Below are 57,671 nucleotides of genomic sequence, written 5' to 3'. Positions count from 1 at the left end.
ATAGCTCTCATTGCCGTGGCCGCTATTCTTGACTGCCTCTTCATGCGGCGGGGGTGGGGAAGAGTCGAAGGCAAACATATCAGGCTCCTCCATATTGACGGACCCGAGGATCGAGCATGACAAGCAGCATATCGGCGATAATGTTGCCGACGATCAGCGTTGCCGACAGCACCAGCATGAAGGTGGCGGTGACATAGACATCACCGATCGCCATGGAGCCGACGATGGCCGGACCAACGGTCGGCAGGGCAAAGATGATCGCGGTTTCGATCTCGCCGGTCAGCATGTAGGGAAGCACGACGCCCTGATACATGACGAGCGGATGCAGCGCGTTCGGAACGGCATGGCGCATGACGACCGCGCCACCCGAGAGCCCCTTGGCACGTGCCGTCTCAACATATTGGGCATTCAGCGTATCGAGCAGGTTGCCGCGCATGACGCGCATATTGTAGGCGAGCCCGCCGAAGGTAGCGATTGCAACGACCGGCCAGACGTGGCTGACGAGATCCATGAATTTCGCCCAGGACCACGGCGCCCCGCCATATTGCGGCGAGAAGAAGCTGCCGATTTCCGTGACGTTGAACTGGAAGACCAGCAGGTAGACGATGATCAGCGCCATCAGAAAGCGCGGTACCGTCATGCCGAGGAAGGCGACACCCGAGAGCAGGTTGTCGATCCAGCTATATTGGCGAGTCGCCGCCCATATGCCGAAGCTGATACCGAGGATCGATGCGAAGATGTGGCAGACCAGCGCCAGGGCCAGTGTGCGCGGCAGGCGCTCGCCGACCACATCGGCAACCGGCTTGTTGTAGAACATGCTGTAGCCAAAATCGCCTTCGGTCACGATGCCCTTGATCCAGTTCACGTACTGGATGACCAGCGGCTTATTAAGTCCATGTTCGACGCGGTAGGCCTCGGCCTGCGCATCAGCCTGAGCGAAGGAGGCTCCGCCCTGATTGATCAGCTGCGAGCGGATATAGTCGGCATAGTCGCCGGGCGGCGCCTGGATGATGGCAAAGGTCACCACGCTCAGGATGAAGAGGACGGGGATCGCCGAAGCGATGCGCATGAGCAGGAATCGTAACATCGAACGGTTCGCTTCTCCTTGCCGCCAGTCGCTCGTCTCCAGCGCGGCCGGCTCGTTGATTCTGACCGGCCGCGCGCTGCACGCGCGGCCGGAAGTTTCGTCTTTCGGGAGGGAGCTCTTAGTTTACGGGACCCTTGTCTCCGGGCTTGCCGGGAAGCTGACCAGGGAAGAGTTCGTACTTGCCCTGCTTGTCAGCAGCCACCCAGAGGCGTTCGCGGATGACGGAGTCTTCAGCCCAGTTGAACATCATGATCGGCGTGCCCTCAGGGATGTTCGAAAAGCGCTTGTTGATAATCAGCGCGCCCGGATATTCCGTGAGGCCGACCGTATCGACATGTTCGGTCGCGGTCTTCTGGTACTGCTTCATGAGCGCGACACGTTCGTCATTGTCCTGGCTCGCACGGAACTTGTTCACAATGTCGGCAAGGTCCTTCTCGTAAGGCAGGAGATCGAGCTGGTCACCCTTGCCGGCGCGATGGTGCCAGCTGGTGCGTGGGCCGACAGCGGCAAGCTGTTCGGTATTCTGCACCACGGAGGCGAGCTCCGACGTATTACGCTGGATCAGCCAGTCGAACTGGCCGGCATAATGCGCATTGTCGCGCTTCGGACCATCAAGAGCATTGATGATGACCTTGATGCCGAGCTTCTCCATCTGGCCGACGACACCTTCGGCAAGGCTCTTGTCGGTGGCATAGCCGTTATTGACGAGAAGCACGATTTCGACGTCCTTGCCGTCTCCGGTTCCGGCCGGGAAGTTCACGAAGCCGTCGCCATCCGTATCCTTCAGGCCGACCTTAGCAAGCAGTGCCTTGGCCCCGGCAAGATCGAAAGGATAGTAAACCGTCGAATTGCGGTCATAGAAGCTGGTGCCCGAAGACAGACCGCCTGCATAGATCGCCGTGAACGGTCCCTTGACGAGAGAGTCGCCGATCGCCTTGCGGTCGAACGCCATAGTTACGGCCTTACGGAAGTCTTCATTGCGATTGAGCTCGCGGATCGCCTGGCTGCGGGCATCCGGATCACCCCAGCCATTGGCAGAGAGGTTCATGCGCAGGTTATAGCCGATGAGGCGCGGACCGAAGGCGAGACGCGCCGGAGCGGTCTTTTCGGCGGCGCGCTTCAGCGACGCCACGAAGTTTTCCGGCTGCTCGAGGTTCGAGAAGTCGGCGGAGCCGGCAACGGCCTGCACGTCACGGTCAGCCCAGGTCGAGAGCTTGTAGTGCAACTCGTTGAGATAAGGCAGCTGATTGCCCTTCTCATCGACCTTCCAGTAATAGGGGTTGCGGCGCATGACGATGATATCATCAGGCCGGTATTCGACCGGCACCCAGGCGCCCATGACCGGCATATTCATGAATTCCGGCGGGAAGGCATTCTTGAACTGGTCGTAGGTGTTCTTCGAATATTTCGGATGCTGCGGCTTGAGGATATGCGACGGCCCCGGGCAGAAGTTCGGATAGGCCATCGTATAGAGATACTGCTTCGGGAAGGCTTCCTTGAAGGTCCATTCGACCGTGTAGTCGTCGATCTTCGTGAGCGTGGTTCCCTCGCCGAAAGCCTCCGGCGACGCACCGCCGCCGAGCGGCGAGACGTTCGGATCGATGACTTCGTCTTCCCAATAGAACATGATGTCATCGGCATTGAATGGCGCCCCGTCTGACCACTTGGCGCCTTCCACCAGATGCATGGTCAGCTTGTGGCCGTCCTGCGACCATTCCCAGCCCTTGGCAAGGTTCGGCAGCGGCTCGGTATCCTTGGCCTCGACCTGGAAGAGCGGCGCGGTGCGCGTCAGGCATTCGGAGAGGCCGATATCGATGCCACCCCAGCCCTGTGTCTGGCCGGCACCGTAATTCCAGCCTTCCGGCCGGCCGCCGATCACATGGCGCATCGTATCGCCGTAGACGCCGGTGCCATCAGGCATATTTTCGGTCTTGAAGACCATTGGTTCCTTTGGAAGGCGATCCTTGACTGCCGGAAGCTTGCCGGTGGCGACGAAGTTTTTCGTCAGCCAGTCCGGCTCGTGATATTCCGGCAGCGCCTTGAACTCCAGAATGGAGTCGCGGGACACATATTTGATCTTGCCTTCCGCCGGGAACGCGGGCGGAGCCGGAGGTACTGTCGGCTCGGATGCGTAGGCATTGATGGCGGCGACTGAAACGCCAAGCGCCAGTCCTGCCAGGATGCCGATCTTACGGAAATTCGTCATCGTCTCTCCCTCTTGTTCGGAGCGCTTGCAGCGTCTCCGCTTCTCCTCAAACGGCGATGGAAAAAGCCTCGGTGCGGCGGATCTTCCTCCCGAAGACCCTGCCGCAGCTTCCTCCATCCACGACTTAAACGGCCTGCTTCAGCGCCGCCTTTTCGACGCGAAGTTCTTCAATGGAGCGAACATTGCGGCGTGCAGCCCCTTCCCACTCCCTCGTCTTGACCTTTGAATTCGCCAGCCGCTCCTTGGCAGCCGGCACGGCATCGGCATATTGCGGCAGCCAGCGGGCCTGGGCGACGACCATTTCGTCGACCATCTGCCAGACCTCCTCCGGCGTCGAGACGGCGCCGACCAGCGGATCGTGCAACACCGCGAGCTTCAGGAGATCGATATCGCCTGATATTGCCGCATGCACCGACATGCGCTGGACATTGATCGACGAGATACAGGTCGCCGCACAGGCTTCCGGAATGGTGATGCCGGAGACCATGTTAATGCCGAAACGATCGACGAAGCCCGGCGACTCGATGATGGCATCGGATGGCAGGTTGGTAATGACGCCGGTATTCTTGACGTTGAAATGGCCGCGATAGACCCGGCCGGTCTCCAGCGCCTCGAGGATGTGGCTCGCGTGTTCGTTGGAGCGCTTGGCCGGATCGATCGGCTTTTCGGCCGAAGCGAGGAATTGCGGGAATTCCGTCTCGAACCAGTTGCGGGTCTCGGTCGAGTGGCGCAGATAGCCGCCGGTTTCGCCGTGGATCCAGTCGGACATGTCGATCCAGCGGGTAATTTCGTCCGGCCGCTTGCGGTACCAGGGCAGGTATTCGGAGAGATGGCCGTTGCTCTCGGTCGAATAGACGCCGAAGCGCTTCAGCACGTCGATGCGCAGCTTCTCCTGCTGCGAATAGACCGGGTGCGCCTCGAAGGCAGCAATCAGCTCGTCCTTGCCGATCTTGCGGCCGTTGAGGCGCAGATCGACGAACCAGGTCTGGTGATTGATACCCGAGCAGATGTAGTCAAGCTCGCCTTGCGACTTGGCGCCGAGCACTTCGGCAATCTGCTCCGCACCATGCTGAACGCCGTGGCAGAGGCCGACCGTGTCGACCTTGCCATATTCGATGGCCGCCCAGGTATTCATCGCCATCGGGTTCGCGTAGTTCAGGAACTTCGCACCCGGTGCTGCGACCTCCCGGATATCCTTGCAGAAGTCGAGGATGACCGGAATGTTGCGCTGACCGTAAAGAATGCCGCCGGCGCAGATCGTATCGCCGACACACTGGTCGATGCCGTATTTCAGGGGAATTCTGATATCGTCGGCATAGGCTTCCAGCCCGCCGACGCGCACGCAACTGATGATATAACGTGCGCCTTCAAGCGCCTTGCGGCGATCCGTCGTCGCTGTCACCTTGGTCGGCAACTTGTTTGCCTCGACGATCTTGTCGAGAATTGCCTTGATCATCTGGAGGTTATGCTCGCTGAGGTCGGTCAGCGCGAATTCGATGTCCTTGAATTCCGGCACGCAGAGAATGTCCGTGAAGAGCTTCTTTGTGAAGCCGACGCTGCCTGCCCCGATAATAGCGATTTTGAAACTCATATCCTTCACCTCGATCCGATCAAATGCTAGGTAGAAAGGCGGTTAGGGAGGGCTGGTCGGCACGCCTTGCGTATGTCGTCCAAAATACAGAAAATGGTGCCTGTATTCCTCCCGGCCGTTCTTTCGACCGTGATCTCTTCCTCTTGTGAGACGGGATTATGCCCATATTCGGCAGGGCGGCCAGAGAAGGATTATGCTTTCGAGGGTAATTTTGTGCTGCAGGAATTGATCGCCAACGGACAGTCGATGAGGACGGTTTCGCTGCCACGCGGACGCCAGCGTCTGCACGCCATGCCGACGAGCGCCGGATATGAGGTGCGCGAGGCCGAAACCTATGACTGGGACGGCAGAAAGCGCGGCCAGACGCCGTTCACGGTGCTGCAGCATACGATCAGCGGCACCGGCCGTCTGCGCTACCAGAACCGCAACTACAAGCTCCAGAGCGGCGATACGATGATGGTGATGGTGCCCCACAATCACCGCTACTGGCTCGAAAAGGGCGAGCGCTGGGAATATTTCTGGATCTCGATGAACGGCGAGGAGACGCTGCGCATCCACAAGATGGTGCTGGCTTTAGCAGGGCCGGTGCTGAAACTGCAGCAATCGACCGTCGATCATCTGGCCGATTGCAGCCTGCGTCTCGTCAGGGGTGCAAACACGCCGGGCTCCGCCTCGGCGATCGCCTACGAAGCCGCCATGGCGTTGTACGACGACATCTTCGGAGCGCCGGCCTTCATGGCCGAACAGAGCGTCATGCAGCCCGTGATCGACCATATCAATATCAATCTGGAAAAAACGCTCCCGGTCAGCGAGCTTGCGGCGATCGTCGGTTTGAGCCGCGCGCATTTCTCCCGCAGCTTTGCGGAAAGCGAAGGTGTGCCGCCCGCCGAATATGTCCTGCAGCAACGGTTGCAGCGCGCCGCAAAGCTGTTGACCAAGGCGGACTTCCTTCCGGTCAAGGAAGTCTCGATCATGTGCGGCTTCGAGGATGCGAACTATTTCGCCAAGGTCTTCCGGCGCGTTTATGGCATCACGCCAACCGAATTCCGCACGACAGGCATGTATGCGAGCATCGGCCGCAGCCGGTAGGGGTTGGAAACCGATCGGATTATCCGGCAAACGCCCACGCGCTATCAAAGTTTAAGGGGGCGGCATTTTGTGGCGTCATGTCGAACCGCGACGTGCGGGTTGCCTAAACTAACCGGCATGTCGAACGCAATCTGCACGATCGTGTCGATGGGAATGTCAGTACTATCGCCGGCGCCGCACATGCTCGACCAGGGCACGCAGCTTCGGGGCGAGATTCCGCCGGTTGGGAAAGTAGAGGAAAAAGCCTGCGAACGACGGGCAATACTCTTGCAGAAGAGGCACCAGTTCGCCGGATGAGACATAAGGCCTGAAGGTCTCTTCCATGCCAAACGTGATGCCTCCCCCCGCCCGGGCCGTGCGGATCATCAACCACATGTCATTGGTGGTGATCTGAGGATTCACCGCCACATCGAACTCACGTCCATTCTCGCCAAACTCCCAACGATAAGGTGCGGTATGGGGTGCGGGACGCCAGCCGATACAGCGATGCTGGGCCAGTTCCGAGGGATGCGAGGGCTTCCCGAAACGCTCGAGATAGGAAGGCGCGGCAAACGCGCACTGACGTTGCTCGCCGGATGCCGGGACGGCGATCATATCTTGGTCGATCACTTCGCCCAGCCGCACCCCCGCGTCATATCCCTCCGCCACGATGTCGAATTCCTCGTCCGTGACGGTCACATCGATCTGAACGGCAGGATAGGCGTCAGCAAAGCCCGACAGCAGCGGTCCTGAGATGAACCGCTCCGCAATCGAGGACACTGCCAACCGCAAAAGGCCGTTCGGAGCGATGTCCTGATCGGCGGTGGCCTCAAGGGCTAGACCGACCTCGGAAATGGCCGGCGCCACGCGCTGATAAAGTTGCTCGCCAGCTTCCGTCAAGCTGACGCTCCGTGTCGTTCGCTGAACGAGTGCCACGCCGAGCCGATCTTCGAGGCGACGGATCGTCTGGCTCACCGCTGGCCGCGTAACACCCAGATGCTCGGCGGCCGCGCGGAAACTCTTCGCCTCTGCGACGGCCAGAAAAACAGAGATGCCATTCAGATCTACAGCCATTGGTTAGATGAAGTTACCAGAGTGGTTATGATTGGGCAAGTTGTCCGCTCTTTTGGGAGCCTGTACGTTTGGCTCGGTAAATTGGAGATGGCAGACAAGATGATGCTGGATAACTACAAGCTGCTGGGCCGTTCGGGCCTGCGCGTTTCGCCCATGAGCCTGGGCACCATGACCTTCGGATCGGAATGGGGTTGGGGTGCCGACAGTGCCGAAGCCCATCGTATCTTTGATCTGTATGTCGATCGGGGCGGCAACTTCATCGATACTTCGGTGAACTATACCAACGGCGGCGCCGAACGCCTCCTCGGAGAATTCGTCAGCGACAAGCGTGAGCGGCTCGTCATCGCGACAAAGTTCACGATGTCACGCGAGCCCGGCAACCCCAATGCGGGCGGAAACCATCGCCTCAACATAATACGGTCTGCCGAGCAGAGCCTCAGACAACTCGGCACGGATCGCATCGATCTCTTCTATCTGCATGGATGGGACATGACGACCCAGCCGGATGAGGTGATGCGCGCCCTCGACGATCTCGTTCGGTCGGGAAAGATCCTCTATCTCGGCATCTGCAATACGCCCGCATGGCGGGTCGCGCAAATGCAGACGCTCGCAGACATGCGCGGGTGGTCGCCCTTCGTCGCGCTCCAGATCGAGTACAGTCTTGTGGAACGCACCGTCGAGCACGAGCTCCTGCCGATGGCCGCAGCCTTGGGCCTCGGCGTCCTTCCGTGGTCCCCGCTAGGGGGCGGCGTGCTGACCGGCAAATACTCCCGAGCGGACGTTCAGGATTCACGAGAGGCAGCCGTGTCCCCCAGCCGCAAGGGCGTTATCGCTTCGTCCGGGCATCTGAACGAGCGCTCGATCGAGATTGCGCACGAGGTTCGCGCGGTTGCCGAGGAAGTGGGGTCGACACCGTCCCGGGTGGCCCTTGCATGGACACTGGCGAACCCCTCGGTTGTGTCCCCCATCATGGGCGCCCGCACCGTTGCCCAGGCAGAGGACAATCTCGGCGCTTTGGACGTGGTGCTGTCGCCAGACCACCTCGATCGTCTGAACCGGGTAAGCGACCCGGATCCGATATTCCCGGCCCGTTTCGTGGAACGCCCATTGGTCCAGCAACTCATCTTCGGCGAAGCTTCAGTGGCTCGCCGCATCTGAGCAGACAAAGAGGACCAACATGCATGAAGGCGTGCGGCCAAGGCGGTCTTTCTCGCTCTTCATCAACCCGAAGAAAGGAATGATACCATGACCTTTTCCTCACTGCCTAACCACCTTGACAGGGCGTGCCGCAAATTGCTGGTCGCTTCAGCATCCCTGGCCATCATCGGACCGGCGCATGCCGAAACCGCGCCAGGCGCCGGTGTGGAAATCCAGGACACCGCCGTGGAGACACAGAACAAGGCCATCGTTCGCACGGCATTCGAGAAATGGCGTGCAGGTGGCAACGTCTTTGCCGAGCTTCTCGCGCCCGACGTCGTCTGGACAATCCACGGCTCCGGCCCGGTGGCCGGCACCTACCGCAGTCTCGAGGACTTCGTCGAGCGAGGGTCAGGGCCTCTTACTAGCCGTCTGACAACCCCCGTGTTACCGCAGGTGCATAATATCTTTGCGGATGGAGACATGGTCATCATCCGCTTCAACGGGTCGGCCACGACAACCTCCGGCGCACCTTATCGGAACCAGTTCGTTTGGATATTCCGGATGAAGGACGGCTCTGTTGTCGAGGCCGAAGCCTTTCTGGACCTCGTCGCCTACCAGCAGGTTGTCGAAAACAACGAGCCGCGTGCGCGATAGCGGTCACAGTCCGGCTGTGGTTCGGCCTCTCGCATCGCCCGCCGGACCCTGCGCACACCGCAATTCACCATCGCAACCAGAATATCAACAGGCGTTGAGGAGCCCGACCATGAGGCATGCATTTGCAGTCCTGATGACGGCCACGCTCTTGAGTCAATCCGTACAATCTGAGGAAGCCAACTTGAAGACAAACCATCCCTATACCGGCATGTGGGTGACCGACGACGGTCATGTTCGCCACGAACTTCTGCCGACCGGGCGTTATGTCGAGGCACGCGGTAGGCGCGAACGCGCCTATGAAGGGCGTTACGAAGTAACCGGCGCACATATCGAATATTGGGACGACACCGGCTTCACGGCCGATGGCGACTTCGTCGACGCAAACACCCTGCACCACGGCGGCATGGTTTTGCGCCGCCTTACGGACCGTACAAAACGCTAGCTGCGCCGTAAAAATGACATCCGCCGTTTTGGCACCGAGTTCCTCGCCTTCGTTGTCGGGGACAATCGCAAGAGCCTTGGCATGACACAGGAAGAATTTGACAAGACGTTGGAGATCGTGCGCCGCATGTGTCCAAGGGCATGCAATGCCGGTGCATCTAAAGTTCGTACCATATGCGCGGGTCTTCACCTGACTGGATCATAAGCCAGCGAAGATCCGCATCCTTCCAGTTTCGGATCGCATTTGTCCGGTTGTCGAGCACCAGGTCGCCACGATCGGTCTTGACGACCAGAACCGCATGGCCCTTGCCGGTGGGCGTCTTGGTGACGGCGATACGCAGTGCCTTCGACGACCAGCCCATCGCGATCAGGTGGTCCCGCTTCGTCAGCGCAAAATCCTCGCAATCGCCGGACTTGACGTTCACCTGCCAGACATCCCCCTGATCGGATCGGTCGTCAACCGGGCGGATCGAGCGGTTGACCGAGGTGTTGACGGCCTGAAGCTGCTTGTCGGCAGACGGGGTGAAGGGGATTTCGGAAGCCTCGCCGCGAGCAGTACACTCATCTGGATATCGCGCGCAAAACATCACATGCGCAAAAGGGGCGGCAGTCCGGCGTTTTTCGAGAATATAGCTGAATACCGGCGCCGTCTTCAAGCCGCGAGCAGCGCCAGCAGGGCCGTCGGCTTCGGCAGTCTGAACAGCTAGCAGCGATGCAAGTGTCGCAACGATTGCCAGTTTGTGCCTAGACATTTGCTACCTCCGTGCACCAGTTCATCGACCGAGGCACAAGTCAATTGCCATCGGTGAAGGAACAGTCTCGTTCGATTGGCTGGAGCTATGTCCAGGATCGATGATTTCAGGCCCATGTCTCCAGAGATGATCGTCTTTCAAATACAACCATATGAATCTGCGATGGCAGATAACAATTTAAACTAGCGCACCGGATGGCCGTTTTCAATGGCGGCGGCAAGCTGCCGGTTTAAAAAGCCAAGTAAACCGAACTAGGGGGTCGTCACTCGATCAGGTTGTCGGCCATTGCACACTACCTCCGCGCCCGTCATGATGTTCTCACCCTCAGCGTAGACGGACAGACATGCGCATCTTCCTCGTTCGACACGGCGAATCTCTCGGCAACATCAGCGAGAGCGCCTACCGGCAGTTCGGCGATCACAATGTTCCGCTGACGGAATGGGGTTACCGGCAGGCGCTGGCGGCCGGGCGTGGCATCGCTTCGTATCTTGCAGCGCTGCGTGCCGCTGCGCCGAGGGCGACCATCTGGCATTCGCCATATCTGCGCACGCGCCAGACCAAGGACGCGATCGTCGAGGCCTTGCCAGCGGACACCATCAGCGATGTGCGTGAGGATTATCTGCTACGGGAGCAGGATTTCGGCCTGTTTACGGAGATCTACGACCGCGCGGAGCAGCGGCGCAAATTTCCGGAAGAATTCGAGAAATGGGCGCGGCTTCGCAACAACAGCGGCAAGTTCTATGCCCGGCCGCCTGATGGAGAGAGCCGGGCGGATGTCGCCCAGCGGGTACGGATGTTTTTGCTGACCGTCATGCATGATATCGGCAACGGCAACGACACCGCTGTTATCGTCGGCCACGGCGTCACCAACCGTGCCTTCGAGATGAATTTCCTGCATCATAGCGTCGAATGGTTCGAGCGCTCCGACAATCCGGGAAACGCCGATGTGACGCTGATCGAGGGCACGCATGCGGACGGCTATCGCTCGACACTTCTACACAAGGCCGACGACCGCGACCCGGCCGAAGCGACGGAGATGCGCGGCGCCCATGGTTCGGAGCTGACGATCGCACCGAAAACCAGCGTCTAATGCCGATCAATGCCGCTGGGCTTGGCACCCGGCGGCGGGTTGAACCTCTGAACTTCCTAGGGCAGCATCCCCTGTCGCCTAACCAGTGAAACGCGACAGTAGAGCAACAATCGATGCGGCCGCTTGATCATCAAGCTTGGCTCCGACATGGGCATCAATTGCCTTTGAATAGACGGCCCACATGCGTTCGCGAAGCAAGCGCCCTGCTTGCGTAATCACGACCCAACGGCCGCGCCCGTCGTCAGCAAAGGCTTCCCGGCTGACGAGGCCTTCGCGCTGCAACCGGTCGATCAGACGCGAGAGATTATACTGCGCAAGCAGGGTGCGTTCTTCGATCTCGAAGGGACGTAGTCTGCCCTCTTCGGCGCGCGCGAGTTCCCAGAGCACGTCGTACCAGCTGAGCGATGGCAGGCCGGCATTCTTGAAGTCTGTCTCTATCGCATTCAGCAGGCGTTGCTGGGCGCGCATGATGCTGATCCACGCCTGCGTCACAGGTTCCGATGGGCCGTTTCGATTCTTCATAGATGCAAGTACATCTATATTGACGGCAATCGCAAGGATAATTATATGCATATGCATCTACAATTGGAGACAGACACCATGCCAATGGAAACGTCCGTGCCTTACGCAACCGCCCTGCTGCGCATCAGCCTCGGCACGATGTACCTCGCGCACAGCATCATTCTGAAACTCATGACGTTCGGCCTGGCGGGAACTGCCGGCTACTTCGTATCCGTCGGTCTACCCGGCTGGCTGGCCTATGTAACCTTCGCCGCCGAGGCCATCGGCGGCGCCCTTCTGGTTCTCGGCATACAGACACGTGCCGTGGCACTGACGCTTATCCCCGCGCTCGCCGGCGCAATTATCTGGGTTCATGGGGCGAACGGCTGGGTCTTCACCGCACCGGGCGGCGGCTGGGAATATCCGCTCTACCTTATCGTTCTCTCGATCGCGCAAGTGATGCTTGGCAATGGAGCCTTGGCGCTACATCCATCGCGGTCGCTCGTCGCCGCCCAGACCCCTTGAGGATCGCTACCATGCGGAAATTCACGCTCATTTCCCACCATCTCTGCCCCTATGTGCAACGCGCCGCGATCGCGCTTGGCGAAAAAGGCGTTCCTTTCGATCGCGAGTTCATCGACCTCGATAACAAGCCCCATTGGTTTCTCGAGATTTCCCCCCTTGGCAAGGTTCCGCTTTTGCTGATCGAGGAGAGCGGACAGCAGACTGCGCTCTTCGAAAGTGCTGCGATCTGCGAATATATCGATGAGACGCAGGCCGGCGCGAAGCTGCACCCACACGATCCTTTGATACGTGCCCGCCATCGCGGGTGGATGGAATTCGGCTCGTCGGTTCTGGCCGATCTCTGGGTTTACGAAACGACCAGCGACCTCGAAGTTTTGAAAGCAAGGGGAAAGGCGATCGCTTCCAGATTCCGCACGATCGAGGCGGAACTGTCTGGGGGACCATTCTTCGCCGGTGAGGGTTTCAGTCTGGTGGACGCCGTCTTTGCGCCGATTTTCCGCTATTTCGACGTCTTTGATGCGATCGGTGAAAATCATATCTTTGACGGTTTGGACAGGGTGCAGAAATGGCGAAGCGCGCTTGCAAAACGGCCGAGCGTTCGGCAGGCGGCGGCTGATGACTATCACGCGCGTCTTGTGGCTTTCCTTGAAAAGCATCAATCCGTGCTGCTGCGCGCAAGCACCGCTTAAGATGCATGCAGCCATCATCACCGCGAGGCCTTACTGCTTCGCGGTGAATCGATCGCACAAGGAGAAGGGTCGACGCCGCGCCGATTGCTTCGAGCTACCTTCGAAGACAGATCGCGATCATCTGATACTCACTCTGCAATCACGCCGCTGCGAACGGTATGATCGCAAAGCTGAGCACACTGTTGCGCCCTTCGGTTATGATTATTTTGCGTTCGTGTTTCCCGATTGTTTTGTGGCTGCCTTTAACGCGCCTTGCTGCAGATCTGCCTCATCGGCAACAATGGCGGCGGCCTCGTTGAGCAAGACGTCTTTTGCCTTCTTGCGGGCATTCTCAATAGCAATATCAGCGCTCAGGCTGCGCTCGTCTGACTGCAGGCCATCATCTCCACCAGGATCTTCGCCACCATCCGCCTGCGCTCGGGACTTCAGCCGATTTTCTCGCGCTGTCGCTTCTTTACGACGTTCGGCTTCGTTGAGGGAGACGACCCCTTTCTCGCGCTGCGCCTTAAGGTCGGCAATGTCCTTTAACAGGCGTTGGAAATCCGGATCGCTCTCAACCCGTGCATCATGCCGGCTTTGCAATGTCGGCAGCAACGTCGTGACAGTGTCGGAAGGCGCATAGTCCGCAGGCTTGATCTGCGCCCACGGCAGGGCATTGTCATAACTGGTTTCGCCGAAGACAGCCGGATCGGAAAGTCCCGGCAAGCTGATATCAGGTGTCACGCCGCGCAACTGCGTCGTACCGCCGTTGACCCGGAAAAACTGGGCAATCGTCACTTTCAACTCCCCGAATTCGGGTTTGCTGTTGCGAACCATTCGGTCCAGATTGAGGACGGTCTGGACCGTCCCCTTCCCGAAACTGGGTTCACCGATAATCACGCCCCGACCGTAATCCTGGATTGCCGCAGCAAAAATCTCCGAAGCCGACGCCGACCCGCGATTGATCAGGACACCCACCGGGCCTTTCCAGACAGGCGCTGCAAAATCAGCGTTTCTAATCTCGACCTTACCGTCGCTACCGCGTTGCTGAACGACCGGGCCGTTGCCGATGAACAGACCAGTCAAATCGATCGCCTCGTCCAATGAACCGCCGCCATTGTTGCGCATGTCTATGAGAACGCTGTCGACCTTCTCTTGCTTCAGTTCGCCGAGAAGCTTGGCGACATCGCGGCTTGCGCTTTTATAGTCCTTGTCTCCTTTGCTCTTGGCTTCAAAATCCTCATAGAATACCGGCAGAGTAATCACCCCGATTTTACGCGCGGCGTCGCCTCCGCCCACGGACAGAACCGCCTTGCTGGCAGCCTGCTTTTCGAGACTGATTTTGTCACGCACGAGGTTGACTACGCGATGCGTGCCATCTGCCCCGGCGTCCGCCGGCAGGATGTCCAGGCGCACGACTGAGCCTTTTTTTCCTCGTATGAGTTGCACGACTTCATCAAGGCGCGTGCCCACCACTTCCTTTATCGCTCCATCCTTGCCTTGACCAACGCCGGTAATGCGGTCTCCGACTGCGAGCTTGCCGGACAACTGCGCCGGGCCGCCAGGCACGAGCTCACGGATCGTCGTATAGTCGTCGCGATCCTGCAGCACCGCACCGATACCAAACAGCGAAAGCTTCATCGCGATATTGAAGTCAGCCGAAGCGGCCGCGCCGAAATAGTCGGTATGCGGGTCGATTGACGTTGCGTAGGCGTCCATGAACGACTGAAAAACGTCGTCGCTTTTATACTTCTGAACGCGCTCGAGGGTGTTGGCATAACGCTTGTCGAGCGTTTCGCGAATAGCTGCGTCAGTTTTACCGCCTAGTTTCAACCGCAACCAGTCGCTTTTGACGCGCTTGCGCCAAAGGTCATTGCTCTCGGCTTCAGACTGCGGCCAAGGCTCTTTATCGCGCAGCACGGAATAATCTTCCTGCGCGCCGAAATCGAAGCCCTGCTTAAGCAAATTGCGCGCGTAGTTCATGCGGTCGACAACGCGCTGTTCATAGGCGTTGAAGATCGCAAACGGGATCTTCAAGTCCTGCCGTTCGATGGCATCGTCGATCTCGCTGCGGTCAGCCATGAACCTGTCGACGTCCGCCTGCAGAAAGAGTGCGCGGTCTGGATCAAGCGATTTGATGAACCGATCCATGATCCTGGCCGACAAGGCGTCGTCGAGTGCAACGGGCTTGTAGCTGAAGCGCGTGAGAACTTGGGCACTCAACTGAGCGGCTTGCGCCTGTTGCTTCAGCGGGGCCAAAACAGGCGATGCGACTTCTGCATATGCGGACTGAGCGATTGCAAGAAATGCACCAAGAAAAACGTAGTGTATGCGCATTCAGCGATGATCCAATTCTTAATACCTATTGCCGATGTGTGATCTAGGTGAGGCAATTATGGTTTTTTGGCAACCAAAATGGATCATCCGCGGCAATTCTTGCCGTTCTGATTGGCAACAACGTTGGATGGCCGGTAGCTTTTCTTGCCGTCTTCGCGGCTTCTTCGCTCCTTTTCCGCCCTATCGAATCAACTGCGATCGAAATGGCGCTGGACATCAATGAACATGTCAGGCGGCGGCATCCGTCCGAAGCAATAGGGACGGATCCCGTCGTTCTGGCCGATGGCGATCAGGATCGAGACCCTACGTTTGCAAAGAGCGGTCCGAGACCTTCGGCAATCGTCAGGTGGACGATGATGGCGTCGCGAAGGTGCGTGTAGGCCAGGTCCGCCAGCATCGCGGTTTGCACCACCGCCACGACGTCGCCGGCCTCCGAGCCGATCATGGTTAAGCCACGGATGCGATCGTCATCGGCACTCACGAGAACCTTCATGAAGCCCATCTCGTCATCGCTTGTGAAGTCCTGACCTGCTGAAGAAGACTTAGAAGCGACGAAAATAGTACACCAAGACTTCGCTGGCGCCCGGCGTAGCGACGCTGTCCACTTCAGCCGCAAGCACAGCAAGCACGTATTCAATCCTCTGTTTCGGAGGATATGAAGCCAGCGCGGCTACGATTGCAGGCTACGGGATCGCTCGGAACAAGATCCCAGCGGAGTGGACGGCGAGATGCCGTGCTGATCGCCGATTTCAATTCGGCCCCATAGCGCAATGGTGCGGCCGCGGTTCTGAAATGTGTCACGTCTTTATGCTCTGTATCCAGGCCTCGCTGTCGACTCGATCGCAACGCCCGGCCTGCTCTGCCGCTTGGAGAACGGAATCGAGAGCCTGTCGCCATAAAAGGTGACCACAATACTCTTGTTTTTCCTTTGGTAAGCGGGTTATACCGCCCGCGCCCTTAAAATCCCCTTGTTGGGACCAGAAGAACAGGAAGTTCTCATGAGCGTTTTGAAGTCCCTTGCGGTTCCCGCTTTCGTCGCCGTATTCGGCCTGATCGCGACACCGGCACTGTCAGCGCCGACCGGGTATCCACTGACGCTGGACAATTGCGGTGCGAAGGTCACCCTTCAGAAGGCTCCGCAGCGCGCAATCGGACTTGGCCAGAACAGCGCGGAGATCATGCTGCTTCTCGGCCTTGAGGATAAAATGGCCGGTACGGCATTCTGGCCGAGCAAGGTTCTGCCTCAGCTGGCCGAAGCCAATGCGAAGGTCAAGCTTCTGACTGTCGAGTTCCCCACATTCGAGTCGATCTTGGCGCAGAACCCGGATTTCGTTGCAGCAGCGCTGCCGAGTCTGATTGGAGCGACCAGCAAGGTCGCCAAGCGCGAGGACTTCGACAAAGTCGGCGTGCCGAGCTACGTTTCACCCAGCACCTGCCTCAGCACTGAAAAGGTCAAGAACGAGTATGGCAGCCGCGACCAGCTCTGGAATATGGACCTGCTCTACAAGGAGATCGACGAGCTCTCGCAGATTTTTGACGTCTCCGATCGCGGCCAGGCGCTGATCGCCGATTTCAAGAAGCGCGAGGCGGATTTGCGCGCCGGCGTTTCCAGGGACGGCAAGCAGCTTTCCTATGTTTTCTGGTTCTCCAGCCAGTCGCCTTCCGCCGACGCCTATGTCGGCGGCAAGAACGCTGCATCCGGCTTCATCGCCGATCTGCTCGGCGGCAGGAATGCCGTCACTGCGGAAGCCGAATGGCCGACGCTCGGTTGGGAAAGCATCATCGCCATCAATCCGGACGTCATCGTCGTTGCCAATCTCGACCGAAATCGCTGGGAACTCGACAAGCCGGAGGCCAAGATCAACTTCCTGAACACCGACCCGGCCGTCAGCCAAATGCCAGCCGTCAAAAACAAGGCCATCGTCGTCATGGACGGTCAAGCCATGAACCCGACAATCCGCACGATCTATGGTGCGGAACAGGTGGCCGAACAGCTGAAGGCCCTTGGCCTGATCAAGTGACCGCCTCGAACCGCTCCCTCCGGCAGGTTGCCGCTTTCGGCGTCATCCTGTTGGCCTCCCTCGTGGCGGTCGGCCTCGTCGTCGGCGTCAGTGTCGGGATTGGCGATCTGCCGATCCCGCTCGCCACGACGTTTGCCGCCGTCACCAACAGGCTGGGATGGACGGCCGTGGAACTCAACCGCATCTACGAAACTGTGATCTGGGACTACCGTCTCAGCCGCGCGCTCGTTGCTGCCTTCTGCGGCGCTGGGCTGGCCCTGTCGGGTGCAATCATGCAGTCGCTGCTGCGCAATCCGTTGGCAGAGCCTTATGTTCTCGGTATCTCCGCCGGCGCGTCGACCGGCGCGGTCGCCATCGTCATCCTCGGTGTCGGCGCAGGTGCGATCTCGTTGTCGGCAGGGGCTTTTGCCGGCGCCTTCGCGGCTTTCTTCTTCGTAGCGCTACTGTCGAACGGCACGCGCGGCGGCGCTGACCGGACAATTCTCGCCGGCGTCGCCGCTTCGCAGCTCTTCAATGCCGCCACATCCTACGTGGTCACGACGTCAGGCAACGCACAACAGGCCCGTGACGTCATGTTCTGGCTGCTGGGCAGCTTCGGGGGAGTGCGGTGGCCGGAATTCATGCTGGTCTCGGTCATCGTCGGTTTCGGGCTTGTCGTCTGCCTGCTCTATGCCAGGGTCCTCGATGCCTTTGCCTTTGGTGATGAAGCGGCCGCATCTCTCGGTATCAACATCATCAGGGTCCGCATCGTGCTGTTTGCGCTAACGGCAATGATGACGGCGACGATCGTCAGCATGGTCGGCTCGATCGGCTTCGTCGGTCTTGTCGTGCCGCATGCGGCACGCTTCGTCGTCGGGCCGCTGCATGTCCGGCTGCTTCCGGCCTGCGCCATCGTCGGTGCGATCTTCATGGTGCTCGCCGATATCGCATCGCGCGTCCTGATCCCGCAGCAGGTTCTGCCGATCGGCGTGGTCACGGCACTGGTCGGCGTCCCTTTCTTCTCTGTCATTCTCTATCGGTTCCAGCGCACATCATGAGCATCAAAACCGAAAACCTCGTCTGGAAAATTGGCAGGAAGACCATACTTGATGGCGTCTCCTTCGAAGCACCGTCAGGCAAGATGCTTGGCCTCCTCGGACCGAACGGCTCCGGCAAGACATCTCTCCTGCGGCTTCTGGCCGGCCTGAAGCAGCCGCATGCCGGCCAGATCACGCTCGATCGGAAGAACATCAGGACCATCGGACGCCGCACGATCGCGCAACGCGTCGCCTTCGTCGAACAGCACGCGACGACCAACGCCAATCTTAGGGTTATCGACGTTGTCAAGCTCGGACGCTTTCCGCATCGGTCGATGTTTTCCGGCTGGACACTCGCCGACGACCAGATTGTCGAGCAAGCACTCGAGCGGGCGGGCATGACCGGCAAGCGAAACGAACGCTGGCAGAGCCTGTCTGGTGGGGAGAAGCAGCGCACCCATATCGCAAGAGCCCTGGCGCAGTCGCCGAAAGAACTGATCCTCGACGAACCGACCAACCATCTCGACATCCAGCATCAGATCGGGCTGATGCGGCTGGTTTCCGGTCTGCCGGTGACGAGCATCGTCGCAATGCACGACCTCAACCACGCGGCCATGTTCTGCGACGAATTGATCGTCATGCAGAGCGGCAGAATCGTCGCGGCCGGCATGCCGGAAGACGTGCTGACCCAGGAACTTCTGCGGGATGTGTTTTCGGTCGATGCGCGAGTGGAGACGTCGCCGCATCATACAAGGCCGCACATCCACTACCTCCCTTAAGGACGCTATGCTGCGACGGTGGAGCGGATGCGGGATTCCCAAGAGAACGGTCAGGGAGGACCCAACATCGGTGAATGCAGGTGCGGTCGGTTCAGTTCGACCCTGAACCGGTATTGTTTCCCACAGACCCGCTCGATCACCGCACTCAAGATGCGGTTCTCCTCATCGCAGAGAATGTCGCGGATCGGGCGACCGGCTGTCAGTTTGCCACAAGTGTCGGCGCAGAGACGGGCAAGATCTTTTCAGCCAATCACGCGCCTCAATGCAACGCGGCCACCGATTGTAGCCAAACCGTAGACGCTCAGTGCCCACGCCAAAGCGGGCGGCTTGCGTTGCCGGTGGCAAGCAGGACTAGTTATTCATGACGGTCCGCCACGACATCTCCATGGATCTGCCCGGAAGCACGATTTGACGCAATCCTGCGACCGTAAGAGGTTTCCTTGGATCTCTCTTTTCCGGTTGCGCTCTTGAGATTTGCGCCGCTCTCTGAATCGAAGAGATGGAGGCGCTGAGGCTGGACAATCAGTGCCAGAGAGGAATGATCCTCGATTTCTACGTGATCCGGCAGATGCGCGATCGTTGCAGTCTCGCTTCCTTCCAATCTTCCGTAGGCATAAGTATCCGTGCCAATGCTTTCCGCGTAATCGACGTTTAGACGGACGGTGACGCTGCTTGCCGCCGCACCCTTGGCAAGTTCAAAATGGTTCGGCCGCACGCCGAGGATAACGGTCTGGCCGGCCACCGTGGCTGCGCCTTCGATCGGCAGATATACCGGCCCGAAGCCCGGCACCTCCAGCGCGACGCCACCCGGCCCGGAGGAAAGCACACTGCCCTCAAAAAAGTTCATCTGCGGCGAGCCAATGAAGCCCGCGACGAATCTATTGGCCGGCGTCTCGAATAGTTCCAATGGCGTGCCGACCTGTTCGATGCGGCCTGCATTGAGGACGACAATACGATCTGCCATCGTCATTGCTTCGACTTGATCATGTGTCACATAGACCATGGTCGCGCCCAGCCTTTTGTGCAGGCGGCTGATCTCGCCGCGTGTCTGCACGCGCAGTGCGGCATCCAGGTTGGATAGCGGCTCATCGAACAGAAATAGCTTGGGGTTCCTGACAATCGCCCGACCGATTGCCACACGTTGCCGCTGGCCGCCTGAGAGCTGCTTCGGCCGTCGGTCGAGGAGAGGCTCGATCGCAAGCATTCTTGCCGCCTCCATCACGCGCTGATCGATTTCGGCTCTACTCATTTTGAGGTTTTCGAGGCCAAAGGAAAGATTTTGGGCAACGGTCATATGGGGATATAGCGCGTAGGACTGAAATACCATCGCGATCCCGCGATCCCCAGGGGGTGCCGTCGTCACATCATTGTCGCCAATGATAATCTGGCCGGCGCTTACGCTTTCAAGGCCTGCGACGAGGCGAAGCAATGTCGACTTGCCACAGCCGGAAGGGCCGACCAGCACAACGAATTCCCCCTCGCCTACGTCGAGATCGACGCCATGAAGAATCGCATGATGGCCGAAGCTCTTCTTGACATCGTTCAACTTGAGACCGGCCATGAATCCATTCCTTTGACGCTATATCTGGAGGCGCACAGGCACGCCGATCCGTCGGTTGGCGTCCTTTAGTTGGCTTCAGTTTGCGTGGAACTAATTAGTTCGTCAAGATGACGAACGTAAATTTCTTGGCGGCGAGATCTGCCTGCCAGTCATAGCGGCGGTGGCGGGAGGCGCCGTTGCTCCGGCAAGGTCTGGGGAGAGAAAAGCAGATTGTGGACATGGTTGAGGCCAATCGCAAGCGCGCCTAGCAGCGTTGCGCGCCCACCAAGAACACTGGCCTTCACATCGATGGCACGACGGCTTGCCTTCGCAATGCCTTGCCGGACACGTTCTGTAATCAGCGGGTGGCGACCGATACTGCCGCCGAGGACGACTGTCTTCGGATCGACGATCGCATTGACGGAAACGACAAGGAGCGCGGCGATATCAGATACTTTGCCGATCACCTCGACAGCAATCGGGTCGCTGTTTTCGGCGAGTGCCAAGATGTCCCGGACTGACGTATCCTTGGCGCCTCCTGAGTGAGCATAGAGCTCGCTGATTCCACGGGCCGCAATCGCGCATTCCAAGGCGCCGCGTTCAAGGCTGTCCTCGGCATAGGGGTCCGCGCCGAACGGAATATAAGAGATTTCACCGGCGGCTCCGCTTGCGCCGCGCATCAGCTTGCCATCCTGCAGCACGCCCAGTCCGATACCCGTCCCCAGCGATATGAAAGCGACGGTATCGATCGCGGTCGCGCATCCCTGCCAGGACTCGCCAATAACCGCCGCATTAACGTCGTTTTCAAGCACGACCGGACAGCCAAGCCTGTCACTCAGCGTCCTGCCGATGTCGATGCCCTCAATATCGGCCAGATTTGGCGCCATGGAGAGCGCGCCGGTAACAGGATCAACCACGCCGGGTGTCGCTATTGCCGTCACGAGGACACGGTCCCTGGCGATACCCATATCCGCAAGCATTTTCGAAAGCATCGCTTGAACCTGATCGATCAAGTGATAGCCACCGCGGCGGTCCGAGGGATAGTCCATTTCACCAACGACATTTCCCACAATATTGCCGAGAACGATGCGCGTCGTCGTGGCGCCCATGTCGACACCGATGGCGTAGCCGGCGTCGCCATTCACCTCATAGGTAATGGCGGTGCGGCCAATGCGGCCGCTGGTGACCCCTTTTTCTCGAACCCACCCACCCTCTTCCAGGGTCCGAATGACCTCGGACATCGTCTGCTTGGAAAGGCCGGTAATCTTGGAAAGCTCTGCACGCGAAGTGGGGCCGGCGTGAAGCAGAACATCCATGACAGCGCGAACGGAGATCTGCCGCAATACGGGAGGCGCGTTTTCGGTTAATGCCATATTCGAGCTATCTCGCCAGATCCGTCTTCATCGTTGCACCGGTGCTTGCTTTTTCCATGAAAGCCCGCCGATTTCAAACGGCTTGTTGACAGTTCACAGGAGCGGCAATAATAAATTCGTCAACCTGCCGAACAAATATCGCAAAGGATTGGGTTTGTCAAATATTTCAACCATTGCGTCAGCTTTGCGACAGCCCGATCGCATCTATCGAGCAGATGGAGCGGGCGCATATCAAGGTCTCGTCGCGGGCGTCGACCTGGGCGGTACAAAGATCCTTGTGGGCCTTGCCGATCTTCAGGGGCGCATCCTGGCAAAGGCCGAAGAGCCGACCGAACACGGTGCGGGCGCACCCGTACTGCAGCAAATTCCACGGATGGTTTTGTCGCTGCTGCAGCGGCATCGGGATCTCGGGCCTTTGCACAGGGCTGTCGTCGGCGTGCCAAGCGCCGTATCGCCCACCACTGGGCTCGCATCGCTTTCCCCTCATTTGGCAATTCCAGCCGATCAGCCGCTTGCCGTGTTACTCGCAAAAGCCCTGCCCTGCCCCGTCGTGGTAGATAACGACGTAAACCTCGCAGCTTACGCAGAGGCTACACTTGGCAAGGGGCGCGATCGGCACTCCCTCGCATTCGTGGCTTTCGGAACCGGTGTCGGCATGGGCTTGGTTGTCGGCGGAGCGCTTTTCCGTGGCCAGCATGGGCGGGCAGGTGAGCTTGGCTTGCTGCCGCTGGGCGCTGACCCCCATCAGGCCGCATCTCAAGCCCGCGCCGGCCTCTTTGAGGACCAGGTCGATTCACCTGCAGTGCGAAGCCTTTATGGCGACGGCACCCTGCCGGTCAGCGAGATCTTCGCGCGTGCTTCGGCCGGGGATGAGCAAGCGGCCGCTGTTATCGAGACGCTCGCGAAATCGGCTTCGGTTGGCATCGCCTCCGTGCAGGCGCTCCTTGATCCCGACCTGATCGTGCTGGGAGGCGGCATTGGCTCGCGCCCCGAATTTGTCGATGCCGTGGCACGGCATGTGTCTGTATTGCTGCCGTTTGCGACGCCGATAGAGGCAACTGGGATCGGCCCGGAAGCCGGCATGCTGGGCGCGCTCATGCTCGGCCTGAGCGACCTTGCAACCATCGGGAATATAGCGCCACAGGAGGCCGTACAATGAGCACACCGCAAGCGAAACCAGAAGTTCTGACACCGCTCGCTGATGGACAGCTTCGTTCCACGACACCCTTGCTCATTCCTTTCATGGCTCCGCGCCTGCAGGGCGATTGCCACCCGGAAGGCAAGATCGAGCTATCATTGTGGGGCGCCGGCAAGCTTGCAAATCTGACTTTCAAGGGTTGGAGTGCTCCGTTCATCTATGCCCCGAACCGCGTGGAAGCGCATGGCGGGGGACTCTATGTGGCGCAATCGGCGCCGGCGCTCTTCTTGAAGGGCGCAACGCTGCGGACCTTTATTCCCGCCCGCCGTTGCGCCTGGTGGGGCAGCGCGGCAAAGCGTGAGCCGGTGGAGCGGCAAGACAGCCGCCGCATTGCCCGTACCGGCTGGGGTGTCGTTATCGCCGAGCAGAGGTCAGATGGGATATTCGTCGCCGCGGGCGCAACGATCAAGGAAGCACAGGCAGCTCTTGATCTCGACCAGGCGCAAGTAATGGCCGAGGCGAACGCCTATGTAGAGCGCTGTGATGCAATGCCGGAAGCGGATCCCTTGATGCGCAGCATGATCTCTCAGAGCCTGCATGCCGCGCTTTCCAGCATACGGCAGGACGAGCGTGGCGCCTTTGCCGGCCTTGCGGCCGGCCAGGCCTATAGCGCGCCGGCCCGTACCTACTATCGTGACGGCTATTGGACGCTCCAGGCTCTCCTCGACCGGGAGCCCGAGGCAGTCCGCGCGCAGATAGACCTTCTCGCACGGGGCGTGCAGCAAAACGGAGAAGCACCGAGCGGCGTCATCCTGACAGGACCCGGACAGGCCGAGGAATGGGAAAGCGTGCGGCGGACGCATCCAAGGATCAAGGAGGAGCACCTTCGGCCTGGCGACTGGTGGAGCGATCACTTCGACAGCCCGCTCTTCTTTATCCTGACGATCGGCGACTACGTCAGGACAACCGGTGACAGCTCTCCCCTTTCCCAATACTGGGACAAGGTAGTGGCGATCTTCAATCGGTATTGCAGCTTCGACGAAGCAGGAAACGGCTTGCCGATGAAGCCCCGGCACGATCGCGACTGGGCCGACAACGTTTACCGTCATGGCTACGTTGCCTATGACCTCGGCTTGTGGATCGGAGCGCTCGACGTCATCGCGCAGCATGGCGGCTTGGTTGAGCCATCGGTCGCCTCCGAGGCGGCCGCCGTGGCGAAAAAGGCGCGCGCTTCGCTGGATGCGGCGCTGCTGCAACCGAGCGGCACCTACGCTGACTACGGAACCAAGGCGGATTTCGTCGAAGATCACCTGACGCTGGATAGCCTCACGCTCCTTCGCTTTCAGGCGGTCGCCCCGGAGAGGGCAAGAGCGGTGCTCGCCCGGATGCAGGAGACCCTGGAAAGCCGCAACAACAGCGAGCAGCCCTATGGCGATTGGGGAGTGCTTTGCGCCTTTCCGCCCTTCAAGCGCCCAAAGGACACGCGCGAAAAATCCTACTTCGCCTACCGCTACCACAATGGTTCGGACTGGCCTTACCTGTCGGGCCTCTACGCGGAGCAGCGCCTCGCTTATGGGCTGGGCGACGCGGACTACCCGCTATTGCGCTGGTGGAAGACCTGCCTCGAGAACGGCTGGATGGGAGCGGTTGAATACTTCTCGCCACCTTGGGGACGCGGTTCGCTGCTTCAGGGTTGGAGCAGTATGCCGGCCTTCGCCGCTCTTGCCTATAAGGACAAGCTGGGGGCGACGATCTGCTGAACTCCCATCGGCCGCCATCATGCGGCCTCCTTTTGTCACCTGCAGAATTGTCGATGCAAAAAAGCCGCCTCAAAGGCGGCTTTTTCAGTTCAATCCAGGGCCCTGCCCTATTCCTTCGTCGCGCCTGCCATCAAACCGTTCATCAACATACGTTGCAGAGCGGCGAACATTACAAGGACCGGCAGCACGGAAAGCACCGACATGGACAAAAGCCGTGGCCAGTTGATGCCAAAGCGCCCTACAGTATTTGCAAGCGCGACCTGGACAGTCCATTTATCCTGATCGCTGATGATCAGAAACGGCCAGAGATAGTCGTTCCAGCGCCATACGAGATTGAAGGCCAGCAGTGTACCGATCGCCGGTATGGCAAGCGGCACGATGATCCGCCAGAGAATGCGCCATTCCGGCGTCCCGTCGAGGCGTGCTGCCTCAAGAAGGCTGTCGGGAATGTTGGTGATGTATTGCCGCATCAGGAAGACACCGGTGGGCGTCGCTGCCGGCGCGATGATGATACCTGCGAGCGTATCGAGAAGATGGAGATCGCGCAGGACCAGAAAGACGGGGATCATGACGATCTGCAGCGGCACCATGAGCGACGACATGATGAGCAGGAAGAAGAGCGTATCGCCCTTGAACCTGAATTTCGCCAGGGCATAACCGGCCATGACGCTGATCGTGACGGAAAGAAGCGCCGAGAGTACGGATACGATGGCCGAGTTACGGAAGAAGATCAGGAACTTCGCGCGCGATACGGTATCAATGAAGTTCTGAAGCGTCGGCTGCACCGGAAAAATGGACGGCGGCCACTGGAAAATCTCCTGCTGTGATTTCAGCGACGAGAGAAAGAGCCATACCGGCGGCATCAGAAAGACAAAGAGGGTCAGTGCGACGAAGGCCAGTCGCCAGGGAGAGTAGATCCGCGTCATTTTTCACCCCGCGACATACGCAGCTGGAAGACGGTCAGAAGCAGGAGGATGATGAACAGAACCGTCGATTGAGCGGCAGCGACGCCGGCCTGCATCGGCTGCTGGAACGCTGTGTCATAAATCGTCTGAATAAGGTAGACCGTCGCCTTGCCTGGACCGCCGCCGGTCAAGGACACGACGAGTTCGTAGACCTTGAAGGCCTCGATCGAGGACAGGACCAGAACGACCGCCATCGTGGGCTTGAGGAGCGGTAAGGTGATATGGGTGAATTGCCGCCACTTGCTGGTGCCGTCGATTGACGCGGCCTCGTAGTAGTCAGTGGAAATTGCGGTCAGACCTGCGATGAAAATCATCATGTTGAAGCCGGCTTGCGCCCATACCCAGGCAATGACCATCGCCACTTGAGCCATCGTGTCCTGTTCCAGCCATGGGATCGGAGCGATGCCAATCAGCGAAAGCAGGTAATTGACGAGGCCATTATTGAGGCCGAAGAGCCACCTCCAGGCAACGCCGATAATCAGCAGGCTGATCATCGACGGAAAGAAGACGACGGTGCGCACGACGGCAAACAGTTTGGTCTGTGGCGCCAGCAAAAGAGCCAGTGCCAACGACACGACGATGTTCAGCGGAACCGCGATAACAACGAAGAGGACCGTCTTAAGCAGCGAATTCTGGAAATCGGCATTGCTCAGGAGGCCAATGAAGTTTTCCAGACCGACATACTGAGGCAGGGTGTTTGGCACCTGCGGAACGACCACCACACCGCGCTTGAAAAAGGCCATGAGCAGGCCCTGGACCAGCGGATAGAGCGTAAAAGTGATGAGCAGCGCCATCGTCGGCAGCATGAGCAAATAAGGCCAACCGAGGTTTGCCAAGCCGACCCGACGGCCCTTCGGCACTGGGTGGGGACCCAGCGCCGAACTGCCTTTTTCGATTATGACCGCAGTCACTTGCTAGCCTCAAGTGAGGCGTCGGCCGCCTTCTTGATCTGTGAAATGGCCTCCGCCGAGGAGATCTGTCCGGCGACGGCCTGGGTGACAGCCGTCTTTACGGTGCCCCAGACCGCTTGCATCTGTGGCCAAGCCTGGTCGGTCGCCGCATAAGCCGGGCTGGCGTTCAGCTCGTTCTGCATTGCCTTGATCGCTTCGGTCGCTGCCGGATTGTCATATTTGACAGCCGGTGCTTTCAGATTTGCTGGTATCATGCCGAAGGTTTTGGCGTACTGCGCCTGAATTTCCGGAGAGGTGATCCACTTTATGAATTCAAGAGCTTCCGGGAGATGCTGGCTGGTATTGAAGGCGACGATATAGTCGCCACCATAGATCGACGAGGCCACGGTGCCGCGCGGTGTCGGCCCTGCCTGCCATGCAAAATGTGCATTCTCCGCCAATCCGGCGATCTGCCAGCTTCCTGACATATAGGCTACAGCCTGACCGGCGGTGAAAAGCTCCTTCGGGTTGTCCGAGCTTGCACCGGACCACAGGCCGGGCGGCATGGCAGCCTTGGTGATGTCGACGAACTTGTCGAGCGCGCTCGTCCACGCCGCCTCGTCCATAATGACCTTTACAGGCTCTTTCTCGCTGTAGATGTGGTTGCCGTATTGATACTCGTGAACGATCCAGCGGCTTGCCGAAACGTCCCAAACCAGCGGATAGCGGGTGCCGGACTTTTCGGCGACTTCCTTGATCTTCGGAACGAATTCATCCCAGGTCCAGCCGGTCCCCTGATCCGGAATAGCAACGCCGGCCTTCTTGAAGGCATCGGCGTTCAGAAAGATGCCGGTCGAGGTCACTCGGAGCGGTGCGGCGATGACCTTGTCGCCGAGTCTGGCACCATCCCCCCAGCCCTTGACGAAATCATTGATCCATTCGGGGCCGATCTCTTTGTTGAGATCGACGAGGAACGGACGAATGACCGGCTCCATTGAAGACGTGAGCGATAAATCCGGCATAATGCCGGAGGCCGCATACTGCTGGAATTTCTGAACCATGCCGTCATACGGCGTGATTTCAAGGTCGAAGGTCGTGTCTGGATGCTGTTTCGTGTACTGATCGAGCAGGGCGCGCGTGTTCGCCTCTTCCTGATCGTTGTCCACGTACCAGACGAGCTTTAGCTCTGATGCCGCCGCAAGCGAAATCGTCATCGCCATGGCAGTCGCAGTCATCATCAATGTCTTGAGCGGTTTCATATGGTTCCCCTTTTGGCTCCTCATTCCTAGAAACTCTGCAAACGATCGATCTGTATCCACTCCCTTCAGATCATTCTTTTGTTCGTAACCATGACGAATTAAATACGAGTTCTCGGCGGTGTCAATACAACAACATCGAGCGCGTCCATTTAGTTCGTCCTGTTGACGAATAAATTGCGACAGCTTAGTTGTTTCGAAAGCGAGAGGAGACCCAATGGATATTTCCGTCGAAGCAAATGGCGCTGATCTGCAGCAACTCATCGACAGGCTGACCGCCGTCGGTGGGGGAACTCTTCTGCTGCGAAGCGGGCGGCACCTCACGGGACCAATCCGTCTTGGCAGCGGCATAACGCTGTCGTTTGAGGTGGGCGCGACACTCGAGTTCGTTGCCGACTACGAGCTTTACGCCGAAAATTCGGTGAGTGTGATCGCTGAGGGATCGGACCGTGCCTACATTGTGGCGCATGGCGCCCATGATGTCGCGATATTGGGCAACGGTACGATCGTTGCCTCAGGTGGCGCTTTCAACACCGGCTTCGATGAGACAGTCGGCACCTACACGCCGAGCGAAAAGCGCCCGAGGGTTCTGGTGCTCGAAGACTGCAGCAATGTCAGGCTCGAAGGTTTCGTCATCGAGGATTCCCCGATGTGGACGGTCCACCTCGTCCGCTGCCGCGATGTGATCGTCAACAGCATGAAAGTGTTCAACAATCGACAGCTCCCGAATACGGATGGGATTGTCATAGATAGCTGCGTGAACGTTGCCGTGAGTCAGGTCGTCATCAACACGGCTGATGACGGCATCTGCCTCAAGACCAGTCGGAGCGAAAAGGGCATTGGACGCTGCGAGAAGATCAGTGTCTCGGATTGCGTTGTCGAGAGCAACAGTTGCGCATTGAAGATCGGCACGGAAAGTTTCGGCGACATCCGCGACGTTCGTTTCGTTCATTGCAGAATCCAGGATTCGAACCGCGGCCTCGGCATTTTTTCCCGTGATGGCGGAACGATCGACAGCATTGTCTTCTCGGATATAGAGATTGACTGCCACGAAACGCCCGATGGTTTCTGGGGCTCGGGTGAGCCGCTGACAATTACGCAACTCGATCGCCGGCCCGAACTGCCGGCTGGGGCCGTCAGCAATGTGCGCGTTGAGAACGTCAGAGGCCGCTGCCACGGCCCCATCAATCTCTTCGCAGAGGCAAGTGGCGGGATTGCAGGGATCACGCTATGCAATATTCAATTGACGATGCAGGAAGGCCCGCTGGGAACTGCCCAGCAATATGACCTGCGTCCCACCAGCATCGACCTCTCCCCGCCCAAGGACGTCGAGGGGCGCGGCAATGCCTGGCTGCGAGGGACAGACGGAAAGATCATCGGCCTGGTCGACTACCCGGGAGGCATGCCGGGGTTCTTTGCGCACAATGTGTCCGGCTTGGTTATCGAGGACGTGGCGACGAATAGACCGGTCCCTCTTCCTCGGGGCTGGAATGCGCACGAGCGCGTCATCCTTGGTGGTGACGCGTGAGGCAGAACGCCTGATGTCGCGCCGGATGTGTGGCGAGGGAGACAACTGTGAATATAGTTCAGTTAGCTGCAACCGGCTTCCTCGCAGGAGTCGTCGCCTTGACCGGAGCCCCTCCCGCCGGAGCCGCCACCGCCCGCGTGACTGCGGCCAGTCAGGTGCGATCGGGACCCGGCACCTCCTATCGTGCGGTCGGCCAGGTGCGCAAAGGAGACAGGGTGAACGTCACCCGCTGCTCGTCGGCGCGCAGGTGGTGCCACATACAATCACGGCATTCGCGCAACGGCTGGGTCAACTCCCGGTTTCTCGATCGCGTTTCGGGTATCCCGGCGGAGGACGCGGCAGCGTATGCTTCCATGGCGCCCGCGGATATGTCTGCCTGGGTCGATAGCGATCCGACGACACAACACGTGTTTCAGCTCGAAAGCCTGTCGTTGGCAGTTTGGTGTCGCGACCCAACGGGTCGCATACCCGCCGGCTTGGGCCGCTTGACCTTCTGTTCTTCCTTCATTTCTCTTTGAATGTTTGGCAACCTTGTCCGCTTTGAGTTGCCGCAAGGGCGGCGAGCAGCGATTTCCAGTTTGCATCATGCTTCGAAACGTTGTCGTCTCGAGCCCAAACCTTGACCCTCTCGGCCGCGACCTCGTCCTGGTATGCCTCTGTTATTTCGTTGTGTAGCGTCAGAACGAGCGTTTCTACGTCCTTAGCAGAGAGGACGCTGGTTTCTGACTGGTTGGACGGATTGGCGAACGATAGCGAATTGGGAAGAAGCCAGTGCGTCCCGATCCCCCCGTCCCGGAAAACAGGTGGCATGGCGATCTCGTGTATGTTGGCCTCGGACTGATGGTCGCAATACAGTTTCTCGATTGCCGAGCGGAGTTCCGTCTCGAGACCCAGGCCCAGTTGGCCGCCGGCGCCGAGAACCGAACCAAACCCGAAGCTCTCGCTGTAGCGACCGGCCGAAGCCGAAACATCGGCGATGACGACATGCAAGGGCGGCAATGTCTGCGATGGCTGCAGGGAGGTTTGAAGCGCGCCTCGGATGGCATAGTAGAGTGTCATGGCGCCGCGGTTCTCGACGGCTCCACCATCAGTGACCCAATATCGGGTTTGCGGTTGGCCCGGAGCTTCAACATCGATTGCAGCGTCCGGAAACACCGGCGGAAAGTTGGCACTCAATGCCGCCGCACGCGCGATCGATATATCAGCATTGTCGAGCGTAACGATCTGCATGCGCAGTGACCCATCCGATACCACCGATGCAGGCGCTGCAAGATTGGTCAGCACCAGCCGGCCACCCGCCCCGGCCGCATCGAGAAAGTCTCGGCATGCCGTTGCTCCCCTGGCGAGGGACAGTCCCACCCCCTCCTTGCACGGACGGCGCGGGTCGGGAAAAGATCCGACGATCGCCGTATTGAGCATGAGGCCGAAAGACGGCTCCTCCATCGTCGCCGCCCCCATATGGCAGACGAAGGATTCAGCGAGAATGGCACCCAGTCGCGACCGTGCAGGCATCCAGCCCTGGACACTTTGGTCCGGCATCTTGGCTTCATCGCAGGTCGACTGAGCCCAGTGCCAGCGTCCAAGGGCGATGCGCATATCGCTTGCGCCGTCGATGGCATATTCGATGAAAGGCAACGCCATGGCCTGCGAAAAATCGTCCCAAGCGTCCTTGTCCATGTTTGCAAGCGGTCGCCGCAGTTCCTGCTCGTGGAGCGCAAAATAGCCAAGCGCAGCACTGCCACCTGACACGCCGCTGACCAGCACGACGTTGCAGATCTGGTCGTGCTCGGCAAGGCCGCGCAGAAGCGAGGCGGTATAGATCGCCGCACGCGTGCCGCCGCCGGAAGCGACAAGGGCAATTCTCGGCGTGGTGGGCAAGAGCGGATTGCAGCTGCCGTTCGGTTGGCCGCTTTCAAACAACAGAGCTGCCGGCTGCTTGCTTACGTGCCTGTCGGAGCGGATCGCCAGTTCCGCAGGCTGCACCGCCCGTTTGAAGGTGAAGTAAAGGGGGCCACCCAGAAGACCATAAGCCAGGGCGCCGACAAGCACGGGATAGACGAGCGTCGACCGCTGGAAATTGCGCAGGCTCGCCAGCAGATCGCCGGCCGGGGCCTGATCCGCGGGCAGACGTTCCAGCTGGGTGCGAAATTGCGTGAGAACTTCCGCAGGCGTCATGAACTGAATCGCCCTGTTGGATGTGGCTTTCGTCTGCTTCTCGTACCGATCCTCATAGAGGCCTTCGATCTTCAGCCGTCCGGCGCCATGCAGCGCGATTTTGCGACCACGGTTCCGCACCGTGCTCAGGGTCTCGGGCCCTTCATAGTCATAGTCGATCTCGACCGGGGTAATGGCGCGCCGGTCCTTGTCCATCAGGCGGATGACCCGGCGCGCGACGAAGTGGTCGCACCAGAAGGCGTAATACCAGGCAAGCGCATAGGCGAGCGCGATATAGCGCATGATCGTCGTGTTACCGTAGCCTCCAGAGCCGGCGTTGAAGAGATAGGTGATGTAGTGAACGTCCGCGAGGCGAAGGACCGCGACGACGATGACCAGGACGCTGATGGCCCGTTGCGGACCTATGAAGAAAAGGCGCCCGATGGTCAGCAGGATCTCCATCAATCGCTCGAAGAGGATGCCCAGAAAAATCGCGAACCAGCAGGCAATCGCCGTCAGGAAGAAGGCGTACCAGAGATAATGGTCCGGCACGAACAATGTCAGCAGTGATCCAGGCAGAAGGATCTCGATGGGATAGCGGATTGGAGCAATGGTGAAGGCTGATGCCAGAGCGGCAAGCGGACCACGTCCCATGAAATCGTAACGGTTCTTCGGTAGGAAAAGCTCCACCCTTGCAAGACTGTCGGCGAGACCACCTCCCGCGTTGGCGCGGAATAAGGTCAACGAGATCAACCAGGCAATGCTCAGGGCAATGATCAGCGCAAAGGCAATCGCGACACCGATATGCAGGCGCGGCCGCACCGTCATCGTGCCATAGGCCTCCGGATGCGAACTGACAATGACGAGTGCGGCCACTGTGACAAGGATGACGAGCTGCCCGGCAAGCAGATACTGGTTAAACACCAGATGTCGGGCGCAAGCCAGATTCAATGCAAAGAGAGACAGGAAGCCGATGGCAAGCAGCCCGAGATTGCCCCAACGCGTCTCGATCGTCGGACCAAGCGCCATCGCGAGCACAAGAACGCCGGCAAGTACGGGAACGAACCAGGCATAGCCGTCCGGCGCCAGCCATCGCCAGGCGAGGCGGCGCCCCGCTGGCAACGGCTGATTGAGCCAGGCATCGAACCGTCGCCACAAGCGAACGAAAGCCCTTACTCGTTCGCCCAGCCAGTTGTATGCACTGGATTCCGACTTGCTCTCTTGTTCATCCATCGGCGTGGTTCCAGTCACGAATATCGCTCGGAGAGAATGACATCGGCCGCCTTCTCGGCGATCATGTAGACGGCCGTGGCCAGAAAATAGCCTGGGATCCGCGGGAAGACGGAAGCATCGACCACGCGCAGGCCTTCGACGCCGTGCACCCTGAATCTGCTGTCGATCACGCCCCCTTTGTCGCGGGGGCCGATGGCGCAGGTGCCGCAGGCATGATGGCCCCAGGCGTTTTCCGCGACATAGCCGCGAAGCGCCTCGTCACTCTCGTTCTGCCGGCCAGGCTCTTCTTCGCTTGCGATGAGATCGTCCATAGCATCGTTGACCTTCCTGACAAAGCGGATGGCATGGACGACGGCATCAAGGTCGAGGTCGTAATTGCCGGTTCCCTCGAAGAAGGAATGAAATACGACAGCAGGCAGGGCCGCGGGATCGGCACTTCTCAGCCGCACCGTTCCGCCCTGATTTTCGGTATAGGCCTTGAGGATCGCCCAGGTCATGTAATCCGACTTCCGGATGCGCTCGGAATAGTCAGGATAATAGCCGCGGAAATCGGCAAGCAGCGAGAAGCAATGCAGGTCCGGTTCGCTCAGCGTGTCGCGGGATTTCAGCGTCAGGGAAAACATGACGCCGTTGCTCGTATAGTTGCCGATACGAAATCTGCGCCACCGTCGGTAATGGGCGTCGCGGGTCGTATAGGTGACGCCCTTTAGCGCCGACCAGGGCTCGTTCACCCGGCTGACGACGCCGACTTCGTAACGGTCCTGCAGGTTTCGCCCGACACCCGGAAGCGCCTCGACGACGGAAATCTTGTGTTCGTTGAGATGGCCGGGATCGCCGATGCCAGAAAGCATCAGAAGTTGGGGCGAGGCAAAGGCGCCGCCTGACAGGATGATCTCGCGGCCGGCCCGAAGGACCTCCTCCCGCCCATCCCCATCAACGCAGCGAATTGCCACCGCCCGCTTGCCGTCAAATTCGATGCGCGTGACCGTGGTGTTCAGGCGGAGTGTCAGGCGGTCGGGGTGTCGCTTCATCACATCGAGCAGCCGCTCGCGCGGCCCGTGCCTTGTGTGGCGGCGCGTTGCAAGCGGGGTGACGCGCACGCCACAGGCGCCGACGTTCCAGTTGCGGTTATCGTTCGGGTCGATCTCGGTCGTCTCCCAATCGGACCCCCGCTTGCCGAAGGCATCGGCGGCCGCACCGACGCAGCGCAAGAGCGCCCGCCACAGCGGCCAGTCGCGCAAGGCCCGCAGCGGCAGCGCTCGTTCCGTCGTCATCCACCCCCACCATCCGTGGCCCGTCGGGTTGAGACCCGTTGCGGCGGCAAGCCATCGCCACAGGAAGAAGCGGTATCGGCAGCGCTCGATACGCTCAAAATAGCCCTGCATATGCGAGGCCTTCCAGCTTTCGTCGCCGGTGATCGCAAAGATGTGGTTCCAGTCGCAATGATTGGGCCGGACGATGATCATCGCATGATGGGCAGTGCAGCCGCCGAGCCCGCGCACACGCGGATAAAGCACGCCGTCCTTTTCCTTGGAGTAGCGCCAGTCGCGCTCCTGCATCTCCTGATTTTCGTAGTGGCGCACCCAATGGTTCTCAGCCATGCCGGGATGTTCCGAGGCAAAGGCATGAAAGGCCGGCACGCGACAGGCATCGGCAAGCGGCATGTCGGAGCTGTCGTCCGTCTTCGCCCTGGGATCGCCGCCGGCTTCGATGACGAGCACCGTCCGGCCCTCTTCGGCAAGCCGTGCAGCGAGGACGGCACCGCCTGCCCCGCTGCCGATGACGATATAATCTTGGGTCGGCCGGCCGGACATCGTCAGAACTGCTTCAGATAGGAGATCAGAGCATTCTTGTCCGGCTGCGGCAGATCGGCGCCGAATGCATGCCCGCCATTGACCACATAGTCAGGGCATTTGCTCAAGCCCACCAGGCGGTCGACGAGCTTGGTGTCGCGCACCACCTTCTCGGCATTGGCGAGCACGGCGGGATCGGCAAGCTCCTCCGGCGTGCATTGCCCGCCGAGCTCGGCGAAGGCGCCGATGAGCGCCGGACCGTTAGCGATCAGACGCTTGTAATTGGCAAACTTGTCCTCCTCGTCATTGTCCGGCAGCAGCTCGGTATTGGTCAGCGCATTGACCGGGAAGCCGGCCGGGAACGGGCCGATGGTGATCGAACCGTCCTTCTTGAAGGCCCAGCCGGCGACCTTGTTCAGCAGGCCGGTGAAGGGCCGCACCTTGTCGGGCACGAAGCCCGCCGGCACGATGAGGCAGGAGGGAGCGCTGGTGCGGTAGATATAGCCCGGCACCGGCGCTTCCGTCACTTTGTCCATGCGGCGCGTCTGCGGCGAAAGCATCTGGCGGATCGACCGGTCGAAGACCCCCAGCCTGTTTTCGACGCATGGCAGATAGGGATCGCCGGCGTCCGCCGCCGGGCAGGCGGTGCCGCGACCGGTGCCGTAGCCGCCGGCATGGTCCTGATTATAGTAGTCGGTGCCGTAATAGCTGTCCTCGTGGCCGACCGAATTGTTGAGCAGGAAGGGTGCGGTCGACCAGAGGCTGACCAGCGAGGGCGGCCTCAGATAGCCGCGCCCGTTGCCAGCCGCCTGCAGCGGCGTTGCCGCGCCCGAAACCGGATGATTGACCGTAACCTCATGCGGTGGCGGCAGCGACTTGTAGGTGGAGGAGGTGAAATTGTCCCAGATATCACCCGAAAGCCCGTTGGTCGCGATCGCACTGCAGGCATTGGTGCGCACGACATCCATCGGCACGCGCCGTTCGGTCGAGAGGTAATTGCCGTCGAGGAAATCCTTTCCGTCCGCATCCTTTTCGGTGACGAGTTTGACCATGCCGCGCTTGAAGGCATCCGACTGCGCCCAGGCCCAATAGCGGTCCCAGCATTCGCGATAATGCGGGCCGGATCCGCCGCCGGCACATATGCCCTGATCGACGCCGAGGTCGGGCGCCGGCACCGGCTGCTTGCTCGAATGGCAGGCTGCGCAATTTTCGGCAAAGACGATCTTCCCGCGCTCGACCTCGGCCGGATCACGCGTTTCGAGCACTTTTTCTCCGACCGGCGTGTCCTTCAGGTGATCGGCTCGGGCGGCGACCAGGAAGAATATCGCCATATCAGGCGTCATTGCTTCGGTCGCCTGCCAGTAGACCGAGTTCTTCTGGGCGTCGGCGATGCGGATCGGCGAGATCTTCTGCCCGCCGAGGAAGGGGCGAAAATGCAGGAGCCATTCTTCGCTGAAGAGGCCGATATTGAGATAGACGCGATTGAGGGCGCCGAGCGTGCCGACGGAATCGGCACCGTCCTTCAGGACGCGCATCGAGGCGACGGTGCCCGTTGCCTTGTCGTAGAGGGAACCGAAGGCTGCGGTCTGCGGATAGTCTTGCGCCTGCTTGTTGTCCTTCTCGTCTCCCTTGATGATTTCCTTGCCCGTCTTCGCCCCGATGCGCAATCGCTCCAGGACGTCGTAGACAGCATTCATCGTGCGGGGGTTATTCATGTAATCGCTCGACACCAGCGAGGTATCGAGGGAGCCCGGCGGGTTCGTATGGAACAGCTGGAAGAGGAAATTCCTCTCGTTCTCAGCTGGTTGCCCCGCCGCCGCGCGCGGTTTGGTATTCCAGAAGAAGATGCGGTCGACCCAGAAATACTGGGCGCCGGGATTGGAGGAGATTTCAGAGAATTCCGGGCTCTCGACGTTCTTCGGCGAATTGATCGGATTGGGACCAACATGGCAGAAGGCGCAGGACATGCCGACACGATAGGGTCGCACGAGATCCTTGTCGTTGTAATATGAAGGATCGGTGTAGTAGCGCAGCGGATCCCAATGTTCGGCGGCCTTGCTGTCGAAATCGGGATTGGGGAAGAGGCGCAGGCCCATCACGCCCGTCGGCTCGCCGTAGTAGGAGCCGACCGGGATCTTCTTCTCTTCGCCCTTCACCTTGACCGTTGTGCCGCGCGAGCCGATCTGCACGCCGGGATAGCGGGTGTCCGCCTCGGCATTGCCGCCGAAACTGTCGGCAGCGCAGTCTTTCTTGCGCTGATCGAGCCACAGCCCCCAATGATCGGGATCCGCTCTCTCAGGGGTATTGTAGCAGGGTTCGTTGACCAGTCCGAGATAACGGAAGCGGTTGTCGCGGCCATAGGCCATCGTCGGATGGGACGAGATGGTCTTCAGCAGATCGAAGGAGCCGATCGTCGAGCGGGCGGCGAAATCCCAAAAGCGGTCGTTGCCGCCGGTCCAGACGATCCAGGCATTCTGCCCGCGGATCGCCGCCTGGCGGACGGCTTCCGGATCGAGCCCGGTGGCGGCGGCGACCTCCTTGATCTCGGCGGGATAATCGGCGCCGGCTGCCGGCGACAGCAGAAGGCCCTTGTCCATTGCCGCGAAGTACGGCTCGCCCGCCCCGGGAAATTCCGCGACAGTGCGATGCGCTGTCTTCGCCTCATCTTCGACATGGCCGAACTGGCTGGAATCCGGTTCGATCAGCCACCAGACGATGAGCGCAACCGCAGCAATGGCGACGACCGCGAGGGTGACGACGGCTGCTGCCGTCCAGGCGAGAAACCGCACGATGCGCTGTCTGACGTTTGCCATCGACCCCTCCTGATGGTCAAAGTGTCTTCAGATAGGAAAGCAGCTGCTCCTTCGCCTCCGAAGGCAAATCCGTGCCCCAGAGATGACCGCCATTCCCGTTGCCCTTAAGGTTCGTATCGTAGAGTGTGCCGTGCCGTTCCCCCGGCGTACCTGCTGCACTCAGGAAGCCGCCATTCTCGGCATCCACCAGATCGTAGCCGCGATAGAAGTGCTTCGGCCGCTCGGCAGGCGGAAGAAGCAGGGCACGCAATGTCGGAACGCTGCCGTTATGCAGGTAGGGACCGCGCAGCCACAGGCCGCCAAGACCTGTGGCGACATAACCGTCGGTCTTCTGGAAATTGGCAAAACCCCAAGCATAACGCGGTTCATAGGCCGCATAGCGGTCGCGGGCTGCGGGGGTCCACATGTCCAGGCGATGGCGGTCCGTACCGAGCTCGACGATCGAGATCGGCGTCCGGTAGCGGGCGCCCTTGGCATCGTGGCAGACGGCGCATTGCGCGGTATAGATCGCACGGCCGGCGTCGACCGCCGCCGCATCGACATGATAAGGGTCGCCTGCCGGCTTGAGGGGAGAAAACGGTGACGGCGGTGGACCCTGCAGACGGATGAAATCCATGATGCGGCGCAGACCCTCTTCGGCCCCCCCGTAGGATTTATAGGTCATGCCGTCGCCGATCGCGCCGGAGACCACCGTCTCGTAGAGATCAGTCTGCAATCCGTCCCAGTGGAGTGAAAAGCGGCGCGTATTGGTGGCGGCGACATCGGCAAGCGACCACAGGGGCATCATGTCGGAATTGCCGACCGTGCCGTCGTCGGCAAGCCGGAGGTTCTGGAACTTGACCGGGTTGAAGGGATCGATCCGGCCGGGACCCCAGTCCGGCCTATCCTTCATCCAGGCGAAGCTCCGCCCCTGTTCCTGAAGGGCCGACCGCGTCGCGGGGATCAGAACGAAGCGGTAGAGCGCCCGCTCCCAGACCGGCATGTCGTAGATCCTGCCGATCTCCGCCATCACCCGGTCGGCGGTGAAGCGCGGATCGGCGCCGACATCGATCAGGAAGCGGATATAGGCCTGCGGGTTGACCCTGGTCCCTGGACCCGCCTCGACCAGCCGTGCCGGCTGGTCGGCATGGAGCCGGTAGCTGCCTTGGTGACAGAAGGCGCAGTTCGGAGCGACGCGCTCTATGACGCCGAGCGTTTTCACCGACAGGCCGACCGGAACCTCATCGCCGGCGCGCCAGTAGAGGCCGAAGGCGCCGTAGCCGTCCGCGCTGGCCGGCAGATGTTCGGGAAAGAGCTGCGGCAGGACCCGCCAGATCCAGTAGGGAATTCCCTGCGCCTCTTCGTTGCCGATCGAACCGTGATTGAAGACTTCTGCGAGATCATTGGTCCTCGGCTGGGCGACGGGCCGGAAGAGGAGGAAAAACAGCGCGAAGGCGCCGACGACGAGCAGAACCAGAACGGCGAAAAGCCATTTCCAGAAGGCACGCCTCATGCCTGTCTCCCTTCGGCGATGTTCTGCTCAAGCTTCAGGATGCGCAGGAGACAGAAGAGCGTCGCAATGCCGATCGACCCGTCGAGGAAGACGCCGGCGAGATAGCCGATCGGCTGGCCGAAGACGAAGACGGCGAGAAAGAAGAAAACAGTGCCGAGCGTGCGGGAGGGGAAGACCGCGAGCCAGGCGAAAACGCGGTAGCGGTCGATATCGAGCGTCGCCGGAATGTAGAAGATCGACAGGATTCCGAGCAGCAGTCCTGCAAATCGCGGCCAGATCAGCTGGTTGACGGTGATGCCGAAGAGACCGAGGATCCATTCCGGACAGAAGATGAGCGGCAGGACGAAGGCGAAGTTCAAAAGGATGCCGATCCAGACGAGGACCGCATGCCGTGCCTTCCATTTGCTGAGCGATCGCGACTGGATCATAGCGTCTTCATATATTCGACGAGGGCGTCTTTTGCCGTATCCGGCAGCTCCGTACCGTAGCGATATCCTTCGTGGCCGGCATTGCCATTGCCGGGCCGCGTCGTGTCATAGCGAAAGAGATCGCCGCCCGCCGACTGATCCGAACGATAGCCCACCCTGGCGAGATCGAACTCGTCGCTGCCGCGCAACCAGACGGATGGCCGCCTGGCGCTCGGCTCAAGCAAATCGCGCAATGTCGGCACCGAGCCGTTGTGCAGATAGGGCGAGCGCGCCCAGATGCCGTCAAGCGGGTGGTTGGCATAACCGTCCGTCTTGTGGAAGCGGCTGAAGCGCCAGGGATAGCCGGCATAGAGCAGGTTCTGCTCGGCGGCGAAATTTTCGGTATAGGAGGTCCAGCGCCCCGCGTCGGTGCCGATATCGGCAAGCGGAACCGTCTTGCCAAGGCGCGTGAAGCGCTGCCTGTCATAGCTGTAGTCCTTCGCATCCCTGAAGCCGTGGCAATCGGCGCAATAATGCAGGAACAGGGTCTTGCCCTCTCCCGCCTTCGCCTGATCGATGCCGGCTGCGACGGGGAACGGCGGCGAAGGCAGATCCCACATCCAGTCCTCGATGCGCGCAATCGATGCCCGGTCGACCGTCACGGGCGTCACACCGGCGCCAAGTGCGGCGCTCAGGTTTCGTTCGGCCACGGAGTCATTGTTTCCGTCCCAATGGAGGTTCATGCCTTCACGCGGGCGCTGGCGCCAGATGGCGGGATAGTCGGAAGAGCCGTTCAGCGCCGCGCCGCTGATATGGGCCTCGTCCATCGGAAAGTTGAACTGCAGTGCCTTGTAGGGGTTGAACGTGTCCACCCGGCCCGGCCCCCAATCCTCCTGGCGCTTGACGAAATCAAGCTGGGTGCCGAGATCGAGGAACGCATTCTTGACCCTGGGGAAGACCACGTGGCGATAGACCAGCCGCTCGAAAATATTGAGATCGCCGCCGACCTTGGGGTCGTCGATCGTCGCAATCAGCGCGTCCGCGGTAAAGCCGGGATCACGGCCGACATCGATGAAGAAGCGAATGAATTCCTGCAGGCGCAAATTATTGGATGGCGCGCCGGGAATGAGGTGGCGAACCGGATCGCCGGCCAGATGATAGGTGCCGACATGGCAGACGGAACAGTTAAGCCAGACCCGCTCGATGCCTGAGACCACGCGGCGCGATACCCCGATCGGAAGGTCGTCGCCGGGCTTTTCGTAGAGGAAGCCGAAGCGGCCCCAGCCCTCCGGCCCGAGCTTGTCGGCATACATGACCGGCAATGCCTTGAAGACCCAGTAGGGTGGTCCTGTCGCCGTCTCGCTGCCGATCGAGCCATGCATGAAATGGTCGGCTTGGTCGCGGAAGGCGACGACATACTGATTGACGAAAACCAGGTAGTAGACGACCGCAAGCAACAGCAGCACGACGATCGCCAACCACCAGCGCCGACGCCGGGCGACTGCGATCTCGACGGGCGTTTTGCGGTCGTTGTCGCTGCTCATGAGTCCACTCCGAATGCGCGGGCGATGGCGCGTCTCAATGGAAGGTCGGCGGCTCGAAGACCGACATGACCTGCTTGATCATCTTGCCGTAGCGATCCTCGAGGTTCGTCCCGTCAAAGCGGCTGAGGTCGTAGCAGCCGAGCGGGTTTTCGAGATCGTTGAGCAGACACTTGTTGCAGTAGGTGCATTCCTTCTCGGGGCCGTTGTCACCGGCGAGGATCTTCGGCAGGTCGTTGTTGGCGATCAGCGGACGGGCCATGGTGACGCCGTCGCAAGCTTTCGAGCGGATGGCCTCGGCGATCCTGTCGGCGTGCTGGAAGCCGCCCGTACAGAGCACCTTGATATCGGGATCGATCTTGCTGATCGCTTCGGAAACCGAGCGCGCATAATCGAGATTGATGCCTTCGATGACCTTGCCCCTGCGCCAGCGCCACAGCGCCTGGAAGGCACGCCCCAGGATCGGATTGGAAAAGATCGCATAGTTCATCGGCGCCCGCGTGCCCTGCGAGAGCATGCCGTCGTACCAGCGGTGAAGATCGTTCAGCGGCAGGTCGCCGGCCGGATTGCGCGGGTGCGGAAAAGTCGAGCCACTCGAAATGTGGAAGGAGTCGACGCCCTTGCCGCCGTCGAGCAGCATCGTGCAGATCTTCACGGTCTCGTCGAGCGTGTTGCCCTTCTTGATCCAAGGGTAGAGCCAGTCATTGTGGTCGACGCCGTTGATCTTCATCTGCAGATGGAAGTCCTGGCCGACCTCGCGTCGGATCGCCCTGACGATCTCGAGCACGAAGCGCGCCCTGCCCTCCCAGCCGCCGCCATATTCGTCCGTCCGGTCGTTGATGCCGGAGCTCAGGAACTGTGTGAGCAGATAGCCGTTGGCGCCGTGAAGCTCGACACCGTCGAGCCCCGCCTCACGGGCGCGGCGCGCCCCTTGCGCGAACTGCTCCACCACTTCTGCGATTTCGGGCTTCGTCATCGCCTGGGCTAGCAGGCCATGGAAGTAGTCACTCTTATCGGTCGAACTCAGGCCCTTGTTGAACAGGTTCTCGACGCCGCCCATGTCCTGCTGGCGGCCGGAATGGCTGAGCTGCATGATGAACCGACAGTCATGGCCGTGGACACGGTGGCCAACTTCCCGCCAGAAGGGAATCTTGTCGTCGTCGTCGATCATTGCGTAACGCACGAGGATGCGGCCGCGCACCGACACCGGCGTAAAGGAGGAAATGATGCAGCCGATCCCGCCGCGCGCGAACTTCTCCTCCCAGTTCAGTCGGGCATTCCCGCCGTGACCATTATAGTCGTCGAACTGGCCGGAAATATTCGATCGAAACAGACGATTCTTGACGCGCAGGGAACGGAACGTCAGTTCGTTAAAGATAACCGCCGCGTTATCGGCATGTGTATACTGACTGTCCGGCTGCATGCGGGGCTCATCCAAAGTAACGTGCCGTGGCAACGAGAGAAAAGGAGAAGAAACCGAAATGCACTGCTGACTGTATAAGTATCAGGTGTGAGCGACGGTATTTCAATCCTATGTAGTTTGCAACTGGATTTGTGCTTGGAATGGAACTAGGTACTTGTGATTGCAAATTTCCCGTATCGCTGAACATTCAGTGTCACGCGGTGTGTATCCAAGCAGCAATTTTCACAGCGTTTCTCGCATTTTCTGGTCAAATCGGGCACTGCTCCTCGGCCAAGAGCCCTACCACTTGGAGCCACTCCCGTTGGATTGATCGATCTCGTCAGCGCGGTGGTGTCTTGCAGCTTCCTTTGCCGGCTGCCTTGCCGACAAAAGAGGATCGGCAGCCGTGGCCTCGACCGGCGCTGCAATGTTGCGCAGGGGCGATGACCTCGCTGAGCGGTAGATTACGACGTCATCACGGGATCAGCTTATGAGTATCGAGAAATGCAAGCACCGCGCCTAAAAACTCTTCCGGCTGTTCTAGGTGCGCGAAATGGCCGCTTTGGGCGAAATGTACCAACTCCGAATTCGAACAGCTGTCATGCAGGTTCTCCCCCCATTTCGAACCGCATATGAAATCGTGATCTCCGACGAGAACAAGCGCCGGCACGGAAAGGCTCTGAAGTTTCGATCGAACATCAAACGGCTCGTTGTCACCTATGAGAAGTGTCGCCTTTATCCGTGAGCGCAGTGCTTCAAGATCAAGCTTCTCACGAACACCGTCGGCAAAGTAAGCGGGAAGCAGGTCGCGCATGATCTTGGTATAGTCGTCGTCGCTCGACATGTTCGGAACCGACTGCCAGGCTCGCAGTACTGCAGGCCCCTCGGCCTGATAGCGATCGGCAAAGCTCTGGACCCCGTTTGCAGCCGCCGTCATGAAGTCACTCCCCGTCACAGCCGACGACGAGTACAAGATCATTGCCGATACGCGATCCGGGTGCTCGATCGTATGTTGCTGGATGACGAATCCTCCGTGAGAATGACCGAGAAGAACGACTTTGGACAGGTCGAGTGTTTCGAGGAAGCTGCCAAGCTGTTTCGCGAAGCGTTCGACGGTATAGCCATGGGGGTGCTCAGCAAGCCGGCCTGAACCACCTGTGCCGATTGGTTCGAGATACAGCATGGTAAAATGACGCTCCAAAAAACCCATGCGGAGATATTGCCAGTGGATGCCCGGGCCGCCGGGGTGAACTACTATAACCGGCCCTTGACCCGCGACATGAAAGCTTTGCTGAATTCCGTCGATATCGACGACATGATGTCCGGAGCTGAGGGTATTTCGCGTTGACATTGATTGGGCCTTATATCGCTTGGAAGCACGGTCGTATTCGAACCGCGCCAGGCAAATGGATTGAGTTTGGGGAGTTGTGGACGCAACGTCGCTGATTTGTGAAGGACATCGAGCTCTTCAAGCCATCGAAGCTTCGCTCGCATTCCAGACGTTACCTTGGCCTAAACTCCAGCGATCGCCGGTGCCGCAGCGTTGCACGAAGAAAGCTGCGGCGGCGTTTGAACCAGAAGGTCACGTTCGGTCGACTGCTGGTTTTTGGTTCGTGCCAGTCACCGTCTCGTCAGAACGACCTTATGTTTCGCATCGACTAGTAACATGCCTCGGTTCTGACTGGATGCCCGGAGCGCTCATCGTTCCATTGCCAATAGCAGCGATCATAGTCATCGTTGCTACCCAGGAAGATAGGACTGCGGTCCCTGAACCGTCCATCGAAGCGGTCGTGGGCAAAAAACGCACCTCGGTTTCCCTCCCTGTCGAAATGGCCCATACCAAATCCTCCCATGTGCCCCCCTTCCCCATGACTTCCCCCTCCGTGACCTCCTCCCCCGCCATGAGCAAGTGCGGGCGTTACTGTTGCGATGGAGCCAACTGCAAGGGTCAGAGAGATCAGGCCCGTTGCGGCGATCTTACGAAGCATAGACATGGTAGTTTTCCTATTAAGCGGCTCTGTGTAGCCGCCATGAGCATATGTTCATCGAAATTGGCGAACACTCGCCACAATTCAGGGATTTTGCTCACATGTTGTCACATCTTCTCACCACAACCGTAGGGGGCCGTGATCGCCGCCGGCACGGGAACGGGAAACAGCCACGAGCGTGTGCCGAGCCTAGTGAAGACGGCATCGAACCCGCACGGAGATAGACGCTGATCAGCCCTTCGTTGGAATTTCCAGACGCACGACGTTTGCCGATTGGGTCACCGAAGTTTTCGCCTTCTCGAGGCAGGCGGCCAGATCCTCGATCTTGAAAGGCTTGGGGACGACTGGCCGTCCGACTTCCGTACCGGCCTCCAGCCTGTCGCTATAGCCGGTCATCAGCACGACGGGCAGAGACGCGTTTTTGCGGCGGATCTCCTCGGCAAGCTCGATCCCCGACATGCCCGGCATCATGATGTCGCTGACGACCGCCTCGATTTCCGGATGACGGTCCAGGATCTCGATCGCCTCGGGGCCGCCTGCGGCTACGAAGATCGTCGGTACGATTTCGTCGAGCGCCATTCGCACGGATTCCAGGGATGCCGGCGTGTCGTCGACGATCATGATCGTACGGGGAAGGTTTGCCGAAGGGGCTGAATCCGCACGCACCGCCCGCGGCTCGTTTGATCGCGGCAGAAGCAAGGTAAAGGCGGTGCCGTGGCCTGAAAGGCTTGCGACCTTGACTGCACCGCCGCTGCCGCTGGCGAAACTGTGGACCTGCGTCAGCCCAAGGCCTGGGCCGCCATTCTTCTTGGTAGAAAAGAACGGCTCGAACACCCGTGCAAGGTTTTCCGGGGCGACACCCGTTCCGGTGTCGGAAATCGTCAGCGCGACGAATGGTCCTTTCAGCCCGGCATCCTCCGTGGCGGCGTCGAGCACATTGCGGGCGGAAATTGTCACTTTTCCACCTCCCGTCATGGCCTCGCGTGCATTCGTGAGGACGTTGATCAGAGCAATTTCAAGCCCAGCAGGATCGACGTGAACCGGCCAGGTATCCTCCGGCACCCTGATCTCCATCAGGATCGTGTCGTTGACGGCTTGGCGCAGCAGCGGAGACAGTTCGGCAAGCCTGCCGTCGAGCTCGACCTGGGAGGCGCCTTGGTTGGAACGTCTCGAAAACGACAGTAGCCTTTGCGTGATCGCCTTTCCCCGAGCCACGCCATCGCTCATATGCGCCAGAAGCTGCGTCACGCGCTGTTCGTCGTTTCGCCGTCTCTTGATGCCCTCCACCCCGGACTGGAAAACCATCAGCAGATTGTTGAAATCGTGGGCCGCCTGCCCCGTCAGTTTTCCCAGCGCATCCATCCGCTGCCAATTGGCCACGCTTTCCCACTCCCGGCTTCTGGCGCGCACCTCCCTATAAAAGAGAAATACAGCCGAGCCCGACAGCAGGAGCGTGAAACAGCTCGCCGCGGCAAGCAGCATGGTAGCGTTGCGCGCCAGCCGCTCATAATCGGCGACCGGCAGGCCAACTCTTACCCGCCAGGGCGTGTCAGCGAGCGCGACCTCGGCGACCCGAAGCTCCATCCCGTCGTTGAGAGTCGCCGCGCCGAAGTCCTGGCCGGAAAAGCTTGCGAATTTGGTGGCAGGATTACCGGCAAGTGCGGGAGCGCCGGTCGACGCCACCAGACGGTCCTGTCCATCGACGATCCAGGCCGACCAGGACCCCGGAAGTCCGTTGGCATAAAGCAGTTTGGTCACGATCGTCGGCCGGATCACCACCGACAGAACGGCCCTCAAACGATCGTTCCTCTGGATCGGAGCGCGCAGCGCAAAGGCCGCCTGGCCTTTCGGCCCGATGGCGATATTGCCGACCACTGCGGCACCTGTGCGAACCAGGGCGTCGTGGCTTTCCATATCCACAACGCGCGTGTCGGCTGACGGATCGAGCGGCGGAAACGACAGAACCACTTCGCCCTTCTCGTTCGAGATCCGGATTTGCTCCCATTCAGGCACCCGATCGCGCAGGCGCCGCGCAGTCTCGACAAATGCGGCGCGCGGAATCGGGGGGTCGAGGCGGGGGGAATCGGCGACGATCGAGAGCAGTTGGACCTGGCTCTTGAGTTCACGTTGAAGCGTGGCGGCCAGCGTCGCTGCCCGACCACGAATGTCGTCGTCGAGAGAGGCTTGCTGCTCCTTGATGAAGAACCTTCCCATCAACGCCGCCAGTATGATGACCGGAATGAGCGATGCCGTAATGAGAAGGAGCGCTGGCCGGGTTTTGTTCAACGGACACTCCGGTGTGTTCTTTCGAACCCTATCAAATAATCCAGGGTAGGAAACTTGCAATGCCAAGTTGGAATGAGACTGACCTTTCCCCCGGATAAGCGGCGAAAGCATAGCCGGTATCGCTACTCGACCTCCAGATGGTGTCTCGCATCGGCAGGTAGGTGGCCTCGATCGGTTTCTTCTGGCTGATATGCGAGATGCCCCGCTTGTTGCCCAACCGGACGAGGAGGGCTTCAGCTTGAGCCTGGACATTCCTTGGCATCACAGGCGGTTTGCCTCTCGATCGCCCCGTAGGGATCGTGTTGGAGACATCGTTTCCCATCCTTCCGGGAGAAAGACAAACCCAGCGCGCGTCTGTTTCGCGGCGCGCTCCTGCCTCACATTTCTTGCCCCAGGAAGGCCGAAATCGCCTGCGCCAGCGCTGACGGATTTTCTTCTGCTACGTGATGACCGCTGTCGATGCCGAAACCGCGCACGTCATCTGCCCACGTCTTCCAGATCGCCCGCGGATCACCGTAGATCTGCTCAAGGTCGTCGCGCAGCGACCACAGACATAGCACCGGGCAGGCGATCCTGCGACCGGCGTCGCGGTCTTGCCGGTCGTGGATATGGTCGATGCGGATGCCGGCGCGGTAATCTTCGATCATGCCATGGACGACGAGCGGTTTGGAGATTGCCTCGAGGACATCATCATAGGCTTGCCGTCCCATCGCGTCCGGGCGCAACGTGTAGTACCAGGCGAGCGGATCGGCCGAGATTGCGCGTTCGGGCTTTTCGGGCTGGGCAAAGAAAAACCAATGATACCAATCACGGGAAAATTCCCAGTTCGCCCGCTCCAGATGCTCGAGCACGGGGAGCCCGTCAATGATCACCAATCTTTCGACGTGGTCTGCATGATCCATCGCCATGCGAAAGGCACTCAGGCTGCCGCGATCATGGCCAACCACGGCAAACGTGTGAAAGCCGAGTCTCTTCATCATGACGACGAGCGCAGCAGCCTTGGCCCGCTTCGACGAATAGCGGCTGTCGTGGGTGTCGGCAGGAATATAGGATCGCCCAAAGCCCGGCAGATCCGGACAGATGACCGTAAAGGATGGCGACAGAAGGTCGGCCACCTTCCCCCATGTCATGTGCGTTCTGGGGTGTCCGTGTAGGAGAAGCACCGGTGGTCCACTGCCGCCGATGCGCAGACGGATCGACCCTTCGGCAATCTCGACATATTGAAGCTCGAACCCTTCAAACATCGACGTTCCCGCATGTTCGCATGTCTGCTGCCGGCCAGTCGTTTGACGGTTCATCCCTGACAACGGACACGATGTATCGTCTCGAACGGGAGAGTTCATTGCGAAGTGCGGCAAGCCTGGGCCTAACCTCGCTCAGGATGTGATCAGGATCGTGCATCCGCGCGCCTCTGTTCTGTCCGAAGATCAACTCACGGATCGCGGCCGAGTTCCGGCTGTCAACGGAAGCACTGTCAGAAAGCGCCCTTCTTCCGACTTTGGCCAGAAGGTCAAAGGACGTGTGGCACCGGACCGTCCTGCATTTTGCCGCTCCGGATGTCCGGCGCTCGTGGCTTTTGGTCCCAGACCGCCCGCATCATCGTACGGCAATCGACAATAGTGCAGTGAAGACGGTACCCTGAGCCTGCTCAGTGGTGTAGGTCCCATCCATCTGGCTGACGAAGGATTTGATCAACCTGCTTCCCATGCCGGTTTTCGCTGCAACCGGCTCATATCCAACGCCATCGTCCGCCACTTCAAGCAGGACCTTGCCGTCGGGGCGATCAAGCAGCCTGATGCGGATGTGTCCGTCGTCACGACCGTCAAAGGCGTATTTCATGCTGTTTGTCAGAAGCTCGTTCAGCAGCAATGCAAATGGCGTGGCCTTGTCTGCATCGATCCTGATATCGTCGATCTCGAAGGTCAGCTGGATTTCGCGATCATGCAGCCCGACCAACGTGCGAACCAGGTTTGGGACGAACTGCCGTGCAGTGACGCTGCTGAACTGATCGAAGCCGTACATCTGTTCGTGCACCGCCGACATGGCGACGATCCGCTCGTTCACCCTCTGGACGGTCTCCGGCCGCAAGCCCTGCAGCCTGATAAGCGCCATCACGGTCTGCAGATTGTTTTTCACCCGGTGATGTATTTCCCGCATCAGCACCTGGTTGGTCCGAAGCGCCTCGGCAAGCTCTGCGGTGTGGTGCGCGTCCGCATGCGCGAGGCTCAGGATCTTCAATCCGCCGACCACGGCCGCACAAAGGGCCAGAAGAACGATCAGCGCGGCAATCGAAACATCGGTCCAGAAGGGCTTGAGGATTGCCACTGTGTCGGCCGATGCAATGGCGACGAAGGGCGTCCGCTCGACGATGCGGTATGCCACCAACCTTTCGACCCCGTCGACGGGGGACACGGACACATAAGAGTCCGATGTTGCCTTGCGCATATAGTCGGTAAACAGGATGTAGTTGCCGAGATCGACGACTTCTTTCGGCTCGGGATACCTTGCGATCAACTTTCCGTCGCGCCTGAGGAAGCTCACCGTCGAGCCCGGCCCAAGCGACGCAGCGTCCCAGATCGATCGCAGCATCCCGACATCAAAGGCCAGGATCGCGACAGCTTCGAACTTGTCGTTGCGCTCGATACGCGCTGCCGAGAGGAAGACGTGGCGATCCGTGTTGCGCATGACAGTCATCGCCGACGTATGGTCCTCTGCACCATTGGCCAGCCGGCGGAAATAGGTCTGGTCGACGATGTCGGCGGGGCTGCTTTCCCGGTCCGTCGAATAAAGAAGGGTCCCGTCCGCAGCGACCACATAGGCGGTTGCCGTGGTCGGCAATTCGGCCGTCGCGGCGTTGAACCTTCTAACGCGCTCCTCGTCCGGCAAGGTCTCCACCGTTCCGAAGGCATCGTCCATGCGGTGAAGGGTCTGGCGCGCCAGCGAATTGATCCAGATCGCGTTGGCGGCGACGATCTTGGCGGTGGCTGTAACCTGATCTTCCCCACGCCTGACGGCGGACATGTAGCTCGAATGCAGCCAGAAGCCCAAGACAAGCGAGAGCGCAAGGAACATTGAAACGATGGCGGCAATTGCAGCCCTGCCGACAATCGTGAAGCCTTTCGTGAGGCCCATTGAATCCCCATGGATCTAACAGGCAGCACTGTCGGATAGCAGGCTATCGGAGTCAAGGATAGGTTGCAGCCGCCCCTCTCATCCTCCGCTACCCGGTTGGGAGCGGCGACACAACGGGAACTGCGGCATCGGAATGGATAGGCGTCTGTCTGCAGATCCCGCCCGGACAGCGCCTCTTTCCGCGTTGGATTGGCTGGTCAGGTGAACAATGATGGTGCGTGCGATAGGTTTCGTAACCGATGGCTAAAGAACGCCTCGCGGGCTTTTTCCGCCCGCTCCCGAACCAAGAAACCGCTGCCGCGTTACTTGCGCAAAGGAGATCGCAATGCGTCTGGTCATCGAAAGCGATTATGAGCTCGTTTCAGGGGGGAATCTTGGGCGTGACGCCCTCGAGAGGGCACAGCAGTTCATCGATGAATTCCTCGTCTTCGTAAAGGCGAACGACGTCCGTCACGACGTGATTGACGAGATCGAACTACCTGCTCCAAAATCGCTCTTGGTGTCGGCGTTTTGTGTCGTGATCGCTGCCGAACGGCGTCTGGATATCAGAAGCCTCCTGATCAAGGCGGGCATTACGCTCGCACAGTACCGGCCGGGCCTCGGCCCACGGATCAGAGTTACGCCCGGTTCACCGCGCTGGCGCTCCGAGCCGACAATGTCCAAGGTTCATGCCCGTCGGCTTGAGCAAACCCTGCTGAGGGTCGCCGAGGAACGGGTCCAGCTCGCCGAAACCTATCTACGGGCCGTCTCGCGGTCGCTCAACTAGCGGCGAGCGGAGATGGCACGATCCAAAAGTGCGGCAAAAGCTCAGACTTCGGCCCGGAACCACACGTCCGCGATCCCCGCTCATTGCGGTCGCATTGACGACGCTCCCTGAATTGCGGGCGACGCTCGACCGGTTCATCCGAGTATCTGCCAGAGACCACTGGCCGCGCGCTGACAATCGCGTCTAGGCGCTTCAACGGACGCGCTGAAGATCGCCCGACGAAGTCCCCAACGTTTTCGCCCATCAACATGACCGCGGCGTCCCAAAACGCCAGGCACATCCTGTGATCGTACAAGAAGGCGGCTCGGTCATCCTGTTCGAGACCAGCTGGGTTTTTGCAAATTCAGCCATGGGGATGTCGCGTCAGTCGATGAATTTGACAATGACACCCGGCTTGACCATTCCCGCGAGCTCCTCGGCATCCCAATTCGTCAAGCGCACGCAGCCGTGCGATCCAACCTTGCCAATGAGTTCGGGATCGGGTGTGCCATGGATGCCGTAAGTCGGTTCGGTGAGATCAATCCACACGCTTCCGACCGGCCCGTTCGGCCCCTTGGGTATCGTCAGGACTTTGGTATTCCTGCCCTGCTTGAAATTGACCTTCGGATCATAGCGGTAGACAGGCATCCTGGCCACGCCCTTGACCTTGTGCGTCCCTTTTGGTGACGGATTGTCGTCGCTGCCGACGGTCGCCGGATAGATGGCGAGTAGCACTCCGTCCTCGCCATACGCGGCCAACTGTCCTCGTTTCTTGTCGGCCTCGATATGATCAATCCTTGCCTCTCGTCGAGCACCCGGCATCGCCACGTAAATCGTTGCGCCGGTTGCAAAATCGGAGCCGCGATTGAGCGCGTTCAAAAGATCGACATCCATATGAAATCGCTCGGCGAGTTTTTCGGCGACGCTCGTATAGCCCATGCTGGCCATTTCGGCCTTCTCGCCATAGTCTTCGGGAATATGGTCTACCAGACCCTGAGCGTCCTCGACCGTAACCGTATAGCGTCCGATGATCGGCCCACCGGCTTCCAGCTGACCGATGACCGCGGGGTCGATTTTCCCATCGGATGGCAGTCCGATCATGGTCTCGAAACCGGCCAGAGCCTTGATCACGTTTTCTCCGTAAACCCCGTCGATCACGCCCGGCGATGCACCGGCACGGTCGAGAAGCACCTGAAGGCGCACAATCGCGGGATCCGGATCGGTTACCGGCGCGGACGACCGACCCTGCGCTACGGCGGAAAGTGATGCGGCATTGATGGCATCAGGCGAAATTTCCGCCGCCTCGGCATTGCCGATACCAAGGATTGCGACCATCGATAGAAACACGAGCGTTTTCATGACCGATGAACTTGCCGCGCACGAAATAGGTTCCACGGCAATGCGTCCGCGGGTTCCCTGATTGAGGCGAGCGGCCTGTCGCCGCCGGAGATTTCGTCCTCCGTAGACCTTCGGGTCCGGCGGTTCGGACCGTTCTTGCGCGCGACTTTCGCGCGTTTTGGAACAAAAGGGCCGCTAAGATGCTTTTCTCTGCAGGCTAATGGAGGAAAACACCATGGTATTCACACCGAACGACCCCCTCGGCGGCCCCGGCCGCAATCCCGACCTGCGAACGACGCCAATCCACCGGCGCCGCTCATCATGGGGCCTTATCCTCGTGATCGCAGTCGTGGCCATCGCAGGATTCGCCTACTACAACTACATGGCCCCGACGACTGATCCGCAGACGACAGCCGCAACCACCCAGGGCGAGCTGCAGCCTGCTCCAGCCCCTGTCGCCCCGGCAGCACCGTCTGCGCCGGCTGCAAACAACGGAGCCCCCGCCCCCGCGGCACCGCCAGCGAGTGGCAATCCGTAACAAGCGAAAATTCGAAGCCCGGCGATGCTGCCGGGCTTTTCGGGTACGCGCGACCCGCCCGCTTTCCGCGGGTCCCGGCCCACATCATGGTCAAACGGTTTATGTCCTCTCCTGTCTCGCTGCCCGCCGCTCGCGTGATCGGGCCGTCTTGCGCGCATCGCGCAGTTCATGGATTGTCGGCTGCCACCAGCCGCGATGCCTCTCGTAGTCACCTGGTACGGCTCTCGCCGGCCATGCATGCACGAGTTCTTCCAGAGTAGCGACGCGCCACGCGGCCCAGACCCGATCGTGAGCCGCTTCCGGGTAGAATTCGTCTGCAATGTCAGGCGCAACCAGTTCACCAGTCACGTCAACGATCACCACGATCCCATAGAACGAGGTTGCGATGGGACGCTGAGATGGCGGCAGGTCATGGGCAGGCAGAGGGAGACGACGACGTCGTCGTTCGGCCGAACGACGTCGGGCTGCACGGTCTTGCTCGGTGCCTTTTCGCTCCGCAGCGCGCCTTCGCCGTTCATCAGGCTCGTTGCGCCTGGCGGCTTCCTCGATCCTCTGCCAGCGATGCTGCAGATCGTCGTATGAGCCGAAAGGCACTATCCAGATATGGCGCTCTCCATCCCAGCGGGCAAAAGGGATCTGCCGAAGTTCGCTCACCGCTGTACGGGAATAGGGCGTGCGGATGAGGAAACCCGTATCGCCAACCTTCAGATAGGGGCTGAGGATCGGTTCGAACGCATAGGCGTCGCGTCCTCTTTCGTCGGCAAAGAGGTCTCTTCGGGAGGCCTCGCGCGCAAGCCAGCGATCAATGCGGCGTCGGGCTGTGGTTCCGGGAACGAGCCAGGCATTTTTCTCCTCGCTCCATCGTGCGCGGGGGAATGTTTCCCGAAATCGCTGGACCGTCATCCTGTCAAACGGAAAGGACACCGCTTCGCCGGGATCTGTCGCGGCCACATCTGGCGGGGCGTCGTCGCTATTGTTCATGACCGATCCTTTTATCGCCGGCGTTTTCGCGCCGTCGGGCAAGGTTTGCCATCGCACAAGCATCGTCGTGCCTCCCCTGAGGCCCCTGACGGGCGGTAGAAATCAGTTTTGCGGCTCTCGTCGGGTGCTGACGTCCGTCGAGGCCGGAAGAGGCAAACTGTCGGTTGACGTTTGTGCTCCAAGGTTGAAACAGTCCAGCAGCCAAATGGTTCGGGCCTCGCCGGGCTCGGTTCTAACCAGCCGTCAGTTCTTCGTTCCAGCAGAGACGAGATGCATCACGAGGCGACCTGTCCGATGGCAATCCAGTGGTGTCGTCAGCCTTGCGGGAACATTGGCCTGTTCGCGAGCCGGGATTGTTCTTTGCACATATGAAGCGATATCGATGGGTGCGGCGGGCGACACATCTCTGCGACGACCGAGATCAGCGAACCCAATCGAAAGGTGAACCATGAGCCGAATCTTCATCACAGGATCAACAGATGGCCTTGGGTTAGCTGCAGCCCGCGTCCTTATCGAAAATGGCCATGAGGTCGTCCTGCACGCGCGATCAAAGGAACGCGCTCGAACCGTCGGCGATCTCATGGGCAAGTCTGTCTCCGTCGCTATCGGCGACCTTGCCAGCGATGCCGAGACTAGATCCATCGCAGATCAGGTCAACCGGATCGGGCCTATGGACGCCGTAATTCACAATGCCGGTATCTACGCGGAGAGAGGCCGCGGGAATACGCCGGAAGGTCACGCTAGAATCCTGGCCGTCAACACCTTGGCACCCTATCTGCTGACCGCCTTGATCGATCGACCGGCTCGCCTTGTGTACCTGACGAGCGGCATGCACCAGAATAGCGACGGCTCCCTTGAGGATATCGACTGGACAGCCCGCACCTGGAACGCAAGCCGGGCCTATTCCGAAAGCAAGCTTCACGTAGCGGCACTCGCCGCGGCAGTCGCGCGACATTGGCCTGATGTGCTCAGCAATGCCGTCGATCCAGGCTGGGTGCCGACGAAAATGGGCGGGGCCGGAGCGCCGGACAGTCTGGAGATGGGGCATGAAACGCAGACTTGGCTCGCAACTAGCCAGGATGAGGAGGCTCAGGTCACTGGCGGATACTGGCATCACCGCCAGCGACGCCAACCAGCGCGACAGGTCACCGACCTCGCCTATCAGGACATCTTGATGGACAAACTGGCGGAACTGACGGGGGTCAGCCTATTCCCGATCTCCGGCCGCTGACGGTTTGCCGCAGATCCCTCCTTCGCGCTCCTTGCCCAGGAAATACGAATATCGTCGGCAGATGCCTCAGTCCAAAAACGTCTTCCTCAAGCGATGAATATGAGCAGCGCCGATGCCGCAGCAGCCGCCGATTATTGTCGCACCCGCTTCGGCCCAGGAACAGGCATAACGCGAATAGGCATCGTCATTCAGATCGTTGCGGGTGTCGTGCAGGCCTTCATTGGCGGCTGCGTCGCCCTGCTCCCCTTCGAAGGCATTGGCGTAGACGCCGATTTCGAGGTGAACGTCCGCCTTCCGGAACACGCGCGCCGCCGTCTCTACGGCCGCCTGCATGACCTCGGGCTTGCTGCAATTGAACAGGAAGGCTTCGGCACCCGATGACACTGCCCAGGATGTTGCGTCCTCGACGCTTTCGCCGGAGCGAAGCTTCCGCTCGCCACTTTCGATGTCTGCCTCATCATCCGCCAATGTGAATGCGATCCAGAACGGTTTGCCTGTTGCCGCCACCGCCTTGCGGACGGCCTCGCCCTCGGCGATCAGGCTTAGCGTCTCGCCGAGCCATACATCGACGAAAGGATTGAGGTTTTCGACGAGCACTTTGAGATAATCCTGCACGCGCGAAGGCTGAAAATTCTGCGGCTCATAGGAACCGAAGATCGGCGGCAGCGAACCGGCGACCAGCACCTTCCGATCCGCGACGGTATCGGCCGCCTCGCGCGCCAGGCGACCGGCGAGGCGGATCAATGCCGCGCCCTCTCTCTGGAACCGGTCCTCACCGATATGGAAGGGCACGAGCGCATAGCTGTTCGTCGTAATGATCTGCGAGCCTGCGGCGATGAATTCCTTATGGACCTCACGCACGATATCCGGCGCGTTGATCAGCGCCAGTGCCGACCATTCCGGCTGTTTCAATTCCGCGCCCAGTCGCAGCAGCTCGCGGCTCATACCGCCATCGAGAATTCGGGTCGTGCTCATGAAGGGTTCTCCATTCAGGCGGTCGCGCCGTCACCGGCTGCGGGCTTTTCAAAATAAATTGGGCTGGGTGTGCGTGGTTCGTGCGCGCAGTCGTTCATGGCCGATCCTATTCCGCCGGCCTAGCGGCGAACCGGCACCTGCGCTTCGAGACCTCGAAAAACGCGGGCGATTATTGCGGTCAGGGCGAGATAGAAGAGGGTGACTACCAGCAGCGGTTCGTAGACGAGCAGGGTGTCCTGCCGGACCTTGTTTGCCACGGCATAGAGGTCCATCACCGTCACCGTGAAGGCGAGCGGCGTCGCCTTGAGCTGCATGACGATCTCTCCCGCAATCGTCGGCAGGGCGATGCGAATGGCGCGCGGCAGCCAGATGCGCCGGGTCAGCTTCCAGGGCGACAGGCCGAAGGCCCGGCCGGCTTCGAGCTCCCCCTTGGGAACGGCAAGCAGCGCGCCGCGCAACACCTCCGCCTCATAGGCCGCATAGTTCAGCGTGAAACTGACGGCGGCGAAGAAGAAGCCCTCGCGCAAGACGGGCCAGAACAGGCTCTGGCGGATGCCGGGGATCATGGGGAGCAGCGATCCCACCCCATAGTAGAGAAGCCACATCTGTATCAGCAGCGGTGTGCCGCGGAAGAAGGTGCAGTAGCCGCGGGCGAGCAGCCGCGTCAGCCTGCCGCCGCTGACCTGCGCGAAGGCAAGACCAATGGCGATGACGAAGCCGAATATGACGGAAATCACCAGCAGGCAAACCGTCTGCCAGGCGCCCGTCAGAAGCAGCGGCCAATAGGAAGAGATCCAGGTGAAACTCATGGGGCGCTTTCTTCAGGCAAGGCGCGGCTGTCCCCGTCGTACCCGCGCCTCGATCAGTTTGACGACGACGTTGGAAACGAGCGTGATGGCGAGGTAGAGAAGGGCCGAAGCGAGGAAAAAGACGAAGTAGTGCTTGGTGCTTGCCCCGGCAAGGCGGGTGGCGAGCGCCAGTTCCTGATAGCCGACGACCGCAACCAGCGCGCTGTCCTTGGTGACCGACATCCACAGATTGGCAAGACCCGGCAGGGCGTTCGGCAAGAGCGCCGGCAGCAGGACCCGGCGGAACCTCAGCACCGGCCCCATGCCGAAGGCCTTGGCGGCCTCGATCTGGCCAATGGGAATGGCGAGGATCGCGCCGCGCAGCACCTCCGTCATATAGGCGCCCTGCACGAAGCCCAGCACCGCGACGGCCGCGACGAAGCCGTTCACATTGACGGGCGGCAGATCCAACGCGGCCAGGAGCCGGTTGAGGCCATCGGTGCCGGCATAGTAAAGCCCGACGATCAGGATCAGCTCCGGAACGGCGCGGATCACCGTGGTATAGAAATCGAGCAGCAAGCGGAGCACGCGGTTGCCCGAGAGCTTTCCAAGCGCGCCGCCCATGCCAAGCAGCAGGCCGATCGCGAAGGCGCAAGCCGAGATGGCGACTGTGGAGACCGCACCTGCCAAGAGAACGCCGCCCCATCCCGGAGGATAGGGAGACAGCAGGTCCAGAATACCTTGTTGCGCAGTCGCCATTATCAGGACTGCTTACTTTGCGCCGTAGATGTCGAAATCGAAGTATTTCTTGGTAATGGCGTCATACTGGCCGCTGGTCCGGACCGCTGATATCGCCGCGTTCAGCTTGGCTTTCAGCTCCGTGTCTTCCTTGCGCAGGCCGCCCGAAACGCCAGCTCCGAGAATTTCCCTGTCGTCGGCGACGTCACCCATCTTGGCGCAGCAATCCTTGCCGCCATCGCTTTTCAGGAAAGCGTCAAGCGCCAGTGAATCGCCGAAAACATAGTCGATACGGCCAGAAGCGAGGTCCTGAAAAGCCTCGTCGAGCGTCTGGTAGGTTTTCTCCTCCGCAGCTTCGGCGAAATACTTCTTGTAATATTCGGACTGGATCGTCGACACCTGGATGCCGATGGTCTTGCCCTTTACGTCCTCGGCGGTGGCGCCCGGCTTCTGGTCCTTGGGACCGATCAGGGTGCTCGGCGTGTTATAGTACTTGTCGGTGAAGTCGATCACCTTCGAGCGTTCCGCGGTGTTCGACATCGACGACCAGATCACGTCGAACTTCTTGCTCTGCAGAGCCGGAATAAGGCCATCCCAGGAAATGTCGACGATCGAGCATTTCTCCTTCATCTCCTCGCAGACAGCATTCATGAGGTCGATCTCCCATCCCTGCCATTGGCCGGAGGCATCCTTGGC

The 57,671-nt window shown here is 60.0% G+C and carries 48 protein-coding genes (2 of these 48 only partly in view); 17 read left to right on the top strand and 31 right to left on the bottom strand.

The window, feature by feature from the left end; all coding sequences use genetic code 11:
- The 4 genes from AC1DUP_RS05165 to melA all read right to left on the bottom strand — a co-directional run.
- Positions 1-78: the start of an ABC transporter permease gene (locus AC1DUP_RS05165; protein WP_113298700.1), read on the bottom strand. Its footprint begins 1,053 nt before the window's first position; only the first 78 of its 1,131 coding nucleotides appear in the window; it begins with the start codon at positions 76-78; its stop codon lies beyond the left edge, outside the window.
- 1 nt (position 79) lies between these two features.
- On the bottom strand, positions 80-1,087 hold the full coding sequence (locus AC1DUP_RS05160) for an ABC transporter permease (protein ID WP_113298699.1): 1,008 nt from the start codon (positions 1,085-1,087) through the stop codon (positions 80-82).
- Between the two features lie 118 nt (positions 1,088-1,205).
- Positions 1,206-3,293 (bottom strand): ABC transporter substrate-binding protein, encoded by a 2,088-nt coding sequence (locus AC1DUP_RS05155; protein WP_113308874.1) that lies wholly within the window; start codon positions 3,291-3,293, stop codon positions 1,206-1,208.
- A gap of 124 nt (positions 3,294-3,417) precedes the next feature.
- Positions 3,418-4,884 (bottom strand): alpha-glucosidase/alpha-galactosidase, encoded by a 1,467-nt coding sequence (gene melA, locus AC1DUP_RS05150; RefSeq protein ID WP_113308873.1) that lies wholly within the window; start codon positions 4,882-4,884, stop codon positions 3,418-3,420.
- A gap of 213 nt (positions 4,885-5,097) precedes the next feature.
- Between melA and AC1DUP_RS05145 the strand changes: the two genes are divergently transcribed.
- Entirely contained in the window at positions 5,098-5,973 is an 876-nt protein-coding gene (locus tag AC1DUP_RS05145) for an AraC family transcriptional regulator (RefSeq protein ID WP_113298696.1), read from the top strand.
- A gap of 162 nt (positions 5,974-6,135) precedes the next feature.
- Here the strand turns inward: AC1DUP_RS05145 and AC1DUP_RS05140 are convergent, their stop codons facing one another.
- Entirely contained in the window at positions 6,136-7,026 is an 891-nt protein-coding gene (locus tag AC1DUP_RS05140) for a LysR family transcriptional regulator (RefSeq protein WP_113308872.1), read from the bottom strand.
- Positions 7,027-7,125: 99 nt separating this feature from the next.
- On the opposite strand from AC1DUP_RS05140, the gene AC1DUP_RS05135 reads away from it, so the two are divergent.
- The 3 genes from AC1DUP_RS05135 (at position 7,126) to AC1DUP_RS05125 (ending at position 9,262) form a co-directional block, all read left to right on the top strand.
- Entirely contained in the window at positions 7,126-8,184 is a 1,059-nt protein-coding gene (locus tag AC1DUP_RS05135) for an aldo/keto reductase (protein ID WP_113308871.1), read from the top strand.
- Positions 8,185-8,271: 87 nt separating this feature from the next.
- Positions 8,272-8,820, top strand: coding sequence for a nuclear transport factor 2 family protein (locus AC1DUP_RS05130; protein WP_113308870.1), 549 nt, complete (start codon positions 8,272-8,274; stop codon positions 8,818-8,820).
- 109 nt (positions 8,821-8,929) lie between these two features.
- Entirely contained in the window at positions 8,930-9,262 is a 333-nt protein-coding gene (locus AC1DUP_RS05125; RefSeq protein WP_113308869.1) for an Atu4866 domain-containing protein, read from the top strand.
- A gap of 157 nt (positions 9,263-9,419) precedes the next feature.
- Here AC1DUP_RS05125 and AC1DUP_RS05120 read toward each other — a convergent pair whose 3' ends face one another.
- Complete coding sequence (locus AC1DUP_RS05120; RefSeq protein ID WP_113308868.1) at positions 9,420-10,013, bottom strand: transglutaminase-like cysteine peptidase; 594 nt, start codon at positions 10,011-10,013, stop codon at positions 9,420-9,422.
- 343 nt (positions 10,014-10,356) lie between these two features.
- On the opposite strand from AC1DUP_RS05120, the gene AC1DUP_RS05115 reads away from it, so the two are divergent.
- A complete protein-coding gene (locus tag AC1DUP_RS05115) occupies positions 10,357-11,103 on the top strand; it encodes a histidine phosphatase family protein (protein WP_477832229.1) in 747 nt (248 codons plus the stop codon).
- Between the two features lie 78 nt (positions 11,104-11,181).
- On the opposite strand, the gene AC1DUP_RS05110 is transcribed toward AC1DUP_RS05115, so the two are convergent.
- Complete coding sequence (locus AC1DUP_RS05110) at positions 11,182-11,625, bottom strand: MarR family winged helix-turn-helix transcriptional regulator (protein WP_477832278.1); 444 nt, start codon at positions 11,623-11,625, stop codon at positions 11,182-11,184.
- A gap of 78 nt (positions 11,626-11,703) precedes the next feature.
- Between AC1DUP_RS05110 and AC1DUP_RS05105 the strand changes: the two genes are divergently transcribed.
- Both AC1DUP_RS05105 and AC1DUP_RS05100 read left to right on the top strand, forming a co-directional pair.
- Positions 11,704-12,129, top strand: a complete 426-nt coding sequence (locus AC1DUP_RS05105; protein ID WP_113298689.1) for a DoxX family protein — start codon at positions 11,704-11,706, stop codon at positions 12,127-12,129.
- An 11-nt stretch (positions 12,130-12,140) separates the two neighbouring features.
- Entirely contained in the window at positions 12,141-12,818 is a 678-nt protein-coding gene (locus tag AC1DUP_RS05100) for a glutathione S-transferase family protein (protein WP_113308866.1), read from the top strand.
- A gap of 201 nt (positions 12,819-13,019) precedes the next feature.
- Here the strand turns inward: AC1DUP_RS05100 and AC1DUP_RS05095 are convergent, their stop codons facing one another.
- On the bottom strand, positions 13,020-15,134 hold the full coding sequence (locus AC1DUP_RS05095; protein WP_113298687.1) for a carboxy terminal-processing peptidase: 2,115 nt from the start codon (positions 15,132-15,134) through the stop codon (positions 13,020-13,022).
- 289 nt (positions 15,135-15,423) lie between these two features.
- Positions 15,424-15,750 carry a hypothetical protein gene (locus tag AC1DUP_RS05090; RefSeq protein ID WP_477832228.1) on the bottom strand — a complete coding sequence of 109 codons (327 nt, stop codon included), beginning with the start codon at positions 15,748-15,750 and terminating at the stop codon, positions 15,424-15,426.
- 382 nt (positions 15,751-16,132) lie between these two features.
- On the opposite strand from AC1DUP_RS05090, the gene AC1DUP_RS05085 reads away from it, so the two are divergent.
- The 3 genes from AC1DUP_RS05085 to AC1DUP_RS05075 are packed head-to-tail and all read left to right on the top strand — an operon-like array spanning position 16,133 to position 18,950.
- Entirely contained in the window at positions 16,133-17,155 is a 1,023-nt protein-coding gene (locus tag AC1DUP_RS05085) for an ABC transporter substrate-binding protein (protein WP_113308863.1), read from the top strand.
- Positions 17,152-18,192, top strand: a complete 1,041-nt coding sequence (locus AC1DUP_RS05080) for a FecCD family ABC transporter permease (RefSeq protein ID WP_477832227.1) — start codon at positions 17,152-17,154, stop codon at positions 18,190-18,192. Before AC1DUP_RS05085 ends, AC1DUP_RS05080 begins: the two co-directional genes overlap by 4 nt.
- Positions 18,189-18,950 (top strand): ABC transporter ATP-binding protein, encoded by a 762-nt coding sequence (locus AC1DUP_RS05075; protein ID WP_113311672.1) that lies wholly within the window; start codon positions 18,189-18,191, stop codon positions 18,948-18,950. The genes AC1DUP_RS05080 and AC1DUP_RS05075 overlap by 4 nt, the downstream gene beginning before the upstream one ends.
- A gap of 355 nt (positions 18,951-19,305) precedes the next feature.
- On the opposite strand, the gene AC1DUP_RS05070 is transcribed toward AC1DUP_RS05075, so the two are convergent.
- A complete protein-coding gene (locus tag AC1DUP_RS05070; protein ID WP_113311671.1) occupies positions 19,306-20,511 on the bottom strand; it encodes a sn-glycerol-3-phosphate ABC transporter ATP-binding protein UgpC in 1,206 nt (401 codons plus the stop codon).
- 149 nt (positions 20,512-20,660) lie between these two features.
- The gene (locus AC1DUP_RS05065) at positions 20,661-21,806 is read right to left on the bottom strand and encodes an ROK family protein (protein ID WP_477832226.1); all 1,146 of its coding nucleotides are present in this window, start codon (positions 21,804-21,806) and stop codon (positions 20,661-20,663) included.
- Here AC1DUP_RS05065 and AC1DUP_RS05060 point away from each other — a divergent pair.
- Positions 21,805-23,022: an ROK family protein gene (locus AC1DUP_RS05060; protein WP_477832225.1), complete on the top strand. Its 1,218-nt coding sequence runs from the start codon at positions 21,805-21,807 to the stop codon at positions 23,020-23,022. The two genes, AC1DUP_RS05065 and AC1DUP_RS05060, sit on opposite strands and share 2 nt — an antisense overlap.
- Positions 23,019-24,761, top strand: coding sequence for a GH116 family glycosyl hydrolase (locus AC1DUP_RS05055; RefSeq protein ID WP_113311669.1), 1,743 nt, complete (start codon positions 23,019-23,021; stop codon positions 24,759-24,761). Before AC1DUP_RS05060 ends, AC1DUP_RS05055 begins: the two co-directional genes overlap by 4 nt.
- 107 nt (positions 24,762-24,868) lie before the next feature.
- On the opposite strand, the gene AC1DUP_RS05050 is transcribed toward AC1DUP_RS05055, so the two are convergent.
- The 3 genes from AC1DUP_RS05050 to AC1DUP_RS05040 are packed head-to-tail and all read right to left on the bottom strand — an operon-like array spanning position 24,869 to position 27,875.
- On the bottom strand, positions 24,869-25,687 hold the full coding sequence (locus tag AC1DUP_RS05050; RefSeq protein WP_113298679.1) for a carbohydrate ABC transporter permease: 819 nt from the start codon (positions 25,685-25,687) through the stop codon (positions 24,869-24,871).
- Complete coding sequence (locus AC1DUP_RS05045; RefSeq protein ID WP_113298678.1) at positions 25,684-26,637, bottom strand: carbohydrate ABC transporter permease; 954 nt, start codon at positions 26,635-26,637, stop codon at positions 25,684-25,686. Before AC1DUP_RS05045 ends, AC1DUP_RS05050 begins: the two co-directional genes overlap by 4 nt.
- The gene (locus AC1DUP_RS05040) at positions 26,634-27,875 is read right to left on the bottom strand and encodes an extracellular solute-binding protein (RefSeq protein WP_113311668.1); all 1,242 of its coding nucleotides are present in this window, start codon (positions 27,873-27,875) and stop codon (positions 26,634-26,636) included. Before AC1DUP_RS05040 ends, AC1DUP_RS05045 begins: the two co-directional genes overlap by 4 nt.
- A gap of 214 nt (positions 27,876-28,089) precedes the next feature.
- Between AC1DUP_RS05040 and pglB the strand changes: the two genes are divergently transcribed.
- Entirely contained in the window at positions 28,090-29,400 is a 1,311-nt protein-coding gene (gene pglB / locus AC1DUP_RS05035; protein WP_113311667.1) for a polygalacturonase PglB, read from the top strand.
- A 29-nt stretch (positions 29,401-29,429) separates the two neighbouring features.
- Positions 29,430-29,918: an SH3 domain-containing protein gene (locus AC1DUP_RS05030; RefSeq protein WP_113311666.1), complete on the top strand. Its 489-nt coding sequence runs from the start codon at positions 29,430-29,432 to the stop codon at positions 29,916-29,918.
- On the opposite strand, the gene AC1DUP_RS05025 is transcribed toward AC1DUP_RS05030, so the two are convergent.
- From AC1DUP_RS05025 to AC1DUP_RS04975, 11 genes are all read right to left on the bottom strand, one after another.
- Entirely contained in the window at positions 29,905-32,787 is a 2,883-nt protein-coding gene (locus AC1DUP_RS05025; protein ID WP_113311665.1) for a patatin-like phospholipase family protein, read from the bottom strand. The two genes, AC1DUP_RS05030 and AC1DUP_RS05025, sit on opposite strands and share 14 nt — an antisense overlap.
- 14 nt (positions 32,788-32,801) lie before the next feature.
- Entirely contained in the window at positions 32,802-34,601 is a 1,800-nt protein-coding gene (locus tag AC1DUP_RS05020) for a GMC family oxidoreductase (RefSeq protein ID WP_113311664.1), read from the bottom strand.
- 2 nt (positions 34,602-34,603) lie between these two features.
- Positions 34,604-37,393, bottom strand: a complete 2,790-nt coding sequence (locus AC1DUP_RS05015) for a cytochrome c family protein (RefSeq protein ID WP_113298672.1) — start codon at positions 37,391-37,393, stop codon at positions 34,604-34,606.
- A 16-nt stretch (positions 37,394-37,409) separates the two neighbouring features.
- Positions 37,410-38,885 carry a c-type cytochrome gene (locus AC1DUP_RS05010; protein ID WP_113311663.1) on the bottom strand — a complete coding sequence of 492 codons (1,476 nt, stop codon included), beginning with the start codon at positions 38,883-38,885 and terminating at the stop codon, positions 37,410-37,412.
- Positions 38,882-39,313 (bottom strand): hypothetical protein, encoded by a 432-nt coding sequence (locus AC1DUP_RS05005; protein WP_113311662.1) that lies wholly within the window; start codon positions 39,311-39,313, stop codon positions 38,882-38,884. The genes AC1DUP_RS05010 and AC1DUP_RS05005 overlap by 4 nt, the downstream gene beginning before the upstream one ends.
- On the bottom strand, positions 39,310-40,836 hold the full coding sequence (locus tag AC1DUP_RS05000; protein ID WP_113311661.1) for a c-type cytochrome: 1,527 nt from the start codon (positions 40,834-40,836) through the stop codon (positions 39,310-39,312). Before AC1DUP_RS05000 ends, AC1DUP_RS05005 begins: the two co-directional genes overlap by 4 nt.
- 34 nt (positions 40,837-40,870) lie before the next feature.
- The gene (locus tag AC1DUP_RS04995; RefSeq protein ID WP_113311660.1) at positions 40,871-42,256 is read right to left on the bottom strand and encodes an NADH:flavin oxidoreductase; all 1,386 of its coding nucleotides are present in this window, start codon (positions 42,254-42,256) and stop codon (positions 40,871-40,873) included.
- Between the two features lie 454 nt (positions 42,257-42,710).
- Entirely contained in the window at positions 42,711-43,586 is an 876-nt protein-coding gene (locus tag AC1DUP_RS04990) for an alpha/beta fold hydrolase (RefSeq protein ID WP_477832224.1), read from the bottom strand.
- Positions 43,587-44,454: 868 nt separating this feature from the next.
- The gene (locus AC1DUP_RS04985; protein WP_477832223.1) at positions 44,455-46,509 is read right to left on the bottom strand and encodes a response regulator; all 2,055 of its coding nucleotides are present in this window, start codon (positions 46,507-46,509) and stop codon (positions 44,455-44,457) included.
- Positions 46,510-46,886: 377 nt separating this feature from the next.
- Positions 46,887-47,753: an alpha/beta fold hydrolase gene (locus AC1DUP_RS04980; RefSeq protein ID WP_477832222.1), complete on the bottom strand. Its 867-nt coding sequence runs from the start codon at positions 47,751-47,753 to the stop codon at positions 46,887-46,889.
- Positions 47,754-48,105: 352 nt separating this feature from the next.
- Complete coding sequence (locus tag AC1DUP_RS04975; protein ID WP_477832221.1) at positions 48,106-49,641, bottom strand: sensor histidine kinase; 1,536 nt, start codon at positions 49,639-49,641, stop codon at positions 48,106-48,108.
- A gap of 325 nt (positions 49,642-49,966) precedes the next feature.
- Here AC1DUP_RS04975 and AC1DUP_RS04970 point away from each other — a divergent pair, with 325 nt between their 5' ends.
- Positions 49,967-50,407: a hypothetical protein gene (locus tag AC1DUP_RS04970; protein WP_113298663.1), complete on the top strand. Its 441-nt coding sequence runs from the start codon at positions 49,967-49,969 to the stop codon at positions 50,405-50,407.
- A gap of 363 nt (positions 50,408-50,770) precedes the next feature.
- On the opposite strand, the gene AC1DUP_RS04965 is transcribed toward AC1DUP_RS04970, so the two are convergent.
- Positions 50,771-51,745 carry a L,D-transpeptidase family protein gene (locus AC1DUP_RS04965; protein ID WP_113298662.1) on the bottom strand — a complete coding sequence of 325 codons (975 nt, stop codon included), beginning with the start codon at positions 51,743-51,745 and terminating at the stop codon, positions 50,771-50,773.
- Positions 51,746-51,959: 214 nt separating this feature from the next.
- Here AC1DUP_RS04965 and AC1DUP_RS04960 point away from each other — a divergent pair, with 214 nt between their 5' ends.
- Positions 51,960-52,262, top strand: a complete 303-nt coding sequence (locus tag AC1DUP_RS04960; protein ID WP_113309062.1) for a hypothetical protein — start codon at positions 51,960-51,962, stop codon at positions 52,260-52,262.
- A gap of 99 nt (positions 52,263-52,361) precedes the next feature.
- On the opposite strand, the gene AC1DUP_RS04955 is transcribed toward AC1DUP_RS04960, so the two are convergent.
- On the bottom strand, positions 52,362-53,243 hold the full coding sequence (locus AC1DUP_RS04955; RefSeq protein ID WP_113309081.1) for a hypothetical protein: 882 nt from the start codon (positions 53,241-53,243) through the stop codon (positions 52,362-52,364).
- Positions 53,244-53,691: 448 nt separating this feature from the next.
- Here AC1DUP_RS04955 and AC1DUP_RS04950 point away from each other — a divergent pair, with 448 nt between their 5' ends.
- Positions 53,692-54,474, top strand: a complete 783-nt coding sequence (locus tag AC1DUP_RS04950) for an SDR family NAD(P)-dependent oxidoreductase (RefSeq protein WP_113309061.1) — start codon at positions 53,692-53,694, stop codon at positions 54,472-54,474.
- Between the two features lie 66 nt (positions 54,475-54,540).
- On the opposite strand, the gene AC1DUP_RS04945 is transcribed toward AC1DUP_RS04950, so the two are convergent.
- From AC1DUP_RS04945 to AC1DUP_RS04930, 4 genes are all read right to left on the bottom strand, one after another.
- Entirely contained in the window at positions 54,541-55,449 is a 909-nt protein-coding gene (locus AC1DUP_RS04945) for a homocysteine S-methyltransferase family protein (protein ID WP_477832220.1), read from the bottom strand.
- Between the two features lie 119 nt (positions 55,450-55,568).
- Positions 55,569-56,258: an ABC transporter permease gene (locus tag AC1DUP_RS04940; protein ID WP_113309059.1), complete on the bottom strand. Its 690-nt coding sequence runs from the start codon at positions 56,256-56,258 to the stop codon at positions 55,569-55,571.
- Positions 56,259-56,270: 12 nt separating this feature from the next.
- Positions 56,271-56,996, bottom strand: a complete 726-nt coding sequence (locus AC1DUP_RS04935; RefSeq protein WP_113309058.1) for an ABC transporter permease subunit — start codon at positions 56,994-56,996, stop codon at positions 56,271-56,273.
- Between the two features lie 12 nt (positions 56,997-57,008).
- Positions 57,009-57,671 carry the 3' portion of a transporter substrate-binding domain-containing protein gene (locus AC1DUP_RS04930; RefSeq protein WP_113309057.1) on the bottom strand. 111 nt of this gene lie beyond the right edge of the window, so 663 of the gene's 774 nt are visible here — the last part of the coding sequence; its start codon lies off the right edge, out of view — the gene reads right to left on this strand; it ends in the stop codon at positions 57,009-57,011.

The sequence above is a fragment of the Rhizobium sp. 01L419 genome (assembly GCF_056400025.1).
Note: the sequence above shows the minus strand (reverse complement) of the source record. Positions and strands in the feature narration are given on the sequence as shown.

Bases quoted from the DNA above. Each gene is read 5' to 3' on its own strand.
- AC1DUP_RS05160 (WP_113298699.1), bottom strand. From the start codon at position 1,087: ATGTTACGATTCCTGCTCATGCGCATCGCTTCGGCGATCCCCGTCCTC.
- AC1DUP_RS05155 (WP_113308874.1), bottom strand. From the start codon at position 3,293: ATGACGAATTTCCGTAAGATCGGCATCCTGGCAGGACTGGCGCTTGGC.
- melA (WP_113308873.1), bottom strand. From the start codon at position 4,884: ATGAGTTTCAAAATCGCTATTATCGGGGCAGGCAGCGTCGGCTTCACA.
- AC1DUP_RS05140 (WP_113308872.1), bottom strand. From the start codon at position 7,026: ATGGCTGTAGATCTGAATGGCATCTCTGTTTTTCTGGCCGTCGCAGAG.
- AC1DUP_RS05135 (WP_113308871.1), top strand. From the start codon at position 7,126: ATGATGCTGGATAACTACAAGCTGCTGGGCCGTTCGGGCCTGCGCGTT.
- AC1DUP_RS05130 (WP_113308870.1), top strand. From the start codon at position 8,272: ATGACCTTTTCCTCACTGCCTAACCACCTTGACAGGGCGTGCCGCAAA.
- AC1DUP_RS05125 (WP_113308869.1), top strand. From the start codon at position 8,930: ATGAGGCATGCATTTGCAGTCCTGATGACGGCCACGCTCTTGAGTCAA.
- AC1DUP_RS05120 (WP_113308868.1), bottom strand. From the start codon at position 10,013: ATGTCTAGGCACAAACTGGCAATCGTTGCGACACTTGCATCGCTGCTA.
- AC1DUP_RS05115 (WP_477832229.1), top strand. From the start codon at position 10,357: ATGCGCATCTTCCTCGTTCGACACGGCGAATCTCTCGGCAACATCAGC.
- AC1DUP_RS05110 (WP_477832278.1), bottom strand. From the start codon at position 11,625: ATGAAGAATCGAAACGGCCCATCGGAACCTGTGACGCAGGCGTGGATC.
- AC1DUP_RS05105 (WP_113298689.1), top strand. From the start codon at position 11,704: ATGCCAATGGAAACGTCCGTGCCTTACGCAACCGCCCTGCTGCGCATC.
- AC1DUP_RS05100 (WP_113308866.1), top strand. From the start codon at position 12,141: ATGCGGAAATTCACGCTCATTTCCCACCATCTCTGCCCCTATGTGCAA.
- AC1DUP_RS05095 (WP_113298687.1), bottom strand. From the start codon at position 15,134: ATGCGCATACACTACGTTTTTCTTGGTGCATTTCTTGCAATCGCTCAG.
- AC1DUP_RS05085 (WP_113308863.1), top strand. From the start codon at position 16,133: ATGAGCGTTTTGAAGTCCCTTGCGGTTCCCGCTTTCGTCGCCGTATTC.
- AC1DUP_RS05075 (WP_113311672.1), top strand. From the start codon at position 18,189: ATGAGCATCAAAACCGAAAACCTCGTCTGGAAAATTGGCAGGAAGACC.
- AC1DUP_RS05070 (WP_113311671.1), bottom strand. From the start codon at position 20,511: ATGGCCGGTCTCAAGTTGAACGATGTCAAGAAGAGCTTCGGCCATCAT.
- AC1DUP_RS05060 (WP_477832225.1), top strand. From the start codon at position 21,805: ATGACAGCGCGAACGGAGATCTGCCGCAATACGGGAGGCGCGTTTTCG.
- AC1DUP_RS05065 (WP_477832226.1), bottom strand. From the start codon at position 21,806: ATGGATGTTCTGCTTCACGCCGGCCCCACTTCGCGTGCAGAGCTTTCC.
- AC1DUP_RS05055 (WP_113311669.1), top strand. From the start codon at position 23,019: ATGAGCACACCGCAAGCGAAACCAGAAGTTCTGACACCGCTCGCTGAT.
- AC1DUP_RS05050 (WP_113298679.1), bottom strand. From the start codon at position 25,687: ATGACGCGGATCTACTCTCCCTGGCGACTGGCCTTCGTCGCACTGACC.
- AC1DUP_RS05040 (WP_113311668.1), bottom strand. From the start codon at position 27,875: ATGAAACCGCTCAAGACATTGATGATGACTGCGACTGCCATGGCGATG.
- pglB (WP_113311667.1), top strand. From the start codon at position 28,090: ATGGATATTTCCGTCGAAGCAAATGGCGCTGATCTGCAGCAACTCATC.
- AC1DUP_RS05025 (WP_113311665.1), bottom strand. From the start codon at position 32,787: ATGGATGAACAAGAGAGCAAGTCGGAATCCAGTGCATACAACTGGCTG.
- AC1DUP_RS05020 (WP_113311664.1), bottom strand. From the start codon at position 34,601: ATGTCCGGCCGGCCGACCCAAGATTATATCGTCATCGGCAGCGGGGCA.
- AC1DUP_RS05015 (WP_113298672.1), bottom strand. From the start codon at position 37,393: ATGGCAAACGTCAGACAGCGCATCGTGCGGTTTCTCGCCTGGACGGCA.
- AC1DUP_RS05010 (WP_113311663.1), bottom strand. From the start codon at position 38,885: ATGAGGCGTGCCTTCTGGAAATGGCTTTTCGCCGTTCTGGTTCTGCTC.
- AC1DUP_RS05005 (WP_113311662.1), bottom strand. From the start codon at position 39,313: ATGATCCAGTCGCGATCGCTCAGCAAATGGAAGGCACGGCATGCGGTC.
- AC1DUP_RS05000 (WP_113311661.1), bottom strand. From the start codon at position 40,836: ATGAGCAGCGACAACGACCGCAAAACGCCCGTCGAGATCGCAGTCGCC.
- AC1DUP_RS04995 (WP_113311660.1), bottom strand. From the start codon at position 42,256: ATGCAGCCGGACAGTCAGTATACACATGCCGATAACGCGGCGGTTATC.
- AC1DUP_RS04990 (WP_477832224.1), bottom strand. From the start codon at position 43,586: ATGTCAACGCGAAATACCCTCAGCTCCGGACATCATGTCGTCGATATC.
- AC1DUP_RS04980 (WP_477832222.1), bottom strand. From the start codon at position 47,753: ATGTTTGAAGGGTTCGAGCTTCAATATGTCGAGATTGCCGAAGGGTCG.
- AC1DUP_RS04975 (WP_477832221.1), bottom strand. From the start codon at position 49,641: ATGGGCCTCACGAAAGGCTTCACGATTGTCGGCAGGGCTGCAATTGCC.
- AC1DUP_RS04970 (WP_113298663.1), top strand. From the start codon at position 49,967: ATGCGTCTGGTCATCGAAAGCGATTATGAGCTCGTTTCAGGGGGGAAT.
- AC1DUP_RS04965 (WP_113298662.1), bottom strand. From the start codon at position 51,745: ATGAAAACGCTCGTGTTTCTATCGATGGTCGCAATCCTTGGTATCGGC.
- AC1DUP_RS04960 (WP_113309062.1), top strand. From the start codon at position 51,960: ATGGTATTCACACCGAACGACCCCCTCGGCGGCCCCGGCCGCAATCCC.
- AC1DUP_RS04955 (WP_113309081.1), bottom strand. From the start codon at position 53,243: ATGAACAATAGCGACGACGCCCCGCCAGATGTGGCCGCGACAGATCCC.
- AC1DUP_RS04950 (WP_113309061.1), top strand. From the start codon at position 53,692: ATGAGCCGAATCTTCATCACAGGATCAACAGATGGCCTTGGGTTAGCT.
- AC1DUP_RS04945 (WP_477832220.1), bottom strand. From the start codon at position 55,449: ATGAGCACGACCCGAATTCTCGATGGCGGTATGAGCCGCGAGCTGCTG.
- AC1DUP_RS04940 (WP_113309059.1), bottom strand. From the start codon at position 56,258: ATGAGTTTCACCTGGATCTCTTCCTATTGGCCGCTGCTTCTGACGGGC.
- AC1DUP_RS04935 (WP_113309058.1), bottom strand. From the start codon at position 56,996: ATGGCGACTGCGCAACAAGGTATTCTGGACCTGCTGTCTCCCTATCCT.